Origin of the sequence: Streptomyces sp. NPDC020898 (assembly GCF_044333925.1) — a bacterium.
GTDB lineage: Bacteria > Actinomycetota > Actinomycetes > Streptomycetales > Streptomycetaceae > Streptomyces.
The window spans coordinates 55,740-100,300 of sequence record NZ_JBIRRV010000023.1; the positions used below are offsets into that span (position 1 = coordinate 55,740).

The following is a 44,561-nucleotide window of genomic DNA, read 5'->3' on the forward strand; positions in this document are numbered from 1 at the left end:
CCGGCCTTCCGCTCCAGCGAACCGGAGCTTCGACTGTGCGACGAGCTGGGCATCGCGTTCCTGCCCTGGAGTCCGCTCGGCGGCATCTCCCGGGCCGGCGACCTCGGTTCGGCGTACGCTCCCTTCGCCCGGGTCGCCGCGGCGCACGGCGTGAGCCCGCAGCGCGTGTGCCTGGCCTGGATGCTCGCCAAGTCGCCGGTGGTCGTCCCGATCCCCGGTGCCAGCCGCCCGGAGACCATCCGCGACTCCGCGGCCGCCGTGGACCTGGTGCTCTCTGCCGAGGAGACGGCCGAGCTGGACGCCGTCTGACCCCTGGGCGCCCGGCCCGCCCGGGCCGGGCGTCCTCTCCCCGCGGCGTCAGGATCCGCTCAGTATCATCAGCGGACCGACCCGGGAGGGAACCACAAAATGATCATCTTCGGCACCAAGGGATACCTGTACCAGCTCGCGATGCTCACACTCGTGTGCGGCCACTGCGGCAATCCCTCCGCACACGCGCTCAGGAAGCGCGTCACGAAGTTCACTCTCTTCTTCGTGCCCCTGTTCCCCTTCTCCACGAAGTACTCGACGCAGTGCACCTTCTGCGGTGCGGAGCAGAAGGTGACCAAGGAGCAGGCGGAGCAGTTGCAGTCGCAGGGGTCCGGCGACGGCGGCCGGTCGGGCAAGCCGCAGCAGTCGTACCGGCCCTGAACAGGGGCGAGGAGCGCAGCCGTTACGGCTACCGCTCCTTCCCCTCCGTCTGCTCCGTCCGGTTCAGGCCCCGGGCGATCTCCTGGAGGATCTCCGGTTCGGACTTCCCCGTCATGTGAGCCAGCTGGTTGAGCAGCAGTGCGCACAGCGCCGTCGAACCGTCCGCCACCTGATCGAGGTTTCCGTCGGACTCGCGACGTTCCGTCATGTACGTCGTCATGAGGTCGTTGCCGGAAATGTATGCGGTCATGGCCTCGATACCGAGGCGCACCCGGTCGTAGTCATTGGCTGGCATGGCGCCACCGTTCCATGGACGCGCTGGTCCGCGCCACTCCCACCGACGCAGGCAGGGCGCCGGTGCGCCCCGAGAGCTCATAAGTCCACCTTATGACCCCATAACCCCAACCCCCGTACTAGCTTAGGCTTGCCTTAGTTTAGGCTTCCTTCGAAGATCTCTTGTCATCGCTCGAAGGGAACCTGATCATGCCTCGCCCTCTGCGGGTGGCTATTGTCGGAGCCGGCCCCGCCGGGATCTACGCAGCCGACGCCTTGCTGAAATCCGCAGTGGCGGCCGAGCCCGGTGTGTCCATCGACCTCTTCGAGCGGATGCCGGCCCCGTTCGGTCTGATCCGGTACGGCGTCGCCCCCGACCACCCGCGCATCAAGGGCATCGTCACGGCCCTGCACCAGGTGCTCGACAAACCGCAGGTCCGTCTCTTCGGCAATGTCGACTACCCGGGCGACATCAATCTGGACGACCTGCGCGCCTTCTACGACGCGGTGATCTTCTCCACGGGGGCCACGGCCGACCGGGCGCTCGACATAGCCGGCGTCGAGCTGGACGGCTCGTACGGTGCCGCGGACTTCGTGTCCTGGTACGACGGGCATCCGGATGTGCCGCGTACGTGGCCCCTCGATGCGCAGAAGGTCGCGGTTCTCGGGGTCGGCAACGTCGCGCTCGACGTGGCGCGCATTCTCGCCAAGACGGCGGACGAACTGCTGCCGACAGAGATCCCGCCGAACGTCCACGACGGGCTCAAGGTAAACAAGGCCCTGGAGGTCCACGTCTTCGGCCGCCGCGGCCCGGCGCAGGCCAAGTTCAGCCCGCTGGAGCTGCGCGAGCTGGACCACTCCCCCACCATCGAGGTCATCGTCGACCCCGAGGACATCGACTACGACGACGGCTCGATCGCGACCCGGCGCGGCAACAAGCAGGCCGACATGGTCGCCAAGACGCTCGAGAACTGGGCCATCCGCGACATCGGTGACCGGCCGCACAAGCTGTTCCTGCACTTCTTCGAGTCGCCGACCGAGATCCTCGGCGAGGACGGCAAGGTCGTCGGTCTGCGGACGGAACGGACCGCTCTCGACGGCACCGGCAACGTGAAGGGCACCGGCGAGTTCAAGGACTGGGACCTCGGCGCGGTCTACCGCGCGGTGGGCTACCTGTCCGACAAGCTGCCCAAGCTGCCCTGGGACGTCGAGTCGGGCACCGTCCCGGACGAGGGCGGACGGGTGATCCAGGAGACCGGCGAGCACCTCGCGTCGACGTACGTCACCGGCTGGATCCGGCGCGGCCCCGTCGGGCTGATCGGGCACACGAAGGGCGACGCCAACGAGACGGTCGCCAATCTGCTGGACGACCACGCCAACGGCCGCCTCCTCACGCCCGCCTCGCCCGCCCCGGAAGCGGTGGACGCCTTCCTCGGCGAGCGGGACGTCCGCTTCACCACATGGGAGGGCTGGTACCGGCTGGACGCCGCGGAGAAGGCGCTGGGTGAACCCCAGGGCCGCGAGCGCGTCAAGCTCGTCGAGCGCGAGGACATGCTCCGGGCCAGCGAGGCATAAGCACTGACGCAGTAGCAGCAACGACGGCTCGGCCCGCGATGTCCCGCAGGCCGAGCCTTCGTCTGTTTTCGGCCGTTCGAAGCCGTCATCCGAGTTTGTCCGGGCCGCCTGCGCCCGCGTCCCCTGGCGTCTGCGCGCGCAGGGTGCGCAGGGCCAGCAGGAGTACGCCGATGTCGTCCAGATAGACGGGGTCGGGCATGAGGTCGGTCGGGAGCACCAGGTAGAGGACCGCTCCCCAGAAGACCCAGCGCGGACCCGTCGGCAGGCCCGCACGGCGCAGGTCCCGGCGGGTACGCACCAGCCGCACGAGCAGGGTGCCGGCCACGGCCAGCGCGACTGCCGCCAGGACCGCGATGACCAGGATCACTGTCGTCGTGGAATCCACTGCCCCTCCCCGCCTGCCCGTACAACGCTTCGCTCTCGCACTTCGACTTCCCCTTCACCGCGTCTCCACGCCGCGACCGCACCGCACACGCCTCGCACGGACAGCGCATTTGAGACAGCTCGGGGCGAGCGGATAGTACGGACCTTATCCCGGTGCGGCGAATTTCCGCAGGTTGCGCCGGGGAGCAAAGTGATCTCGGAGAGCAGGAACGAGCCAGGGACCGACAGCAATTCACAGCCGGTTGATTGTTCCGGAGTGCCGCTGCCATAATCCGCTTCCTGACCCGTCGCCACCCCCGACGGGGCCACCGGAGTGGACACAAAACCCCCCGATGCTCCGCTCCGGAATTCACTCGGAGAAACGTCCGGATTCACGATTCCCTTACCAAGTCCGCACAAGAGCGCACGACATAATGCAGCAAAGAAGGTGCGTTTATGTCCAGATATTTCACCCGCCCGGACGGGCCGCCCGCATATAACCCATCATTCACCGAACCCACACCGGGCCAGGCGATACACAGCCATCCTGAATTTCAGTCATTGCGCAAGGAGTACCGCCGCTTCGCCGCGGCGTCGACGGTTCTCGCCGTCGGCGGATTCCTGCTGTACGTCCTGCTGTCGAACTTCGCGCCCTCCGTCATGAATCAGCCGCTGGCCGGCCATCTGACGCTCGGACTGGCGCTCGGACTGGGGCAGTTCGTGCTGATGGGTGTGACCGCCTGGCGGTATGTACGGCGGATGCGCACCCGATTCGATCCGGTCGCCCGGGGGCTGCGCGCCCAGTTGGAGCAGCGCCGGCCCGATCACCACCGTGCGGCCGAGCAGACCGGATTCCGCCCGCGGGCCGAGAGGGAGTACCGCACGTGGTGACGACCATCGGTGCCGGTGTTGTCGACCCGTTCAGCCGGCAGTTGACCTTCGTGCTCTTCCTGTCGGTCGTCGTGGTCACGTTGTTCGCAGCGCTGCTGATCGCCCCGCAGCGCGACGAGGTCGGCGAGTTCTACCTCGGCAACCGGGAGATGTCGCCCCTGCGCAACGGGCTGGCGATGTGCGGGGACTATCTGTCGGCCGCGACCCTGCTGGGCAGTACCGGGCTGGTCGCCCTCACCGGCTACGACGGGCTGCTGTACCTGGGTGGCACCACGGTCGCCTGGATGATGGTGCTCCTGGTGATCGCCGAACCACTGCGCAACTCCGGCAAGTTCACCCTTGGCGACACTCTGGCGTTGCGGCTGCCGAGCGGGAAGCGGTCGGTCCGGCTCGCGCTGTCGATCTGCACGCTGGCCATCTGCACGCTCTACCTGGTGGCCCAACTCGTGGGCAGTGTCGCGCTGTTGACCCAGTTCACCGGCGTGCCCAGCACCACCACCCGTACGTTGTGCGTTGTCCTCATCGGCACCATCGTGATCGTGTACGCCTCGCTCGGCGGTATGCCCGGCGCGACCTTCATCCAGGTCGTCAAGGCCGTGATGCTCATCGCCGGTGTCGCCGTCACGGCCGTCATGGTGCTGAACCGCTTCGACTGGAACGTCAACGCGCTCCTGGAGGCCGCCACCCAGAACAGCGGCATCGGCCAGCGGTTCCTCGAACCGGGTCTGCGCTACGGCGGCAGCACCACCAGCAAACTCGACTTCCTCAGCCTCCAGTTGGCCATCGTCCTCGGTCTCGCCGCGCTCCCCCACGTCATGATGCGGCTGCTCGCCCCGCGCTCCACCAACGTCCTGCGCTCGTCGGTCGTGTGGGCGGCGGGTCTGGTCGGCTTCGTCTGTCTGGCCGCGGGCATCCTCGGCCTCGGCGCCACCGCCCTCGTGGGCCGCGAGTCCATCGTCGACACCGACCCGAAGGGCGACGCGGCCGTCCTGCTGCTCGCGCAGAACATCGGCGGCGGGGTGCTCACCGCGCTGCTGTCCTGCCTCGCCTTCGTCACGCTCCTCGCGGTGGCGGCCGGGCTCACCCTCGCCGCGGCCTCGTCCCTCGCCCACGACCTGTACGGCGAGGTCATCCGCAAGGGGCGCGCCACGCAGGCCGAGGAGCTGGGCGTGGCCCGGCTGTCCGCGGTCCTCATCGGCGTGCTGGGGATGGCGCTGGCCCTCCTGTCGTGGGAGACCAACGTGTCGACGCTGGCCTTCCTCGCCTTCGCCATCGCCGCGTCCGCCCTGCTGCCCACGCTCCTCTACAGCCTGTTCTGGCGGCGCTTCAACTCCCGGGGCGCGCTGCTCAGCCTGTGCGGGGGCCTGGTCTGCTCGGTGCTCCTGGTCGTGTTCTCGCCGGTGGTCTCCTCCACCGCCTCCTCCATCTATCCGTCGGCGGATTTCGCCTGGTTCCCGTTGCAGAATCCCGGCATCGTCTCCATCCCTGCCGGATTCTTCCTCGGCTGGCTCGGCACCGTCCTCGCCCCTCGTCAGGAAACCGCGGCGTACGAGGAGTTCGAGGTCCGCGCACTCATCGGAGCCAACGCCGAGCAGTGAGTACGTTCCCGGCGTCCGGGGTCCGGTCCCACGTCATGGGCGTGGGACCGGGCGTCCGCGCGCCCAGTCCAGCAGGACCAGGGAGCACAGCGCGGCGAGCGCGCACCACGTCGACACGAACTCCAGTCGCCACAGCACCCAGCACACCGGTGCGCCCGCGCCGGCCAGGATCCCGAACAACAGCAGCCGGCGGTCGCCGGAGAGGAGCAGGGAACCGACCGTGGCGAGCAGATACCCGGCGATGAGCAGTCCGGCGTGGGAGAGGTCGACGCCGTACCCGACCGTGCGGCCGCGGATGTCAGCGCCGACCGGGTGACGCGACAGGTTGTACGCGAGGGCCGTGCTCGTCGCGATGCCGATCGCCAGCGGCGCCAGCAGGCGGCGCCTCGCTCTCTTCGGGGCCGCGCACAGGACGGCCGCCGGTACCCAGAGGGCCAGCACCGGGAGGGCGATGAAGGCCCAGGCCAGGGTCGCGGGGCCCGTTCCGCCGTCCGCCCGCCAGACCAGGGACTCGACGACCTGGTGGGCCCCCAGGAGCAACGGCAGCGCGGCCAGCGGCAGATCACGGCCTCGGCCCGCCCGCGTCACACTGGTCACGCTCGCCACGCCCACGGTGGCGATGCCCACGCCCGCCACCAGATCCGCCGTCGCACTCCAGCACATCACGCCGCCACAGGATCCGTCGTCGCACGCCTCGGTCTCACAGCGGATCACGGTACGACTCGGCCCGCGCGCCGGGCCTGCGGCGGAGCGCCGGTCAGGCGGGGCGGTGTGCCACCACGGCGAACATCGTCACCGACATGTGCAGTGCGCCGTGCTCCGCCGCCTCGGCGAGGTCCGCGTAGAGGCGGTCGCGCTGCGCCTCGGTCATCAGTCCGCGCCGTACGGTCGAGTCGCCCAGCATGTGGACCAGTGGCCAGGCCACCGTCGTGTTGTCCTGGATCAGCGCCTGCGAACCCTGGTCGTCGATCACCAGCCCCGCGCCGGTCAGCTGGCCGGCGAGCCGGCGTCCGGAGTACGGGTTGGCCGCCACGCTCAGGACTCCCGCCGTGAGCGCGGCCACCGCTTCGGGGTCGCCGGGGTGCAGGAGGGCGGTGCCCCAGTCCGAGTCGAGGAGCGCCACGCGCCCGCCGGGGCGCAGCACCCGCGCGATCTCGCCGACGGCCTTGTCCGGTTCGGAGAGGTGTTGCAGGACCCGTTCGCACCAGACCACGTCGACCGTGGCATCGGGCACCGGGAGGGCGAGCGCGTCGCCGTCCAGGAAACGGGCCGGGCTGCCGGCCGCCGCCGCCCGCTGCTCGGCCACCTCCCGCAGGGCCGGGTTCGCCTCGACGCCCAGGGCCTCGCCGGACGGGGCGACGGCCGCCGCCAGGGCCAGGGTCTGTGATCCGGTGCCGCTTCCCACGTCGATCACGCGCTCACCCGGACGCGGGTCCAGCGCGGTCTGCGTCCAGGCGCGCAACCGTCGTACGCCCTGGGCCGCGTCCTGCGTGTCCAGGGCCGCCACCATCCTCGCCAGGTCCGCGGTGGAGAAGTTGCGCGCGTGGAAATCCGACGTAGGCCGTGTGTCCCCCATACGGCCCAGCGTATGGGCCTGTTTCCCCGCCGGCCACCGGAAAACGTCAGGTCCTGCCCGATCCCCCGCTGCCGAAGGAACCGCTGTTGCCGGGGGTCCAGCGCGGGCGGCTCTGGTCCTCGCCGCGTTTCGTTCCGGAGGAGTGGAGGTTGTGCGGCATGAGCCGCTCGCTCTCCTGTGAGGCGTGCGGCACCTCGTCGGGCTCGCGCCTCTCCCGCTCCTCGTGCACCGGCCCGGACTCCGGCAGCCTGGGCTGCTCCTCGGGCCTGGGTGGATCCGATTCCGCCCGGCGCACCGTCATTCCGAACCGGACGGCCCAGATCAGCAGGCCCGAGACGATCAGGCCGCCCGCGAAGGCGGCGATCACATTGAGTACGTCGCTCGACGCGGCGAGTACCTGTCCTGCGTCTGCCGTGTTCATGGCCGCCGAGTTCCCACGAACCGGCCGGATACTCGCGGCGAACGGCGCGGGTGCGGGGACACGGCCGCACCCCCGTGCCGGCCACGCCCCCGCGCCCGCGGGCCCCGAGGCCGGATTCCGGCCAGGCGCCACGTCGTGGGCGCCGACGCTCCGGCACACCTTTTGGGGAGGTGCACGTACCGGAGCACCGGCGTCCAGATGAACCTACGCGCGTGGATGCAGGGTGTGTATCTCGCCAATGCCCTCTCGCGTGCACGGAGGACTCACTCGTGCACAGTCACGTCCGGATGGTCCCGCTTCGCCCGCCCGACGGCGGGTTCGTCGAGGTCGCCGAGCGCCAGATGGGCGAGGACCACCTCGTACAGGTCGCTGCCGCCGGCGAGAAGCTGGCGTTCGAGGACGGGTTCCGCGCCGCGTACGTGGTCGCGCACGGTCTGCGCGTGGATGCCGAGCATGTGCGCGGTGCGTTCCGCGTTGCCGCCGGCGGCTATCCAGGTACGGACCGTCCGCCGCAGGTCCCGCGTGTCGGTGGTGAGACGGCCGAGGAGGCTGTCCGCCCAGGCGCGGAGCGGTTCCGTGCGCAGCAGTTCGCTCAGTCCGGCCGGCGGGGGCGCGGGCGGGCGCGGTCCTTCCGGGGCCGCCGCCTCGGTGTTCAGGGCCAGTTGGACGGCGGCGCGGGTGGTGAGGTCCGAGAAGTCGGCGTCGAGCAGGCCTTCCAGGCGCTCCATCCGGGCGCGCACGGTGTTGCGGCTGACGCCGAGAATGATCGCCGTCTTGACTGCGGTGAACTCGAAGCCGAGACGGGTGGTGGCGAGGAGTTCGGCGCGGGTGTGGTGGCGCAGGTCGTCGAGCGGGCGCAGCAGCCGGTCCGACCAGCCGCGCAGCGCCGCCGGGTTCATCAGCCGCTCGGGGTGGGTGCGTTCGGCGTACACGGCGGCCCGGTCCGGGCGGAAGCGGGCCACGGCGAGGGCACTGATGGCCTGTCCGTACGCCGTGGCGGTCTGGGCCAGACTCTGCCGGGCGCTGCCGCCGATGAACGTGCCGGGACGCCGGCCGACGAGGGCGCGCAGTTCCTCACCTGCCCTCTCCTGGCCCCGGTCGACGGGCGCCACGACGATCAGGTGCTCGTCCACGGCCGGGCAGCGGACGATGAGGGCGTGTCCCTCCGCCGCCGCCTGGCAGTCCTCGGCGAGGTCGTCCCGTTGCGCGGAGTGGCCTTCCAGGACATAGACGCAGGCGGTGTCGGTGTCCAACAGGCCGGGCCAGAGACCGGCGGCCACCCGGCGGGCCGCGATGATGTCGGCCACCATCAGCAGCTGGAGGATGGCCAGCTTGAGGTCGGAGGTCGCCCGGCCGAGCCGGTGAGCGGCGCTGATCGTCTCGCGTTCCCGCAGGAGCAGTTCGAGTACCCAGACGGTGCGGGCGACGATCTCCGCGGCGCGCTGGTCGAAGGGTTCGGTCCTGGCCACCGCGAGCACGCCCTTGGTGACGGGATGTCCGAGTCCGGCCAGCCGGACATGGCGTCCTCGTGTGTGCACCGCGGCGGAAGCGATCCGGCCGGTGGCCACCTCCGTCACCAGATCATCGTCGGCGAGCAGCCGGGTACCGGCGAGGAGGGTGCCGACCGGGTCCTGGAGGGACACCTCCGCCTCGACGGCGCCGGCGAGCCACTCGGCCACCCGGCCGAGGTCGCGCGCGCCCGGCCGCAGGTGGTCGAGGAGTTCGTCCACCCACGTGGGGGCGGTCCTGCTGCCCGGCACGGCAGCTCCCTGGTCCATCACGTTCACACCGCATTATGGCCGGGCCGCCGCCTGCCCCCACGCCCGGGCCCGGTAGCTGCGCGGTGGCGGGTACGGGCCTGCGCGGGTCTGGTGGCCCGACGGCATAAACTCGGCGAATGGCAAGGTACTTCGACGTCCATCCCGACAACCCGCAGCCCCGCACGATCAGTCAGGTGGCCGACAGCATCCGCTCCGGTGCGCTGATCGCGTACCCGACGGACTCCTGCTTCGCGCTGGGGTGTCAGCTCGGCAGCCGTGACGGCATCGACCGCATCCGGTCGATCCGGCAGCTCGACGACCGTCACCACTTCACCCTCGTGTGCCGGGACTTCGCGCAGCTCGGCCAGTTCGTCCAGGTCGACAACGACGTGTTCCGGGCCGTGAAGGCCTCGACCCCGGGCAGCTACACGTTCATTCTCCCGGCAACGCGCGAGGTGCCGCGCAAGCTGCTGCATCCGAAGAAGAAGACCGTGGGCGTGCGCATCCCCGATCACACGGTCGCGCAGGCTCTCCTCGCCGAGCTGGGCGAGCCGCTGCTGTCCAGCACGCTGCTGCTGCCCGACGAGAAGGAGCCGCTCACCCAGGGCTGGGAGATCAAGGAGCGGCTCGACCATGTCGTGGACGCGGTCGTCGACTCCGGGGACTGCGGCACGGAGCCGACGACGGTGATCGACTTCTCCAGCGGCGAGGCCGAGATCGTGCGCCGGGGCGCGGGAGACACGTCACGGTTCGAGTGACGGCTCCCTGGCCTCGTACGCCCGTGTGTCCGGGGCGAGTTCGTCCCGCACGCGGGAGGCCGCCCCGACCGCGACGGCGTCGCTTCCGAGGCCGGCCCGTACGACACTGACGGAGCGTCCGCTGACCGGTGGCTCGGCGGCGAGGGCCGCACTGACGGCCGGTTCGAGGAGGTGCCAGGCGCGGCTGACGCCGCCGCCGACGACGTAGGCGGTGAGGTCCAGCAGGCCGGCGGTGATGAGGATCGCCCGGGCGAGGGCCGCCCCCGCCTCCTCGTACACGGCGGCCGCGTCGCGGTCGCCCGCGTCCGCCGCCGCCGCGACCGCCCTGGCCGTGAGCCCGGCGCGTCCGGTGCGCTCGCCGTACCGGCGCCCGATCGCCCGCCCGGAGGCGAGCGTCTCCAGGTGCCCCCGGGCGCCGCAGGTACAGGGCAGGTCGCCGAAGCCCGGTACGTGGCCGATCTCACCGGCGGCACCGTACGGACCGTCGTACAGCGCCCCGTCCAGCCACAGCGCACCGCCGACGCCGGTGCCCAGCGTCATCCCGAGAGCATGGGACACGCCCGCCACGGCACCCTTCGCCGCCTCGCCCCGCAGGAACGCGTTGACGTCGTTGTCGAGGTACGCCGGTACTCCGAGCGCCGCCCGGATCGTCGCCGTCACCTCGAAGCCGGCCCAGCCGTGGAAGGAGTCACTGGCGACAAGAACGCGCCCGGCGTCCGCATCGACGACGCCCGCCGCGCCGACTCCGACACCGAAGAGACGGGCCGGTGTCCGCGCGAGGAGGGCGGTGAGCGCGCCCAGCGCGGCATCGGTCATCGCCTGCCCACCGTCCGCCGCCGGGGTGGGCACCTCGGCCCGGGTGAGCACCGTGAGATCGGGTGCGCACAGCACGACCTGGGTGGTCGTACCACCGATGTCGACACCGCCGTACACGTCGGCAGCGGAGAGCGTCACACCGAGCCCTCCGTCCCACCGGCGACGAGCGCGGCCCGGCGTTCTGTGCGGTGCCTGTGCTGCAGGACCGGGTCGGGGACGGCACATATGAGGCGCCGGATGCACTTCGCGTCAGGACGTAGGACCCTCCTCGACGCGGCACGACCGGCCGGCACAGGCACAGCGGCGAAAACACGCCGGCTGCAAGCCGTACCAGGGCGCAGGACACCCGTCACACCGTCACCCCCGTCCCACCGGCGGCGAGCGCGGCCCGGCGTTCCGTGCGGCGTCGGCGTTGCAGGATCGGGTCGGGGACGGGGACGGCGGCGATGAGGCGGCGGGTGTAGGCCGTCGTGGGGTGAAGGAGGGTGGTTGCCGTGGGGCCCTGTTCCTCGATCTGGCCGGCGCGCAGGACGACCACGCGCTGTGCGAACCGCTGGACCACGGCGAGGTCGTGGGAGACGAACAGGCAGGCGAAGCCCAGTTCGTCCTGGAGCTCGGTGATCACTTCGAGGACCGTCTGCTGGACGCTCACGTCGAGGGCACTGGTCGGTTCGTCGGCCACCAGCAGTCGCGGTTCGAGGACGAGCGCGCGGGCGAGGCTGACCCGCTGGCGCTGACCCCCGGACAGCTCACGCGGTCCGCGCGCCGCCAACTCCCTTGGCAGCCGCACCAGTTCGAGCACCTCGGCGACCCGCGCCCGGAGCTCGGCGCCCGACATGCCTCTGCGGTGGACGCGCAACGGTTCGGCGACGCATTCTCCGACGCTCATCCGCGCGTCCAGCGAGGCCACCGGGTCCTGAAGGACCACGCCGACCCCGGCGAGCAAGGCGCGCCGAGCGCGTCCCCGGGCCCGGCCGAGGTCGGTGCCGAAGAGGGCGACCGAGCCGGACGTCGGCGGGACGAGGCCGAGGGCGACGCGGGCCGCCGTCGACTTGCCGGAGCCGGACTCGCCGACCAGGCCCACGGTTTCGCCGGGGGCGACGGTGAGGGAGACGTCCTGGAGGGCACGTACGGCACGGCGACCGCGGCCGAAGTGGACGGAGATGTCCCGGAGTTCGACCACGGGAGCGGCAAAGGCGTCGGTCTTCGGCACCTCGGCTGCCACTGCGGGCACGTCACCCGGCTCGGCGACCGTCAGTCTCGGCACCGCCGACAGCAGCCGCCGCGTGTACTCGTGGGCGGGCCGCAGCAGCACCTCCTCGACCGGTCCCGTCTCGACGATCTCCCCCTGGAACATGACGGCGACCCGGTCGGCGAAGTCCGCGACGACGCCCATGTTGTGCGTGACGAGCAGGACACCGGTGCCGGAGTCGGCGGCGAGGGCGCGCAGCAGGTCGAGGATCTCGGCCTGGACGGTGACGTCGAGGGCGGTGGTCGGTTCGTCGGCGATGAGCAGGCCGGGCGCGTTGGCGATGGCCATGGCGATGACGACGCGCTGGCGCTGCCCGCCGGACAGCTGGAAGGGGAAGGCGGACGCCCGCTGCTCGGGGTCGGGGATACCGACGCGGCGCAGAAGGGCGACCGCCTCCGCGGCGGCCTCCTTGGCGGAGAGGGGGCGGTGGTTGCGTACGACCTCGGCGATCTGGGCGCCGATCCGGGTGAGCGGGTCGAGGGCGGTGGCGGGCTCCTGGAACACCATGGACGCCGTACGGCCGCGCAGCCGGGACAGGTCGGCCTCGCTCGCGCCGACGACGTCGGTGCCCCCGATGCCGACGCGGCCCGTCGCGCGTGCGTTGCCCGGCAGGAGGCCCAGTGCGGCGAGGGCGACCGTCGACTTGCCGGAGCCGGACTCGCCGACGAGGGCGAGGGTTTCACCGGGGCGGACGTGCAGCGACACGTCACGGACGGCGGGTACCTCGCCGGTCTCCGTGGTGAAGGTGACGTCCAGGTTGTCGATCTCCAGGATGTTCATCCACGCCCCTTGACGTCGAAGGCGTCGCGCAGTCCGTCGCCGATCGCGTTGAACGCGCAGACGACGAGGATGATGGCGAGGCCCGGCGGAACGATGAGCCACCAGCGGCCCGAGTACGCGGCGGTGAGGCCGGCCGACAGCATGCCGCCCCAGTCGGTCGACGGCGGCTGGACGCCGAGGCCGAGGTAGGAGACGTACGCGACGAGCAGGATCGCGTCGGCGACCTGGAAGGTGGCCGCGACGACGATGGTCGAGACCGAGTTGGGCAGGATGTGCCGGGCGATGGCGCGGGCGTGGGTGCCGCCGATGGCGCGCAGCGTCAGGACGTAGTCGCGGTTCTTCAGGGTGAGCGTCTCGGCCCTGATGAGCCGGGACGGCACCAGCCAGGACACCAGACCGAGGATGACGATCAGGCCGAGGGCGTCCGGGGTGGTGATCGCGGAGACGACGAGCAGGATGAACAGGGCCGGGATGGCGATGCCCGCGTCGACGACCCGCATCATCACCGCGTCGATCCAGCCGCCCGCGTAGCCGGCGACCGCACCCCACAGCGTGCCGATGACGGTGGCGAGGACGCCGGCCGCGAGACCGACGAGGAGGGACACCTTCCCGCCGTACATCAGCCGCCCGAGCTCGTCGTGGCCGACAGCGTCCGTGCCGAGCCAATGGGAGCCGTTCGGGGCGAGGTTGACCTGAGTGAGGTCGGTGTGGGTCTGGTCGGTGGAGTAGAGGAGCGGGCCCACGAAGCAGAACAGCAGGAAGAGAACGACGACCACGAGCCCGGCGACCGCGAGCCGGTTGCGCGCGAACCGGCGCAGGGGCAGCCGGTATCCGGCGACCGGCTCCGCCACCGGAGTCGTCGTGTGCAGTACGGCGCTCATGCTCGGCCTGCCTTCACTCGGGGGTCGACGAGGCGCTGCACGATGTCGGCGAGGAGCGTGCCGACGACGGTGGCGACGGAGATGACGAGGACGCAGCCGAGCAGTACCGGGTAGTCGGAGGACTGGGCCGCGCTCCAGAACAGCAGGCCCATTCCCGGGTAGTTGAAGAGCTGCTCGACGACGAGGGCACCGCCGAAGAGGACGGGCACGTAGTAGCCGAGCATGGCGACGACGGGCGTGAGGGAGTTGCGGAACACGTGCCGCCGCAGGATGGCGCCCTGCCGTGAGCCGCCGGCGCGGGCGGTGCGGACGTAGTCCTCGGAGAGGTTCTCCAGGGTGGCGGCGCGCATGTAGCGGCTGAAGACGGCGACCATTGACGCGGCGCCCGCCACGACCGGGAGCACCAGCGCGTTCGGTTGCGCGAGGACCTGGCCGAGGGTCTCGCCCTGGGGTGCCTGGGACGGGAACCAGGGCAGCCACTGGGTGAAGACCAGCACCAGGATCAGGCCGAGGAAGTACACGGGGGTCGCGTAGGCGACGAAGCCGAGCGTGGTGATGACGTAGTCGACGGGCTTGTTGCGCCGGACGGCCTGCCACATGCCGAGGGGGATCGCGAGGAGCAGCCCGAGGAACGCGGACAGGACGGTGAGGACGAGGGTCTTGGGCAGGCGCTGTCCGATGAGGGTGGAGACGGCCTCGTTGAGGGTGTACGAGGTGCCGAGGTCGCCGTGGAGCAGGGTGCCCAGGTAGTGGACGTACTGGACGGGCAGGGCCTGGTCGAGGCGCTGTTCGTGGTTGAAGGCGGCGATCTGCTGGGCGGTGGCCTGCGGGCCGAGGATCCCGCGTGCGGGACCCCCGGGCAGCGCGTGCAGGAGGCAGAAGACCACCACGGTCACGATGAGGATCACCGCGAGGGCCTGGAGGATCCGCCGGGTCAGGTAGAGAAGAGTGTCCATGCGAGGAGCCTCAGTTGGTCCACTTCCACTGTGCGGGGTGGAAGTTGGCGAGTGAGTCCTGGGAGAAGCCGCCGAGGCCGTTCTTGACGACGGAGATCTGGTAGACGGGCTCGGGCAGCCAGACCACGGGCAGGTCCTTGGCGAGGGCCGAACTGTAGTCCTGGATGGCCTGGTTGGACGTGGACGTGGTGGAGGCGGTGATGAGCTTGTCGACGTCCGGGTTGGAGTAGTTGCCGAAGTTCGAGCCGCCCTTGGTCTGGAAGAGGGAGTCACCGGTCGGGAAGGCGTTGAAGTACCAGCTGCCGGCCGTGCCGAAGAAGGACAGCTGCCACTTGCAGACGGCCTGGCTCTCGGTGCACTGCGGGGTCTGCGCCAGTACGGAGTTGACGGGCGCGGTCTTGATGGTGAACTTGATGCCGGTTTTCGCGAGGGACGACTGGATCGCGCTCATCATGTTGTCGGTCACGGTCGAACCGGACTGCGACAGCACCTGCATCTCGAACTTCGTGCCCTTCTCGACGCCTTCACCGCACTGCGCGGCGCCGGTACCCGCGTCCGTGCACACCATGACCCCGCCCTGCTCGCTCCAACCGTGCCCGGCGAGAAGGGACTTGGCCTCCTCGGTCGAGAAGGGGTACGGGTCGCTCTTCTGAGTGGCCGAGAGGAAGTCGGAGGACTGGGCCTGCGGAATCGGACCGTAGCCGGGAACGGCGGTGCCGTTGAAGATGACCTTGGCGAGGCCGGCCTGGTCGATGGACTTCTGGACGGCCTGGCGGGCGTACAACTGCTTGAACACGGCGCCCATGGCGGGGTTGTTGAAGTTGTACGGCAGATAGGTGATCGCCCAGCCGGACCAGGGCTTCACGGCGTAGCCCCGGTTGGTGAAGCTGTCCTTCTGGTCGAGGTCGGTGGCCTCGATGTAGCCGTAGTCGACGCCTCCGGAGCGCAGGGCGTTCTTCTCGGCGTCGGCTGTCGTGAACGGCAGCAGGTTCACGGTGGCGATGTCCGGCTTCTCGCCACCGTCGTACTTCGTGTTGGCGGCGAGAACGACCTTGCCGGAGGTGGCGAAGGACTTGACCGAGTAGGGGCCACTGATGGTCTTCCACAGAGGGTCGCTGTCGTAGCCGGAGATGTTCTTCGCGGCCGTGTTGAGGTACGTCCACACCTGCTTGGCGCCCGCGGGCGTACGGTCGGCGTCCGACACGGCGGCCGACACGCCGGCCTTGTCCCAGGCGTGCTGGGGCAGCGGGGTGATGGCACTCAGCTCGTTGGCCAGCATCCACTGGGAGTTGTAGGCCTGGTCGAAGGTGATCGTGAAGTGGCGGTCGTCGACAGCCTTGAACGCGGTCCAGTTGTCGGGGGCCTTGCCGGGGTTGTAGCCGGCCCACTCCGCCTTGTTCGCCTTGATGACGTTGAACCAGAACTCGACGTCCCGTGCGGTGATCGGCTTGCCGTCGCTCCAACTACGGTCGCCGAGCGTGATGGTGACGCTCTTTCCGTCGGTGGCGAAGTCTGCGGCGGTGGCGATCGACGCCTTCTTGTTCCAGGCGATCTTCCCGGTTGAGCCGTCGTACGCGATGAGCGGTTCCCACAGGCTCGCCGCGATGGAGTTGTTGTTGGTGTTGAGGTGGGCCGCGGTGCCGATCGGCAGGATCCAGTTCGGGGTGAAGTTCGCGGGCAGGGCGTAGTTGATGGAGTCCTTCGATGCGGACGACGTGTCACTCGTGCCGGAACAGCCCGCGAGCAGCAGCGCGCCCGCCGAGACGATGACACCGGCGACGAGCGCCGTGCGAGCAGGGGACGACATGGTTCTCCTCGGAGCACCGGAGATGTGAGGTGTGGTTGATGAGCCAGTCAACGACTCGCAGGTACGAAGAAACAGATGCCCCGCTGTAAAAAGCCTGTTTCTGCTGTTCTGAAAAAAGCCGCAGAGTGCGATCAGCGACGTACGCTCGCCACATCCAGCCCCCACGTCGGAAGTTACTTCACCCATGACTGAAAAAAGTCTCCCGCATCACCGGAGGGCCTCCCCGGGTGTCTCCTCGCTGGCCGAGCGGGTGCTCGAACTGCTGGCCTCCGGGCAGGCGACCACCCGGACCGAGCTGGCCGGGCTGCTGGGCGCCGCGCCCTCGACGATCTCGTTCACCGTCGGCCAGCTGGTGACCCACGGGCTGGTCGCGGAGCAGGGCACCCGGTCCTCCACGGGCGGGCGGCCACGGAAGGTGCTGCGGCTCGGCGACACCGACGGGTTCGCGGTCGCGGCGGACCTGGGCAGCAGGCACGCCCGCGTCGGCGTGGTGTTCCCCGCGGGCGGGCTCACCGATGTGTCGACGGTGCTGTTCGCCACCGCCGAGGGCCCGGAGGCGGCGCTGCCCGGCCTCGCCGAGACCCTGGAGGCACTGGCCGCGCGGCACGGCCGGGAGTTACTGCGGGGCGTCGGATTGTGTCTGCCGGGCCCGGTGGACGTCGAGTCGGGGGTCGTCACCCTGCCGGCGCGGATGCCCGGCTGGAACAGGTTCCCGGTGCGGTCCTGGCTGGAGGACCGCTTCGGCGTGCCGGCGGCGATCGAGAACGACGCGAACTGCATGGCGGTGGGCGAGCACAGCGTCCAGCCCGCCGAACGGCGCCAGTCGATCATGGTGAAGGTGGGCTCCGGCATCGGCGCCGGGGTCATCGCCGACGGCCGGCTGTACCGGGGCGGCACCGGGGCGGCCGGCGAGATCACCCACGTCCGCGTCGAGAACGAGGGCGGCACGCCGTGCTCCTGCGGCAACACCGGCTGCCTGGAGACGGTCGCGTCGGGTGCGGCGCTCGTACGGATCCTGCGGGAGCGGGGCGCCGACGTCCACTCCATCGAGGACGTGGTCGGGCTGGCCAGGGACGCCGACCCGGAGGCGACCGGTGCGGTGCGCCGGGCGGGCCGCTATCTCGGCACCGTCCTGTCGGCGAACGTCAACTTCTTCAACCCCGACGCCGTGTATCTCGGGGGTCTGCTGTCGACGCTGGAGCCGTTCGTGGCCGCCGTCCGCAGTCAGCTGTACGAGGGCTGCCATCCGCTGGTGACCGAGCAGCTGGTGATCGAGCGGGCGAGTCTCGGCGCCGACGCCGGGCTGGTCGGCGCGGGCCGGTTCGCGCTGCAACGGGCGCTGGCGCACGCCTTGCAGACCCTGGCCGCCTCCGACACTCCCGCCCGCCATGCCTGACACCGTGCGCCCGACACCCTGCGAGGAACCGTGCCTCAGCCCCGTAACGCCATAGCCTGTCCCGTCATCGCGATCGCCGGGCTCGGTATCGAGTCATCGACCTTCTCCCCCGCGCGCACCGAGGCGCCGGCCTTCCATCCGCAGCGCGGCGCGGACGTCCTCACCCGTTACCCGTTCCTGGCGCCCGGGGCGCCGTTGCGGGAGGCGGCCGAGTGGCGGGGCGCGCTGGTCGGCAAGGCGCTGCCCGGCGGGACGGTCACTGCTGCCGCGTTCGCGGAACTCTCCGACGAACTCATCGACAGGCTAAGGGAGTTGGGGCCCGTCGACGGCCTCTGGTACGACATCCACGGCGCGATGACGGTGGAGGGCGTCGACGACGCGGAGGCGGTCCTGCTGGCCCGGATCCGGGAGATCATCGGGCCGGACGTGATCGTGTCCACATCCATGGACCTGCACGGCAACGTCTCGCGCGAGCTCGCCCACCGGAGCGATCTGATCACCTGCTACCGGATGGCCCCGCACGAGGACCACATGGAGACGAAGGAGCGGGCGGTACGGAACCTGGTGGAACTGCTGGTCGGCGGCGCCCCGCGGCCGGTCAAGGCCTGGATTCCGGTGCCCGTGCTGCTGGCCGGTGAGCAGACCTCGACGCGGATCGAGCCCGCGCGGAGCGTGTACGCGGCCGTCGACGAGGTGGAAGCGGCGGACGGTGTGCTGGATGCCGCGATCTGGGTCGGGTACGCGTGGGCGGACGAGCCGCGCAACCGGGCCGCGATCGTCGTCACCGGGTCCGACGAAGCCGCCGTGAGCGCCGGTGCCGAACGGCTGGCGCGCGGCTTCTGGGAGGCGCGGAGCAGGTTCGCGTTCGTCGCGCCGACCGGGTCACTGGACGCGTGTCTGGACGAGGCGCTCGCGTCGGACGCCCGTCCCTACTTCATCAGCGACACCGGGGACAACCCGACGGCGGGCGGCGCCGGTGACGTGACTTGGGGGCTCGCGCGCGTCCTGGACCGGCCCGAGTTCAAGGACCCGGACGGCCCGACGGTGATCTACGCCTCGGTGCCCGGGCCCGCCGCCGTCGAGACCGCGTCGAACGCGGGCGTCGGGGCGGTCGTCACGGTCACGGCCGGTGCCGAGGTGGACGACCGGCACGCCGGGCCGCTCACCATGACCGGGGTCGTGCACGCCGTGCGGCACGGGGACCGGGACGCCGGCACCGAGGTCGTCCTGCGCGTCGGCAGCGTCCATGTCATCCTCACCCGGCTGCGGAAGCCGTACCACCACGAGCACGACTTCACCGACCTGGACCTCGATCCGCGCGGCGCCGACCTCGTCCTCGTCAAGATCGGCTACCTCGAACCGGAGCTGTTCGACATGGCCGTCGGCTGGAAGCTCGCGCTCACCCCCGGTGGCGTCGACCAGGATCTCGCGCGCCTGGGACACCGCCGCATCCGCCGGCCCATGTTCCCGTTCGACCCGCAGATGGCCGGGCCGGACCTCACGGCAAGGATCGTTCCGGCCTCGGACGAACCACTGACCGGCGCGGACGAATAGGGACGGATTTCCGTGCGTGGGGTGCGCGAGAGACGTGCGCTGTGCATGGTGGTAGCAGGTCCGGTCGAGCAAGGAGACGTCATGCCGATCCAGAACGCCGATTCGCCCTCTCTTTCCGACGACACCACGACCCCCGACGCCTTGCTGCACACCGGTGCGGAGCATGGGGCGTCGGCCGAGGACGTGGTGCTTGCGGCGGGCCGTGACCTTACTCCGCGCAACCTCGCGTGGGCGGAGCGGAAGCTGGCGGAGGAGGGTACGCGGGCGTTGGACAAGTTGTTGCCCTAGCGGGCGGTTGTTCTCCGTATGCAGTTCTTTTGCCGCGGGCCGGTGGGGGCTGGTCGCGCAGTTCCCCGCGCCCCTGTCGGGGCGCGGGTGCGCACCTCAGTTCACCAGTGCCTGTCAGTCCTGGGTGCCGTGCTCCACTGCTACCGGGTCGAAGGTGATCCTCGTGCGCGTTCCGTCCTCGGTCCAGTGCACCTCGACCGCCTCGTCGGTCACCTCGACGCCTGTGACCACCTGGCCGGGCACCAGCGGTTCCGGGTCCGCCGTGAGTGCGGCCAGGGCCACGTGCAGTGACGTTCCGGAGGCCTCGCCGGTCAGGCGGGGGACCAGGGCCCAGCGGGTGTAGGCGGTGCCCTGGGGGGCGCGTGTCTCCTCCGCGTCCGGGGTCCAGCCGTACAGGCCGTGCAGGGCCGACGTCAGCTGTTCCTCGGGGCCCGTGGCCCAGCCGGTGTGGGTGACGCGTGCGCCGGCCGGAGCGGTGATCACGCGGTGGACGCGCAGTTCGTGGCGGCCTCGTACCACCGTGACGCTCTCCACCCGCAGGCCCGGCACCATGGGCGGCCCGGAGGTGAAGACGGGGCGGTGCCAGGAGGCGGCCCAGCCCCAGCCGTCGCCGTGGCCGGCGCCGAGCGGGTGGATGCGGCGGCGCACACTGCCCCGGCCGCCGATCTCCACGGAGAGGTGGTTGTCGGCGATGTTGGCGGGGGCGGTCGGGCCGGAGTGCGTCGAGTAGGCCTGGCGTCCGTAGTGCGGGTCGTCCTCGGCCGCCGCCTCGCCCTCGTGCGGGCGGACGTGGTCGCTGCCGTGGTTGTGCAGCCGTACGATGCCGTCCGCGCGGGTCGACTGCACCAGCAGTCCCGGTGCGGGCAGCGCCAGCACCCGGTCGCCGTCCTCCACCGGTGCCGGTTCCTCGCGGGCCGTCCAGAGGGGGGCGTCGGCGGGGGCGAGCAGGGAGACGAAGGCCTTCGAGGCCCAGTACGGGGACGCCGGACCCGAGTAGGTCTGCAGGGTGGCCGCGTGCGGGCCGTGCCAGCCGAGGGTCAGCAGGCCGTCCTCGGTCAGGGCGCCCCGGTCCAGGAAGTGGCGCAGGCTGCCGCTGATGAGGCGGCGGCTCGTGCCCGGGGTGAGCGGGGTGTCGCCGGTGAGGGCCCCGAGGCCGACGGCGGCGGAGGCGGCGAAGCGGTACGAGAGGGAGCGGCCGAAGTGGATGGGCGCGCCGTCTCCGCCGAACATCAGGGCGAAGCCGTCGAGGTGTTCGCGCAGCCGGGGGCCGTACAGGGCGGACAGTTCCCGGTCGTCGCCCAGGTGGGCGTCCAGTACCGGGTACAGGTGCAGGGCCCAGCCGTTGTAGTGGTCGAAGGCCCGGCCGTCGCCGTCGGCGTACCAGCCGTCGCCCCGGTACCAGGTCTCCATCAGCTCCAGGGCGCGCTCACGGATCCGCGCCGTCTCGGCGTCACCGCGCCCCACGGACTCCAGGAATCCCGCGACCGTGTAGGGGAACAGATACCAGTTGTTCGGGGCCGGCGAGTGCCGCAGCGAGCCGCGCAGCCATTCCTCCGCCCGGTCCTGTACGGCGGAGTCGAGCCGTTTCCACAGCCAGGGCGCCGTCAGTCGCAGTCCGAGGGCGACGGAGGCCGACTCGACCATCGGCTGGCCCTGCACATCGTGGTCGAGGATCAGCGGCCAGGACTCGGTGTCCGCGCGGCCGGGGGTGGCGGTGCCCGCGGCGAGGCCCTGGGCGTAGCGGTCCAGCCAGCCGTGCGGATCGTCGCCGTCGGCGCCCGCGACGCGGAAGGCGGCGGCGAGGAACGTGCGGGCGTAGCCTTCCAGCCCGTCGGAGCGCACGCCCGAGCGCGAAGGGGCGCCGGGCAGGTCGAGCAGGGCTCCGCCGGGGGTGCTCCAGCGCCATGCGGCGCCCAGCAGGCCGTCCGCCACGGCCTCCCAGTGGGCGCGGGTGTACCCGGTGTGCGGGCTCAACTCGCGGTCCTCGGGCGGGAATTCGAAGGGGATGCCCATGCTGCTGATACGGGTCGTGCTGCTCATGCGAGGAAGGCCAGCCTTTCGCGTCGTACGGGATGGCGGAATCCGGCGCCGGCCGCCCAGTGTTCCGTCTCGCCGACGGCGAGGTCGGCCAGGCGGCGCCACTCGTTGCCCTGGGAACCGGCCAGGTGGGGGGTGAGGAGCGCGTTGGGGAACTTCCACAACGGGTGCTCGGGCGGCAGGACTTCAGGGTCGGTGACGTCGAGCACCGCGCGGACGCGGCGCGCCCGGACTGCCTCGGTGAGGGCGTCCTGGTCGACGACGCCTCCCCGGGCGGTGTTGATGAACACGGCGCCCGGGCGCATGGACTCGATCAGGGGGCGGCTCACCAGGCCCCGGGTGGTGGGCAGCAGGGGGGTGTGCAGGCTGACCGTGTCGGAGCGGGTGAAGAGGGCGTCCAACTCGACGCGCTCCACGCCCAGTTCGGCCGCGTCGGCGTCGGTGACGTAGGGGTCGTACAGGAGGATCTCGAAGTCGTGGGGGCGTAGGAGTTCGATGACGCGGCGGCCGACCAGGGAGGCGGAGACGATGCCGACGGTCCGGCGGTAGTTGCCGATCGTGCGGGAGGTGCGCAGCCAGTCGTCGCGGGTGCGGGTGGTGACATAGGCGTGGGCCCGTTCCAGCACCTGCTTGCCGGTGAGCAGGATCATGGCGAGGGTGTACTCGGCGACCGGCAGGGCGTTGGCGGCGGCGGCCGACGACACCTCGATGCCGCGCTCCCAGCAGGCGTCGGTGACATGCGGGCGGACACTGCCCGCCGTGTGCACGATCGCCCGCAGCCGGGGCGCCGCCGCGAGGGCGTCGGCGTCCAGGACGGGGCAGCCCCAGCCGGTGACGAGGAGGTCCACGTCGGCGAGGATCCTGCGGGCGCGCTCGGTGCCGAAGTCGTCGAGGACGGGCAGCGGAGCGAGGTCGCAGACGGCGGCGAGGGCGGTGAGCGAGTCGGGATCTAGGACGGCGGCAGCGGCGTCCGGGGACATGGCGAGGGCGGCTCTGGGGCGGAAGCCGGGGCCCGGTGAGGACACGGTCATTCGGGGTCGGGGACTCCTTGCTGGTCGGTAACTCGTGTGCGACGAGCGGCTATTTGACGGAACCCGCGGTCAGTCCGCTGCGCCAGAAGCGTTGCAGCAGGGCGAAGGCGAGGATGAGGGGCAGTACGGCGAGCAGGGAGCCCATGATCACCACGGGGTAGTACTCGGGTGACACGGAGGCCGAGCTGTTCCACTGGTACAGGCCGAGGCTGACGGGATAGAGGTCCTGGTCGGAGAGCATCACCATGGGCAGGAAGAAGTTGTTCCAGATGGTGGTGAGCTGGAACAGGAACACGGTGACCAGTCCGGGGCCGAGCATCCGCAGCGCCACCCGTACGTAGGTGGTGAGTTCGCCCGCGCCGTCCACCCGGGCGGCCTCCAGGACCTCGTCGGGGACATAGCCCTGGCTGAAGATACGGCCGAGGTAGACGCCGAACGGGTTGAACAGGACGGGGATGAACACGGCCCAGAAGGTGTTGACGAGGCCGGCCTCCGAGGCCATCAGGTACAGCGGCAGAGCGAGCACCGTCTGCGGCACCATGACGGCGGCCAGGACCACACCGAACAGCTTCTCCTTGTGCCGGAAGCGGTACTTGTCGAAGGCATAGCCGCAGGCCACGCTCACCAGGGCGCCGACGCCGGCGCCGATGACGGCGTACAGCAGGCTGTTGACGTACCAGCGGCTGTACAGGCCGTCGTCCATGGCGAACAGGTCGCGCAGGTTCTGAACGAACGAGAAGTCGCTCAGCGACAACAGGTTGCTGCTGAACAGGGCGTCGCGGTTCTTGCCGGCGGCGAGGACCAGCCACAGGACAGGCAGCAGGGTATAGAGGACGGAGAGCGCGACGACCACGTTGACCGTGGCCCGGCCGAGCAGGCGCGGGCGCATGAGGGTGCTGTCGCCGGTGCTCATCGGGCCGTCTCCTCGGGGGTGTTGGCGCGGCTGGTCCAGCGGGTGACGCCGTAGGACAGGGCGATCGTGCAGACGAGGAGGACGACCGAGGCGGCTGCCGCGAGGCTGTAGTTGTTGCGGGTGAAGGCGGCGTCGTAGATGTACATGCTCGGCGAGAAGCGGGAGTTGATCATCGGGGAGGACTGGCTGAGCAGCACGGGCTCGGTGAACAGCTGCAACGCCCAGATGAGGGTGAAGATGGCGACCATCACGATGGAGGTGCGTACCAGGGGTGTCTTGACCTGGAGCGCCGTGCGGACAGGGCCCGCGCCGTCGACGACCGCCGCCTCGATGACCTCGCGGGGTACGGCCTGGAGGGCGGCGTAGAAGACGACCATGTTGTAGCCGAGGTTGCTCCACAGGGCGATGTTCACGATCGCCGGGAGGACGGTGTGGATGCCGAGGAAGTCGATGGTGATGTCGGCCTTGGCGAACAGGTCGATGACGGGGCTGATGCCGGGTGTGTAGAGGTACAGCCAGATGAGGGCGGCGATGATGCCGGGCACGGCGTGCGGCAGGAACAGACCGAGCTGGGCCCAGGCGCGCAGGCGGACGACGCCGGAGTCGAGGAGCAGGGCGAGGGCGAGCGCGCCGATCACCATCAGGGGAATGTAGATCAGGCAGTACAGGGCGACCGTGGCGAGCCCGGACAGGAACGTGGGGTCGGTGAGGACTGCGGCGTAGCTGCGCAGGCCGACGAAGATGGTGCGTTCGGGGCCGAAGCCGAGGCCGGGCTGGTCGTCGCTGAAGAAGCTCAGGTAGACGGCTGTACCGACGGGGATCAGGAAGATGGTGACCAGGAGGGCGAAGAACGGGGCCATCAGGACGGCGCACGCGGCGAGTTGACGGCGGCGGGCCGCTTTTCGGGTGCGGCGGGCCGAGGCGGGGCCGGCGGCGCGGGAGGCGGTGGCAGGCGCGCGGTGCTGGGCCTGGGTGGTCGCGGTCATGGGGTGTCACCTGCCTTTCGGTCGGCTCGGATGCCGTGCGGTGTGGGGTGCCGGCTCATGTGCTGCGCTGGGTGGTGGACAGGCCCAGGGCCTTCAGGTCGGGCATGGTGCCGTCCTGGGCCGCGCGCACGGAGTCGATGAGGGAGCCCTGGCCGCCGCCGACGCGGGCGAAGTTGTCCTGCATCACCCGCTGGGTGGCGGTGAAGCGCGGGCCCCAGACCCAGCCGTCGCGGATCTTGTGGGCCTCCTCGTCGAAGAGGGTGTAAATGTCCTGGCCGCCGTAGTACTCGCGGTCGAACGCCTCGCGGCCGACGGCGACCAGCGCGGCCGCGGCCGGGTACTGGCTGCTGGTGCCGCTGGAGAGGCGGGCGCGCAGCGCGTCGGGGTGGGAGACCTGCCAGGTGATGAACTCCAGTGCCGCTTCCGGGTGTCGGCTGTCCTTCGTGACCGCGAAGGTCGAGCCGCCGTGGGTGCCGACGCCCGGGCGGCCGGTGTCCCACTGGGGCAGCGGGGCGATCCGCCACTGGCCGGCCTGTGCGGGCCGCGCCTTCATCTGCGCGCCCGCCTCCCAGGCGCCGGTGAGCCGGGTGAGCACCAGGCCGTTGGCGATCTGCGCGTCGGACTGTCTGCTCTCGACGGCGTTCGCGAAGACCAGGTCCTCGTCGATGAGGCGCTGCCAGTAGGCGGCGACACGCCGGGTGGGCGCGTCGGCGAGGGACACGTTCCAGGCACCGCCGGCGGTGTCGAACCACTGGGCGCCGGCCTGCCAGGCGTACGCGGCGAACTGGGTGCCGCCGTCCGTGGGGAAGAGGACCAGCCGCCGGCCGGGCAGCTTGCGCCGCACGGTGCGGGCCAGGTCCTCGAACTCGGCCCAGGTACGCGGCACTTCGAAGCCGTACTTGGCGAAGAGGTCGGCGCGGTAGTGCATCACCATCGGTTCGACGTCCAACGGGACGCTGAACACGCGCTGTTCGAAGGTGGTGAGGCCCAGGGCCTGGGGCAGCAGCTCCGCGCGCAGTTCGTCGCTGATCAACGAGGTGAGGTCGCGGGCCACGCCGTCGATGGCGAAGCCGGGCACCTGCGGGTACTCGATGGTGGCCACGTCGGGGGCGTTGCCCGCGCGGGCGGCGTTGCTGAGTTTGGCGTAGCCGCCCTGACCGCCGGACGGGATCTGCTGGAAGTCGACCTGGATGCTGTCGTGGGTGCTGTTGAAGGCGTCCACCACCTCCTGGCTGCCGCGCAGCGCGGACCAGAAGGTGATGTGTGTGGTCTTGCCCGTGCCGCTCGACGAGGAGTCCGCTCCCCCGCTGCAGGCGCTCACGGCACCTGTCAGCGGCAGTGCGGCCATCGCGGCGAGCACGGACCGGCGGCTCTGTAGACGGTGGCCCGGTCGACCAGGCATGGTGCCTCCCGCGGCTCGGGGGTGTCCTGGGACATGTCCTGTTCGAGATACGGGAATCCTGATCGGCTCACAGGAAACGGTCAAGAGATCGATCAGAAGAAAATAAAGCGGTCAAACGCTCATTCAGTTCAACGGCCGTGTCGATCCGCGCACCTTCAGCTCCGGCAGCAGCTCCACCCGCCGCGCCGGTCCCGTCCCTGCATCGCGCTGGTCTGTCAGCCGGTGCAGGAGCAGTTCGGCGGCGGCCCGGCCGACCTCGCCCTTCGGCGGGGACACGGCGGTGAGGGGGGTACTGCCGAGAGCGGCCACCACGTCGTCGTACGCGACGACCGAGCAGTCCTCCGGCACCCGGACGCCGTGCACGGCCAGGTCCTGGACCAGCATCAGCGCGTCCACGTCGCCGTGCAGCACGCAGGCCGTGGCGTCCAGTTCGCGCAGGACACCGGGCAGGTCGACGGCCGGACGGTCGGCGCCGTCCGTGCGAACGGGGCCCGCGCCGGGCGAACTGAGCGTCAGGGTCCAGGCGTCGAGCTTCGGATGGGCCCCGGCGATCTCGGTGAGCGCGACACGCAGGGCCCGTGCGGTGGGGCTGTCGTCCCGGGTCGCGAAGACGATCCTGCGGTGGCCCAGGGCGACGAGGTGTTCCACAGCGAGATGGGCGCCGTACCAGTGGTCGGTGCACACGGAGTCCAGGGCGTGCAGCGCGCTGCCGGGGCGTGGCCGGCGCTCCATCAGGACCGTCGGTACGCCCAGCCCGCACAGCCACCCGGCGTCGGCCTCCTCGTCGGCGAGGGTGCGCCAGCGGGGGGCGATCAGCACGCCCCGGGCACCGTCCGCCAACGCCCGCTCCACCAGGGGGCGTTCGGCGCCGGCGATCTGCGGGGCGATGTGCAGGGCGATGCGCACGCCGGCCTCCTCCAGGACGGGGCGGGCGCCGTGCAGGGTCTCGTAGAGGTAGGAGTGGCGGGCGGGTACGACCAGGACGACGGTTTCTTTGCCCTCGGGTGCCGTGACGTCCTCGGTCGCGTCCGGTGCGGGGAGGGTGGAGTGGGCGATGCCGTGGCCACGCCGGAGCCGGCCCTCGCGGGCGAGTTCCTCCACGTCCCGGCGGACGGTGACGACCGAGACCTCCAGTTCGGCGGCGAGATCGGTCACCCGGGCCGTGCCGCGCGCCTGCACCGCGGCCAGGATCCGCTGCCGCCTCAGTTCGACCGGCTCGCGCATACCGCTCGCTCCCTCACGTCCGTGCGCCGACGTACTCGCACACCGGAATGTTCGTTTGAACGCTTTGCCGCGCAGCATAGCGATCAGCACGCGGTACGGCAGCGGATCGGGCTCCCCCGGCTCACGCCACCTGCTCGCGTCGCGGGTTTACGACCTCCATGTTCGAGAATGCGAGCCAGCAGTCCACGTATTGAGATTCCAGCCTTGAGTTGAGGTTTCGGGCGGCCGCCTCCACAACGGGAATGAGGGCCTCCGGCCGGATGTCACCTTTTTCTGACCGGACTTGACCTCAGCTCCCGAAATTTTCGTCGGGTACTTGCGGTAACTGCTTGCTTTACCCGCCCTTGGGACGAGAATCCCCCTGCAACAAACTGCACCTTGGGGGAATTGGCATATGCAAGGAACAATTGACGGATTCAGCTATGGGGTGGTCACCCCAGTGGCCGCCTACATCATGGCTTGTGTGGGAGGCGCCCTCGGACTGCGCTGTGTGGTCAGGTCGCTCCTCAACACCGAGTCGTGGAAGCCCGGTTGGCTGGCGCTGGGGGCGGCGGCCATCGGGTGCGGAATCTGGACGATGCACTTCATCGCGATGATCGGTTTCCAGGTCGAGGAGACCGCGGTCCGGTACAACGTGGGGCTGACGGTCACCAGCCTTGTCGTGGCGATCGTCGTGGTCGGTATCGGTGTGTTCGTCGTCGGTTATCGCGGCGCCACACCCGTGGCGCTCTCCGTCGCGGGCGTCATCACCGGTCTCGGTGTGGCCGCGATGCACTATCTGGGCATGGCGGCGCTCCACCTGAACGGCGAGATCCACTACGACGCGGTCACCGTGGCGCTCTCCGTGGTGATCGCCATCGTCGCGGCGACCGCCGCGCTGTGGGCGGCCGTCTCCATCAGGGGCTTCCTGACCAGCCTCGGGGCGAGCCTCGTCATGGGCGTGGCCGTCAGCGGTATGCACTACACGGGCATGGCCGCCGTCAGTGTGCATCTGCACGACTCGTCCCGGACCACCTGGGCCGGTGACTCACCGACCTCGCTGCTGCTGCCGATGCTGATCGGCCCGGCCATCTTCCTGCTGCTGGCCGCGGTGGTGGTGATGTTCGATCCGCTGCTGGTCCTGGGCGACTCGGAGTGGGGCGAAAAGAAACCCCGGCAGCAGCCCGTACGGCAGGCCCCGCCGCAGTCGGCGAAGCAGGACATCGGGTCGCCCTCCCCGCACTGGCAGCGGACCCCGACCCGGACGGATCTTCGACTGTAGGACATTGCTACGGTGCCCCGATGGCTGACTCTCCACGGGCTCACTCTTCACGCGACACCGCCGAGGGCGCCGGCTGGGGCGACGAAGACCCGGGCACCTACCGGGAGTTGATGCCCCGTCGGGTCGAGAAGCTGTCGTGGCTCAACCCCCGGACACTGTGGCCCGCCCGCAACGGCGTGCTGGCCTCCTGGTTCGGCGATCCCACAGGCCGCACCCGGAGCCGCTGGTCCGAGCAGCGGACGGTCGCGGGCGCACCCGCCGACAAGGTGATCCGGCGCAGCGACCCGGACCGCTTCTCCTTCATGGTCATCGGCGACACGGGCGAGGGCGACGCACCCCAGTACGCCGTCGTCCCGGGTTTTCTGAGGGTCGGTCAGGACACGGCGTTCACCGTGCTCGCCAGTGACGTGATCTACCCGGTCGGGGCGACCGACGACTACGGCACCAAGTTCTTCCGCCCCTACCAGGACTACCAGGCGCCCATCTACGCGATACCGGGCAACCACGACTGGTACGAGGACCTGAACGGGTTCATGCGCGTGTTCTGCGACGCCCCGCCCCTCACGCCCGATTCCGCGCCCCGCCCGCTCTCTGGCGCCTGGCTGCGCTCGCTGCTGTGGCACAGGCCGAGCGCGGTGGACGAGCAACGCCTCGCCGAGGCGGGCAAGTCGCGCTCGGCCCCGGCCCAACAGGGCGTCCAGCCCGGCTCGTACTGGGCGATCGACGCCGGACCGGTACGCGTCATAGGCATCGACACCGGCCTGCTGGGCACCCTCGACGCCGAGCAGGGCCGCTGGTTGAAGGAGGTCTCCGAGGGGCCCGTTCCCAAGATCCTCATCACCGGGTCGCCCCTCTACGTGGACGGCGAGCACCACCCCTGCCCGATCGAGGGCGGCGGCACGGTCGACGACCTCGTCCGCGATCCGGCACGCAACTTCGTGGCCGCGATAGGCGGCGACATCCACAACTACCAGCGCTATCCGGTGAGCGTGCACGGCCGCACGAGCCGGACCATCCAGTACATAGTCTCGGGTGGCGGCGGTGCGTTCATGCACGCCACCCACACCATCAAGCGCGTCTCGGTCGCCGATGTCACCGAGGACGACTTCCGCTGCTATCCGCTGCGCGGCGACTCGCTGGCCTTCTACAGCAGGGTGTACGGCCGCCGGCTGCACCTGCGCCGCTTCTTCACCCTCACCGAGGCCGAGGCGACGGCCGCGATCGCCGAGCGCCTCGGCATCCGTCCGGCGCGCGCCCAGGGCACGCCCGTCCGGCTCACCTGGCGCATCCGGCTGGTCGCCGGTCTGCTGGGCACGGCGCGCAGGCCCGACCGTACGCGGCGTTTCCGGCTGCCGGTCCGGAAGGCGTACACGCAACTGTTCTCGCCCGGTTCGGCGACGTACAGCCCGCCGTTCTTCAAGAGCTTCCTGCGGCTGGACGTGTCCCCGGAGGCGGTCCGGCTGCGCTGTTTCTCCGCGACCGGCAACCTTCGGCAGGAGCTGGATCCGCCGGTCGAGGACGAGGTGACCATCCCGCTGACCCGGCCGCCTGGCACAATCGACGGAGCGTGAACGTCCGTACGACGATCGTTGGAGGAGCCCGTGCCGTCCCCCTCACAGCCGCTGCGCAAGCTGGGCTTTCTCACCATCGGGCTGTTCGACGGGGACGATCCGCGGGCGGGTCACGAGTCGACGCTGGAGATCATCGAGCTGGGTGAGCGGCTGGGCTTCGACAGCGCATGGCTGCGCCACCGTCATCTCCAGTACGGGATCTCCTCCCCCGTGGCCGTCCTGGCAGCGGCCTCGCAGCGCACCCGCCGGATCGAACTGGGCACCGCGGTCACCCCGTTGGGCTGGGAGAACCCGCTGCGTCTGGCGGAGGACTGGGCGACCGTCGACATCCTCTCCGGTGGCCGGCTCAACCCGGGTCTGAGTGTGGGCCCGCCGATGAACTACGACCACATCAAGGACGCTCTGTACCCCGGCACGGCGGACGCCGAGGACTTCAGTTACCAGCGGGTCGAGCGGCTGCTGGACCACGTACGCGGGAAGGCGGCCAGCGACTTCAGCGGGGTGCAGGGGTTCGAGGTGTTCTCGGACCGGGTCCAGCCCCATTCCCCGGGGCTCGGGAGCCGGCTGTGGTACGGCGGTGGGAGTGTGCGGTCGGCGCAGTGGGCCGGTGAGCACGGGATGAACTTCCTGACCAGCAGCGTGGTCAAGGCCGAGGGACCCGAGGAGTCACCGGACTTCGCCGAGATCCAGCTGGCCACCGTCCGGGCCTTCCGTGAGCGTCATCCGGACGGCGAACGGGCCCGGGTCTCCCAGGGCCTCGTCGTCATCCCCACCGACAGCGCCTCGCCGCAGCAGCGGGCGAAGTACGAGGAGTACGCGGCGAAGCGGCTGCCTCGGACCGCGAGCCCGCAGGGGCCGGCGCGGCTGATGTTCGCGCCGGACCTCGTCGGTACGTCGGCCGAGATCGCCGAACACCTGTACGCGCACGTCGCGTTCCAGGAGATCGACGAGGTGGCTTTCGCGCTGCCGTTCACCTTCGAGCACGAGGACTACGTCCAGATCCTCACGGACATCGCGACCCGGCTCGGGCCCGCGCTGGGCTGGCAGCCGGCCGCCGGCTGACCCGCCCTCACCATCGCCCTCGCTCGGTGCCGACGACCGGCTCCGACGGCTTGCCGTCGACGCCGGCCGGGATGTCGCCGGTGAGCATCACGCGGTGCATGACCCTGGGGTGGCCGAGGTGGGCGTTGTCGCTGGGGGCGAGGTGGATGGTGGCCCGGTTGTCCCAGAAGGCGACGCTGCCGGGCTCCCAGCGGAAGCGGACCGTGTACTCAGGCCTGGTCGCCTGTTCGAGGAGCATCTCCAGCAGCAGCCGGCTCTCCGCACGGGAGACGTCGACGATCTGCTCCAGGTAGTAGCCGTTGACGAACAGCACCCGCTCCCCCGTCTCCGGGTGGACCCGCACCAGCGGGTGCACGGAGGCGACCTGGTGGTCCAGCAGATGCCGCAGATACGCGTCGTCGCCGGGCCGCGCCTGGTAGCCGACGCCGAGCCGGTGCTCGGCCCGCAATCCGTCCACGAACTCCCGTACGGGCGCGGAGAGTCCGGCGTACGCGGCGGCCAGGTTGGACCAGGTGGTGTCGCCGCCGTACGGCGGTACGGTCTCGGCGCGCAGGATGGTCGCGGCGGGCGGGTCGATACGGGCGCCGTGGTCGCAGTGCCAGCCGCGCAGCAGGGAGTGGCGGCGCCGCTCCAGCCACTCGGCGTGCTCCATGCCGTAGCGTCCGCCCAGTTCCAGCCGGTCGGCGGTCGTCTCGACCTCGGGGAAGCCGGGCGGTGAGGCGCTGCCGCGCCGGCCGAGGACGACCGGCTCACCGAACCGGCGGGCGAACGCGATGTGCCCGGCGTGGTCCAGCCGCTGGCCGCGGAAGAACACCACCTTCCAGCGCAGGACGGCCGCCCGGATCACGGCGACCACGCTGTCGTCGAGAGGCCCGGCCAGATCGACTCCCGAGATCTCGGCGCCGATGTGCCCCGCGACGGGCCCCACCTCCACCCCGGCGGCCTTCGCCGACGCCAACTCCTCGTCCGCCGGCGGTACTTCACCGTTCGTGGCCCCGTCCGTCCTCATGCACGCTCCGATCGTGGTTCCTGTGACGTTCGTACTGGGCCTTGCCTGCGAACGTCCCGGCTAAGCGCTCCGCCGGAAATACGGTTCGTTTGCCTGCCCCTCCGGGGCGCTCGAACGGGTCCGGCGCAGGGCTTCAGCGGGGCGGGCCGGGGTGGAAGACTGCGACGATGACCGCTGCCGCGTCCGGTGTCCCCGAGCCCAGTGACTTCGTCCGGCGGCTGCCCGTCGGGGAGCGGCTGCCGATGCCCGCGGACCCGGTCACCGAGTGGGAGACCTTTCCCTTCGAGGCCTTCGAAGGGAGGCTGCGGGTCAGGCCGTTGCTGCCGCCGGTCCTGCCCGAGCCGGGCCGCAACGGGGAGGCGGGACCCGAGGAGTGCGTGGTCTGCCGCAAGCCCGTGACGGGCGCGCTCTGGGCGGACGAGCACTGGCGGCTCGACGCCGCCGCCGGGGCACGACTGCCCGCGGTCGTGCTGCTGCACCCGCGTGGCCACCACGACCTGGCCGATCTCCCAGCCGCCCGGTCCGCCGAACTCGGCCCACTGCTGCAACGGGCCGAGCAGGCCGTCCTCTCCGTGGACGGCGTCGCCAGGGTGCACGTCAACCGGTGGGGCGACGGCGGCGCCCACCTCCATTTCTGGCTGCTGGCCCGCCCGGCCGGCCTGACCCAGTTGCGCGGCACGTTCCTTCCCCTGTGGGAGGAACTCCTGCCCCCGGTACCGGAGTCGGAGCGGCTGGGGGCCCATCGGCGGATCGCGGGGGCCATGGCCGCCGGGGGCGGTACCGCGTACGTGGAGTAGGGCAGGCCCGCCGTTGCACCCGCGCGCAGACGCCGACCCTGCCCTGCCTACATGCTCATGGCTACGCGCCCACCCCTGCCATCCGCCATCCCTCCGTCCGGTCCTGCTGGGAGACCGCCTCGGCCGTGGACAGGACGAGCGGCGCCAGGCGCGTCGGCTGGAGCATGTCCAGCGAGCCCACGACGCCCACGGCCGCCACCACCGTGCCGCGTGCGTTGCGTACCGGGGCCGCTATCGCGCCGTGGCCCTCGCGCAGGGTGCCGTAGACCATCGCGTAGCCGTCGCGCCTGACCTTGTTCAGGTAGTTCTTCAGAGTGGTGCCGCTCGTGATGGTGGCGGCGGTGTGCGCGCGCAGGGGGCCGGTGCACACCTCGTCCTGCACGACGACGCCCGCGTGCGCCAGCAGGACGAGACCCGTCGCGGTGACGTGCAACGGGAGCCGGTAGCCAGGGTCGCCCCAATACGCCATGAGAGCCGGGTCCTTGGAGACGAAGGACAGGCAGACGCTTTCCGTTCCGTCCCGCAGGACGAGGGTCGCCGCACCGCCCGACTGTCCCTGGAGTTCCACGAGGTGGGGCTGCGCGGCCTCGGCCAGGCCCGAGTAGCGGGGGGCCAGCGTCGCCGTCTCCCACAGGCGCAGGCCGATGCTGTATCCGCCTTCTTCATTCCGTTCCAACGCGCCCCAGCCGTGGAGCTTGTTGACAATGCGATGAACCGTGGCGACCGGAAGACCGGAGCGCCGGCTGATGTCGCTCAGCGTCAGGGTGCGGTTGTCCCGGTCAAAGACGCCGAGGATGCTGAGCGTCCGGTCGACAACCGAGCGCTCGGGGGCGCCGGGGTGGGTGGTCATCCCGTCTACTTCCCTTCACCTGCACATCATGTGAGGACGGTTACTCGTGCATGCGCCAGAAGGTGATCCGGCAACGGGCGGCCACACCTATCATTGATTTTTAAAGAAGCTTGAGAAAGGTCGATTCCGGAACGCTCATGGTCGATTTCGCTTCGTTACCGATCCCAGTCGTCCCCTACACCCCCGTCTACAGACCGGGCGTCGGCATGGCCATGACTTCGCTCGGCGAGCTCCGCGAGAAGGCCCGGCTGGACTTCGCGACCGCCTCCCATCGGCTCGCCTACCACCAGATCATGCTGGTCACGGAGGGTACGGGGAACTTCACCGTCGACTCCACGCCCTACCCGTGCCGCACCGGCTCCCTTCTGTGGATACGACCCAACCAGGTGATCCAGTTCACGCCGACCCCGGACATGGAAGCCCGTCTCCTCATGTTCACCGAGACGTTCCCGTTGCGGATGCGCGCACACATGGGAATGCTCGACGACATCCTGCGCCCCTCGCACTGGCAGCTCTCCGAGGATGAACTGGCCGCCTTCCAGCGGGTGTTGGCCCTCATGCTCGAAGAGTTCGAGCGGCCCGACCAGGGCTTGGGCGAGGACCTCCTCAAGCATCTGCTGGCGGTCGCCCTGCTGCACATCGACCAGATGTGCCGCGGCCACCACACGAACCAGGGACCGTGCGACAGCCCCTCCGGCGAGCACGGCGAACTCTTCGTGCGTTTCCGGCGCGAGCTGGAGGACTCCTACCGCACGACCCGGCTGGTCGAGGACTACGCCGCCGCACTCAACTGCACGCCCCGCACACTCTCCCGGGCCTGTCGCATCGTCGCCGGCAACTCCACCAAGGACCTGATCGACGCCCGCGTCGCCCTGGAGGCGAAGCGGCTGCTGGTCCACACGGACCTGCCCGTCGGCGCCATCGCCCGCCAACTCGGGTTCACCGAAGTCACGAACTTCGGCAAGTTCTTCGTACGTCGGGTGAATATGACACCCGGCACATTCCGCCGGGGTGTCGACCCCGAGAAATAACGTCGACGCCACCTTGCCGGCCGGGACTTCACCCGTCGGTAACATATTCCGGCTCGCGTTCTACGCCCGTAAACCACGTTTTCTTTCCACTCTCCGGAAGAGCAGTTGTCCAGGATTCCGAGACCTGGCAAGACTGTGGCCTGCGTGCTTCGGGCGGCCACTCCCGAACGCAGCTCCTTTCATGCGAAGCCGCATGTCTGGACCAAGCAGACCGGATTCCTACCACACCTGTCTCCTGACGGGGTGTTCCCTCCGCACCCGCGGTGAAGTCGGTCACGAAACCGCTGCGGCCTGTCTCGACCATTTCCTACCCGGTCCGCCTATGGGGACCGGGGCTGGAACGTGCGCTCCCGAACCGGGCCGAGGACCCTTTCGAGCGGGAGCGTTCACCATCCACGTAACCCCGGGTCCGCACGGACGGGCGCCGCAGGGAAGGACGACGCACCATGGCCGTTTTGACCGCTCGCGAGGCCCAGGACTGGCTGATCGAGAAGATCGCCCACCGGATGGGCGTGGCGAGGGGCGAGATCTCGCCCGAGGTGTACTTCGACGAACTCGACCTCGACTCGACCGAGGCGCTGATCCTCGCCGACGAGATGGAGAACTGGCTCGGCTTCGAGCTGAGCACGACGACCCTCTGGTACCACCCCACCGTCAAGGACCTGGCCGTCTACATGGCCGAGGAGTACGGCCGTCGCGCAGCCGCCGCGTAAGGGCCCGCCGTAGGACGCCCGCGCCACCGGGTCCGGCCGTCCCACGGTGTACGTCGTCCATCCGGGCGCACCGCCGGACGGCACCGGGCTCTCACCGTGCTCGACCTGGGCGCGGGGCCCGATTTAAGCGGTCGCAGCGCTCGCCAGAGGCCGGGCAGCGACCACCGTGGAGAACCTGGCCGCTCTGCCACCGGCCGCGCTGCAGCGGTCACGTCAGGACAACGGCGTTTCCCAGGAAGGGAGTTGGAGCCTGGCGGGCCGGCCCTTCGACGGGATGCATGCCTGGCGGTGACACGGCTGATGTCCGCCGGGCGCCAGGGGGCCTGGTGCTGCGCGGCCGGTTGCCGCGCGAACTGGCCGTACCGTACAGGTCAGTTGCCCGCCGAGTCGGCACGCCGGCGGGCCGACTCGTTCTCCTGCGCCATGCGCCGAAGCGCCATGAGCGCGGGTTCACAGGAGGGCCTGTCAGGATGGGCCCGGCTCGGCTCTATTCGGTCGGCAGCGGCTGCTCGGCCCAGATCGTCTTGCCGGTGCCTGTCTGGCGGCTGCCCCAGCGCTGGGTGAGCTGTGCGACGAGCAGCAGGCCCCGGCCGCCCTCGTCGAAGGCGTGCGCCCGGCGCAGGTGCGGTGAGGTGGAACTGCCGTCGGAGACCTCGACGATGAGAGCACGGTCGCGGATCAGCCGGAGCTGGATGGGCGCTTCGCCGTACCGGATGGCGTTCGTGACGAGTTCACTGACGACGAGTTCGGTGACGAAGGCCGCCTCCTCCAGTCCCCAGGCCGCCAGTTGTTCCATCGCGGCCTGCCGGGTGACCGACACGTGCGCGGGGTCCGGCGGGACGTCCCAGGTGGCGACCCGGCCGGCGCCCAGCGCATGGGTACGGGCGAGCAGCAGGGCCACGTCGTCACCGGGCTGCTCGGGCAGCACGGACTTGAGCACCGCGTCGCACAGGGCGTCGAGCGAGGCGCCGGGCAGGTTCAGCGCGCGGCACAGCTCGGCGGTGGTGTGGTCGATGTCCCGGTTGCGGTCCTCGATCAGCCCGTCCGTGTAGAGGGCGAGGAGAGAACCCTCCGGCAGCACCAGCTCGGTCGCTTCGAAGGGCAGGCCGCCGACGCCGAGCGGGGGCCCCGCGGACACCTCGACCAGTTCGGCGACGCCGCCGGGCGGCACGACGGCCGGGGGCGGATGACCGGCGGAGGCTAGGGTCAGTCGGCGCGAGACCGGGTCGTACACGGCGTAGAGGCAGGTGGCGCCGAGTTCGGCGACGTCACCGCCGTCCTCCTCGTCGGCCAGATGGGTGACCAGGTCGTCGAGGTGGGTGAGGAGTTCGTCCGGTGGCAGATCGACGTCCGCGAGGGTCCGTACGGCCGTACGCAGCCGTCCCATGGTCGCGGAGGACTGGATGCCGTGCCCCACGACATCGCCGACGCAGAGGGCCACGCGACTGCCGGACAGCGGGATGACGTCGAACCAGTCGCCGCCGATACCGGCCACCGACCCGCAGGGCAGATAGCGGTGGGCGACCTCGACAGCGGCCTGGCCGGGCAGCCCCCGGGGCAGCAGGCTGTGCTGGAGGGCCAGCGCGGTACTGCGCTCGCGGGCGAACCGGCGGGCGTTGTCGACGCAGACGGCGGCGCGGCTGGCGAGTTCCTCGGCCAGTGCGACGTCGTCCTGGGTGTAGGGGTCGGGGCTGGCGATGCGCAGGAAGACCGCGACGCCCAGTGTGGTGCCGCGGGCCCGCAGCGGCACGGTGACCATGGAGTGGACGCCCTTGCGGTACGGGCGGCCGACAGGCTCCCGGGCGTTGCGCTCCGCCACCCAGTCGTCGAACGCCCGCTCGCCGACCCGCCCGAGCACCGCCCGGCCCTCCGCCATCGCCCGTACGGGCGGGGTGAACGGCGGGTAGGTGTCCTTCGCGCCCAGCGGGATGACGGCCTCCGGCGTGCCCTCGGTGACGGAGCCGTGGGCGACCCGGTGCAGTACGACCTCGCCGGCCGGTGAGGCCGGGGGTTCGTCCGCGCCGAGCACCCAGTCGAGCAGGTCGACGCTGACGAAGTCGGCGAACCGGGGCACGACCAGTTCGACGAGTTCCTCCGCCGTGCGGACGACGTCGAGAGTGGTCCCGATCGCGGCGGCGGCCTCGTTGAGCAGGGCCAGCCGGCGCCGGGCCCAGTGCTGGTCGCTGCTGTCGAACGCGGCGATGCCCACCGAGGTGACGGCGCCCAGTTCGTCGCGCACCGGCCACATCTCGAGGCTCCACGCGTATTCCCGGCCGTCGTCCGCGTCCTTGCCGAAGGTCTCGTAGCGCACAGGAACGCCGGTGCGGATGACCTCGCGCAGGTGGAGCAGGAATCCCTGGCTGATCCGGTCGTCGGGCACGATGTTCACGTCCCCGTAGAACTGCCCGACCAGGGTCTGCTCCTCGACCCCCATGAGATCGCAGGCGGCGTCGTTGAGCCAGGCGTAGCGCTCGTTCGTGTCGAAGGCGGACATCGCCACGGAGGCCTGGCGGATCGTCCGCTCCAGCGAGGCGGGCTCCTGCGCGACCGTCTGCGGCTCCGGCACCGCCGGTTCGGGCAGGGCGCTGACGACGAATCCCCGCGCGACGCCGTCCTCCCCCAGTACAGGGCACGCACTGACGGCGACCTCGGCGCGGTGGCCGTCCCGGTGGCGGAGTGCGACCACTCCGGTCAGCTCGGTCATCGCCGTCGGCGGCAGGGGCTCAGCGAGCAGTTCGGCGGCGGGGCGTCCGACGACGGCCTCGGCCGTGAGACCCGTCAGCCGCCGGGCACCTTCGCTCCATCCCGTCACCGTGCCTCGGGCATCGACGATCACCACGGCGGCGACTGGTTTCATACGCCCCAGGATGGTCCCTGGGCTCTCGGGCATCAACCCCGATGTCCCACCTCGGCACAGCAAATCCCGCCCGACCGCCTCACGAAGAATCGGAGGACGGCCGGGAAACGGCAGGAGGCGGACGTCAGCCCTTATCCCTTGTGGGCACGGAGCGCGGCGAGGGCGCGGTCCGCGTGGGTGTTCATCCGCAGCTCGCTCGTCACCACCTCCAGGACCGTCCGGTCCTGGGCTATGACGTAGGTGACCCGCTTGGTGGGCATCATCGAGAACCCGCGCTTCACACCGAACAGCTCGCGGACCGTCCCGTCGGCGTCCGACAGCAGCGGCATACCGAGCGTGTGGCTCTGCGCGAACTCCTGCTGACGGTCGACCGAGTCCCCGCTGATTCCGACCGGCCGCGCGCCGACGGCGGCGAACTCGGCGGCCAGATCGCGGAAGTGGCAGGCCTCGGCGGTGCAGCCGGGCGTCAGGGCCGCGGGATAGAAGAACAGCACGATCGGCCCGTCGACGAGCAGTTCGGACAGCCGACGGGGCGCTCCGCTCTCGTCGGGCAGCTCGAAGTCCTCGATCTTGTCGCCGACGCTCACTTTGCGTGTCATGACCGGCCCTCCCCGTTCTTCGCGACGCTGCGTGCCCACAGGACGAGCGGCACCTGAAGCGGCAGCCGCCCGATGGCACCGGCGCGCAGAGCGGCCGGTCGGTTTCGCCAGTCGACGGCCATCTTCACGTTGGCGGGGAACACCCCGACGAAGAAGCCGGCCGTGGCGAGCGCGGCGACCCGTCGGGTGCGCGGGAGCGCCACCCCGGCCGCCAGTACGAGTTCGGCGGCGCCACTGGCGTACGTCCAGGCCCTGGGCGTGCCCGGGAGCCCGCGCGGGACGATCGCGTCGTATGTGCGGGGTGCGACGAAGTGGGTGACGCCGGCGGCGGCCAGCAGGCCGGCGAGCAGCAGGGGCGAGCGTTGGGACCGGGGCACGCTTCCTCCTCCGATGGTGTGCCGGGCGATCCTACTGGACGGTAAATGCAGGTGGGGAGGCGGGTGTTAGCCAGCCGAAAGCACCGCCATGACTCAGGCCGACTCGGACCGCGCCCCGTTCGATCTCGCGGGCTCACCGGAGTCGGCGAGTGTCCCCAGCCACTGCTGGAGGAGGGCCGACTCCACCGCGGTGAGCGCCTGCGGAGGTTCGGCCGCGAGGGTGGCCGCAGCCGCGGGTACGGCGCTCGCCCGCCCGGTGTCGCGCGCTTCCTCCATGCCGACGGGGCGGGTGACGGAGTCGATCACGGAGTCGCGCAGGCGGGCGGCGAACCGGATGTCGGGGTACTGCTCGGGTCGGGTGAGCATGGACAGGGCCGCGCCGACGTTCGCCACCATGATGATCCGCGTGGCGGTCTCCGGGGGACGGCCAGCCGTCCGGCCGCCGCGCGTCTCTCCAGTACGCCGTGCAGCAGGGCGTGGGCCTCCTGGGCGGCGGCGAGGGGCGCGGTCTCGGGCGAGTACGACAGGCGGTAGTGGGTCGGGGCACAGCCCCCCTGTGGTCTCCGCAGCCGGCCCACCGCCGGGCGCCAACGACCACGCCCTGCCGTCGTCCTTTCCAGGCCCTGGAAGGCACACGGCTGGTCACGGGGTGTGGAGAGGGATGAGCACGGCCACTGCGGAGCAGGACACCGGTGACGCTCCTGCACGGTGGCCGGCCGACCGGGCGCCCCGGTCCTGTCCGCGGCCTGCGGCGGCCGGCACACGGTCGGGCCTGCGCTCGACGGGGCACAGGCGATCACACCGCCGACGCGGTGCGACACGGCACGAGAGGGGGTCAGGGTCAGCCGGTGGGGACCGTCTCGGTGACGCCCGCGTCGCCGTCCTCGTCGAGGGAGTAGGCGAGGAAGTCGTCGACCATCCGGTGGAACAGGCCGGCGAGCTGCTGGAGTTCCTCCGGGGACCAGTTGCCGAGGGCCATCTGCATACCGCGGCGACTCGCCTCACGGATGCTGTCGACGGCCGCTTCCCCCGACGTGGTCAGCTCGATGCGCTGGGCACGGCGGTCGTCGGGGTCGGGCACGCGGGTGACGTAGCCGGCCTTCTGGAGCTGCTGCACCTGGCGGGTGACATGGGAGGCCTCGACCGCGAGCCGGTTGGCGAGTTCGCCGGGGCGCATCGGTTCGGTCTCGGCGATCTGCCGAAGGAGCGCGGTGGCGGCCCGGTCCAGCGGGACTCCCGCGATCGCCATCAAACGGTCGTGCTGCCGGGCACGGCTGACGAGATAGGAGATGCGGGTGAGAGCTCGCTCGATCTCGGCCACATCCTTCGGGGCGGGAGCGGTTTTGGGTGGCGGTGTGGACATACCCTCCACTTTACCATCTCGTTGCGTAACTCAAGTAAATTCCCCGAGTGGAGGAACCCGACGGGCGCCCCACATCTACACGCCCGGTCGACCGACAGCCGTCGTGGGGCCCTCGGCCGACCGGAGTCCTGCATCGCGGCCGACGGGCGAGCGCTGCACCTCAGACGCCTGCCGCCGAGGACTCGCCCGCCACGGCGGCGCGCCAGGTGGCGCGCACCGCGATGGCCTGCCGCCAGCCGCGGATCGTCTTCGGTGGCATACCGACCGCCAGCACGCCCGCCAGCCGGTCACCCGTGCGGTAGGCGGCCAAAAACCGACGCTCCGTCAGATCGCCCTCGACGACGGCGACTTCGTCGTGGCCACGCAGATAGCCGTACGCCTGGATCTTCATGTCGTACTGGTCGGACCAGAAGTACGGGACCGGTGCGAACGGCTTGCGGGCGTCCGGGGCGAGGAGGTTGCGGGCGGCGGCCATGCCCTGCTCGGCGGCGTGGGTGCGGTGTTCGATCCGCATCTCGGTGCCGAACAGGGGATTGTACCAGCGGGCGACGTCCCCGGCCGCGTACACGTACGGCGCCGCCGCGCAGTACTCGTCGCACACCAGACCGTCGCCCAGGGTCAGTCCGCTGCCGGCCAGCCACTCGGTGTTCGGCTGGGAGCCGACGGCCACCAACACCTCTTCTGCTTCGAGGAGTTCACCGTCGGCGAGGCGCACCCCGTCCTCGGTCACCTCGCTCACACCGACACCGGTGCGCAGGTCGACGCCGTGGTCGAGGTGGGCCTTGGACAACACCCGCCCGACCTCCTCCCCGACCGCGTGGGCCAGCGGCACGGGCGCCGGTTCGAGGAGCGTGACCTCGGCACCGAGCCCCCGGGCCACGGCCGCCGCCTCGGCGCCCAGGAACCCGGCGCCCACCACGACCAGCCGCCGGCCGGGAGCGAGCCGGTCACGCAGCCCCAGGGCGTCGTCGAGGGTGCGCAGAACATGTGCGCCCTCGCCGGGCAGACGGCGCGGGCGGACACCGGTGGCCACGATCAGCCCGTCGTACGGAACCTCTGTGCCGTCGGCCAGCAGCACGGTGCGGTCGGCCGGTTCGAGGGCGGTCGCGGCGGTACCGAGGCGCAGATCGAGGTCGAGGGCGGTGAGGTCGGACTGCTCGCGCAGCGCCAGGCGTTCGGGCTCCCACTCCCCCGCGAGGATCTGCTTCGACAGCGGCGGACGGTCGTACGGTGCCTCCGGTTCGTCCCCGACGAGGGTCACTGTGCCGTCGTATCCCTGTCGTCGGAGCGTCTCGGCCGCCGCCAGTCCGGCCGCCGAGGCGCCGACGATCAGGATTCTCCTCACTGCTGGACCAGCCGGATGGCCGCCGCCGGGCAGATCGCGACGGCCTCGCGGACGCCTTCGAGGAGGTCGTCGACCGGCGTCTCCTCCAGAAGGAACGCGATGCCGTCGTCGTCCCGCTGGTCGAAGACCTCGGGCGAAGCCATCACACACTGGCCCGAGGCGACGCACTTGGGTTCGTCCAGTTCCACACGCATGGTCATGGTGATGTTCCTAGCTGTCTTCGGCGTTGTGCGGGCGAGGGAGCCGGGTGCGCCCGCACCGGGGTACGGCGGTCAAGACCCTGATGAGCACATGCAAACAGAACGGGCTGACGACCTCCGGTCAGAGACCTGACAGACTTCTGACGTGACGCAGTTCACGAATGAGAAGCCTTCCCATCCCTTGCAGAGAGACGGTTTCAGGCGTCAACTCGGCGATTTTCAGACCGAGTTGGTCAATGCCCAGAAAATCCCGGGTGATCCCCGGCGCCCCACGCGCACGCCCACACCCGACGCTCTGTCGACAGCCCCTTCCCTCCTTCTCACCACGCCGGACAAGAACACGCACATTGCCATCGCACGGTTGCGTGACAGAACCGGCACACCCGCTTCAGGCCCAGGTCACGGGTTGGGGCCGCCGAGCCAGTAGCCGAAACCCCGGCGGGTGTGGATCAGCGCCGGTGTCTCCTGGTTCACCTTCCGGCGCAGCCGGGAGACGAGCTGCTCGATCGCGTTGCCCCCGCGGTACTCGCCCCACACCTGCCGGGCGATCTGCTCCTTCGACAGCACCTTGCCGGGGTTGGCCAGCAGATGACGCAGCAGCCGGTACTCCGCCGGGGTCAGATCGAGCCGGCGCGGTCCGCGGCACGCCTGACAGATGCCGTCGTCCAGGGCCAGATCGCCGTACGACAGCGCCCTGATCTGCCGCGCGGGGCTCCAACCGCGCAGCAACACCTGGACGCGCACCAGGACTTCGGCGATCCGGAACGGCGTGGTCACATAGTCCTGCCCGACCCGGCCCATGGCGGACAGGAGCACGCCCAGGGAGTCGGCGGCGGCCAGGAAGAGGACCGCGGGGCGCTCACCTGTGACGCGGTGCCGCCGCGCCAGGACGTCCAGGTCCGGCAGCGTCAGGTCGAGCACCACCAGGTCGAACCGGAAGTCCGCGAGCCGGGTCAGCGCCTCGGTCCCGGAGCACGCGGCGGCGACCAGATAGCCCGCCAACTCCAGGGTCGTCGACAGCAGTTCGGTGATCTCGGGATCACCGGCGACGATCAGGATGTGCTGCCCGCCGCTCTGGGCCGACACCGGTTTCTCGCTGATGGTCGCCATGGAAAGACCGTTCATGTTGATCCACGCTTCACGTCTCAACGGCGGCGCGAGCCACCGCGGTCGGTCGTCCGGTGACACCGGACGCGGGAAGGGCACGGGCGCGCCCGGCGCCGACCGCCGCACCCGGCACATGGTGACGGGGAGCCGGACGGTGGTCCACGGTGCGGGGCGATGAGGAGTGCACGGTGCGCCGCCTGGTGCGGTCAGGTGGTGGGGCCGGGTACGGCGGCCTCGCGGCCGTCGTCCGCCTCGGTGGTGTACGAGAGCAGGTCGTCGACCATGCGGTCCACGAAGGCGGCGAGGCGCCGGAGTTCCTGGGGTGACCAGTCCTCCAGGGCTCTCCGCATGGTGCGGCAGCTGACCTCGCGGATACGGACGACCGCTTCCTCGCCCGCCACGGTCAGCCGGATGCGCTGGGCGCGGCGGTCGTCGGGGTCGGGTACGCGGGTGACGTAACCGGCCTCCTGGAGGCGCTGTACCTGCCGGGTGATGTGCGAGGCCTCCACCGCCAGGAGGTTCGCCAGTTCCCCGGGGCGCAGGGGTTCGGAGTCGGCTATCTGACGCAGGAGCACCGTGGCGGAGCGCTCCAGAGGGACGCCGGCCAGTTCTCTCAGCCGCCCGTGCTGTCTGGCGTGGTTGGCCAGGTGAGCCATCCGGTTGAGGTTCCGGTCGATCTCGGCCACGTCTGTCGCCGCCGATGCGGGGACTTCCGCTGACGGTGATGTGGGCATGCACGCCACCCTAGCAGTCTGCTTGCGTGACTCAAGCAAAATGGCCCGCCCTCTCGCCCGGCTCGACACCGCGCGAACATTAGGTTGCTTGACTCAAGTAATTCATATGTGCTTGCCTGACTCAAGCAAAACGAAGTCTGTCGCCGCTCCGGAACCACAGGAGTTCTCATGACCCGCACCACCTGACCACCGCCCCCGGCGACCGCCCAGGTCGCCGAAGCCCGCGCCGAGAAGAGCCGCGGGCACCCCGACCGGGGCCGCCTCGAGCGGAGAGGGCCCCGCCGCGCCGCACCTGTGGGGACGGGGAGCCGGCGCGGTCCACGGGTCGGGGGGCGGGCCCCACCCCCCCCCCCCCCCCCCCCCCCGGGCACCCCCCCCCGCCCGCCCCCCCCCCCCCCCCCCCGGGGCGGCCCCCCCCCCCCCCCCCCCCACGGGGAGACGCCGCCGCCCCCGCGGG

The 44,561-nt window shown here is 70.7% G+C and carries 43 protein-coding genes (1 of these 43 only partly in view); 15 read left to right on the plus strand and 28 right to left on the minus strand.

All coding sequences use genetic code 11. From position 1 onward, the window contains the following. Both ACH4TV_RS42185 and ACH4TV_RS42190 read left to right on the plus strand, forming a co-directional pair. Positions 1-309, plus strand: the final stretch of a protein-coding gene (locus ACH4TV_RS42185) for an aldo/keto reductase (protein ID WP_398406691.1). Its footprint begins 549 nt before the window's first position; only the last 309 of its 858 coding nucleotides appear in the window; its start codon lies beyond the left edge, outside the window; its stop codon occupies positions 307-309. Positions 310-408: 99 nt separating this feature from the next. After that, positions 409-690, plus strand: coding sequence for a zinc-ribbon domain-containing protein (locus ACH4TV_RS42190; protein ID WP_398406692.1), 282 nt, complete (start codon positions 409-411; stop codon positions 688-690). Positions 691-718: 28 nt separating this feature from the next. Here ACH4TV_RS42190 and ACH4TV_RS42195 read toward each other — a convergent pair whose 3' ends face one another. Further along, the gene (locus ACH4TV_RS42195) at positions 719-985 is read right to left on the minus strand and encodes a hypothetical protein (protein ID WP_398406693.1); all 267 of its coding nucleotides are present in this window, start codon (positions 983-985) and stop codon (positions 719-721) included. Positions 986-1,173: 188 nt separating this feature from the next. Here ACH4TV_RS42195 and ACH4TV_RS42200 point away from each other — a divergent pair, with 188 nt between their 5' ends. Next, the gene (locus ACH4TV_RS42200) at positions 1,174-2,538 is read left to right on the plus strand and encodes an FAD-dependent oxidoreductase (RefSeq protein WP_398406741.1); all 1,365 of its coding nucleotides are present in this window, start codon (positions 1,174-1,176) and stop codon (positions 2,536-2,538) included. Positions 2,539-2,623: 85 nt separating this feature from the next. Here the strand turns inward: ACH4TV_RS42200 and ACH4TV_RS42205 are convergent, their stop codons facing one another. Further along, positions 2,624-2,923 (minus strand): DUF1232 domain-containing protein, encoded by a 300-nt coding sequence (locus ACH4TV_RS42205; RefSeq protein WP_398406694.1) that lies wholly within the window; start codon positions 2,921-2,923, stop codon positions 2,624-2,626. A gap of 539 nt (positions 2,924-3,462) precedes the next feature. Here ACH4TV_RS42205 and ACH4TV_RS42210 point away from each other — a divergent pair. Together ACH4TV_RS42210 and ACH4TV_RS42215 are read left to right on the plus strand one after the other, a co-directional pair. After that, the gene (locus ACH4TV_RS42210) at positions 3,463-3,792 is read left to right on the plus strand and encodes a DUF485 domain-containing protein (protein ID WP_398406695.1); all 330 of its coding nucleotides are present in this window, start codon (positions 3,463-3,465) and stop codon (positions 3,790-3,792) included. Continuing rightward, entirely contained in the window at positions 3,789-5,390 is a 1,602-nt protein-coding gene (locus ACH4TV_RS42215) for a cation acetate symporter (RefSeq protein ID WP_398406742.1), read from the plus strand. The genes ACH4TV_RS42210 and ACH4TV_RS42215 overlap by 4 nt, the downstream gene beginning before the upstream one ends. 33 nt (positions 5,391-5,423) lie before the next feature. Here ACH4TV_RS42215 and ACH4TV_RS42220 read toward each other — a convergent pair whose 3' ends face one another. The 4 genes from ACH4TV_RS42220 to ACH4TV_RS42235 form a co-directional block, all read right to left on the minus strand. Beyond that, on the minus strand, positions 5,424-6,053 hold the full coding sequence (locus ACH4TV_RS42220; protein WP_398406743.1) for a DUF6629 family protein: 630 nt from the start codon (positions 6,051-6,053) through the stop codon (positions 5,424-5,426). A 94-nt stretch (positions 6,054-6,147) separates the two neighbouring features. Beyond that, positions 6,148-6,966: a methyltransferase domain-containing protein gene (locus ACH4TV_RS42225; RefSeq protein ID WP_398406696.1), complete on the minus strand. Its 819-nt coding sequence runs from the start codon at positions 6,964-6,966 to the stop codon at positions 6,148-6,150. A 46-nt stretch (positions 6,967-7,012) separates the two neighbouring features. Beyond that, entirely contained in the window at positions 7,013-7,387 is a 375-nt protein-coding gene (locus ACH4TV_RS42230; RefSeq protein ID WP_398406697.1) for a DUF6479 family protein, read from the minus strand. Between the two features lie 263 nt (positions 7,388-7,650). Beyond that, on the minus strand, positions 7,651-9,147 hold the full coding sequence (locus tag ACH4TV_RS42235; protein ID WP_398406698.1) for a helix-turn-helix domain-containing protein: 1,497 nt from the start codon (positions 9,145-9,147) through the stop codon (positions 7,651-7,653). Positions 9,148-9,284: 137 nt separating this feature from the next. On the opposite strand from ACH4TV_RS42235, the gene ACH4TV_RS42240 reads away from it, so the two are divergent. Continuing rightward, a complete protein-coding gene (locus ACH4TV_RS42240) occupies positions 9,285-9,905 on the plus strand; it encodes an L-threonylcarbamoyladenylate synthase (RefSeq protein WP_398406699.1) in 621 nt (206 codons plus the stop codon). Here the strand turns inward: ACH4TV_RS42240 and ACH4TV_RS42245 are convergent. The 5 genes from ACH4TV_RS42245 to ACH4TV_RS42265 all read right to left on the minus strand — a co-directional run bounded on the left by ACH4TV_RS42245 (position 9,891) and on the right by ACH4TV_RS42265 (position 16,397). Further along, positions 9,891-10,838, minus strand: coding sequence for an ROK family protein (locus ACH4TV_RS42245; RefSeq protein ID WP_398406744.1), 948 nt, complete (start codon positions 10,836-10,838; stop codon positions 9,891-9,893). The two genes, ACH4TV_RS42240 and ACH4TV_RS42245, sit on opposite strands and share 15 nt — an antisense overlap. A gap of 232 nt (positions 10,839-11,070) precedes the next feature. After that, positions 11,071-12,753 carry a dipeptide ABC transporter ATP-binding protein gene (locus ACH4TV_RS42250; protein WP_398406700.1) on the minus strand — a complete coding sequence of 561 codons (1,683 nt, stop codon included), beginning with the start codon at positions 12,751-12,753 and terminating at the stop codon, positions 11,071-11,073. Further along, positions 12,750-13,634: an ABC transporter permease gene (locus ACH4TV_RS42255; RefSeq protein WP_398406701.1), complete on the minus strand. Its 885-nt coding sequence runs from the start codon at positions 13,632-13,634 to the stop codon at positions 12,750-12,752. The genes ACH4TV_RS42250 and ACH4TV_RS42255 overlap by 4 nt, the downstream gene beginning before the upstream one ends. Beyond that, positions 13,631-14,590 (minus strand): ABC transporter permease, encoded by a 960-nt coding sequence (locus ACH4TV_RS42260; protein ID WP_398406702.1) that lies wholly within the window; start codon positions 14,588-14,590, stop codon positions 13,631-13,633. The genes ACH4TV_RS42255 and ACH4TV_RS42260 overlap by 4 nt, the downstream gene beginning before the upstream one ends. 10 nt (positions 14,591-14,600) lie before the next feature. Further along, the gene (locus ACH4TV_RS42265) at positions 14,601-16,397 is read right to left on the minus strand and encodes a peptide ABC transporter substrate-binding protein (RefSeq protein ID WP_398406703.1); all 1,797 of its coding nucleotides are present in this window, start codon (positions 16,395-16,397) and stop codon (positions 14,601-14,603) included. Positions 16,398-16,581: 184 nt separating this feature from the next. Here ACH4TV_RS42265 and ACH4TV_RS42270 point away from each other — a divergent pair, with 184 nt between their 5' ends. From ACH4TV_RS42270 to ACH4TV_RS42280, 3 genes are all read left to right on the plus strand, one after another. Further along, positions 16,582-17,793, plus strand: a complete 1,212-nt coding sequence (locus ACH4TV_RS42270) for an ROK family protein (RefSeq protein WP_398406704.1) — start codon at positions 16,582-16,584, stop codon at positions 17,791-17,793. A 30-nt stretch (positions 17,794-17,823) separates the two neighbouring features. Beyond that, positions 17,824-19,347, plus strand: coding sequence for a M81 family metallopeptidase (locus tag ACH4TV_RS42275; protein WP_398406705.1), 1,524 nt, complete (start codon positions 17,824-17,826; stop codon positions 19,345-19,347). A gap of 81 nt (positions 19,348-19,428) precedes the next feature. Continuing rightward, the gene (locus ACH4TV_RS42280) at positions 19,429-19,635 is read left to right on the plus strand and encodes a hypothetical protein (RefSeq protein ID WP_398406706.1); all 207 of its coding nucleotides are present in this window, start codon (positions 19,429-19,431) and stop codon (positions 19,633-19,635) included. Between the two features lie 114 nt (positions 19,636-19,749). Here ACH4TV_RS42280 and ACH4TV_RS42285 read toward each other — a convergent pair whose 3' ends face one another. The 6 genes from ACH4TV_RS42285 to ACH4TV_RS42310 form a co-directional block, all read right to left on the minus strand. Next, on the minus strand, positions 19,750-21,648 hold the full coding sequence (locus ACH4TV_RS42285; protein WP_398406745.1) for a DUF2264 domain-containing protein: 1,899 nt from the start codon (positions 21,646-21,648) through the stop codon (positions 19,750-19,752). Between the two features lie 23 nt (positions 21,649-21,671). Further along, positions 21,672-22,703 carry a hydroxyacid dehydrogenase gene (locus tag ACH4TV_RS42290; RefSeq protein WP_398406707.1) on the minus strand — a complete coding sequence of 344 codons (1,032 nt, stop codon included), beginning with the start codon at positions 22,701-22,703 and terminating at the stop codon, positions 21,672-21,674. A 49-nt stretch (positions 22,704-22,752) separates the two neighbouring features. After that, positions 22,753-23,616 (minus strand): carbohydrate ABC transporter permease, encoded by an 864-nt coding sequence (locus tag ACH4TV_RS42295; RefSeq protein ID WP_398406708.1) that lies wholly within the window; start codon positions 23,614-23,616, stop codon positions 22,753-22,755. Next, positions 23,613-24,602 carry a carbohydrate ABC transporter permease gene (locus tag ACH4TV_RS42300; protein ID WP_398406710.1) on the minus strand — a complete coding sequence of 330 codons (990 nt, stop codon included), beginning with the start codon at positions 24,600-24,602 and terminating at the stop codon, positions 23,613-23,615. The genes ACH4TV_RS42295 and ACH4TV_RS42300 overlap by 4 nt, the downstream gene beginning before the upstream one ends. A 55-nt stretch (positions 24,603-24,657) precedes the next feature. Next, entirely contained in the window at positions 24,658-26,004 is a 1,347-nt protein-coding gene (locus tag ACH4TV_RS42305; protein ID WP_398406711.1) for an ABC transporter substrate-binding protein, read from the minus strand. Between the two features lie 123 nt (positions 26,005-26,127). Continuing rightward, the gene (locus ACH4TV_RS42310) at positions 26,128-27,228 is read right to left on the minus strand and encodes a substrate-binding domain-containing protein (RefSeq protein ID WP_398406712.1); all 1,101 of its coding nucleotides are present in this window, start codon (positions 27,226-27,228) and stop codon (positions 26,128-26,130) included. Between the two features lie 394 nt (positions 27,229-27,622). Between ACH4TV_RS42310 and ACH4TV_RS42315 the strand changes: the two genes are divergently transcribed. From ACH4TV_RS42315 to ACH4TV_RS42325, 3 genes are read left to right on the plus strand one after another with little or no spacing between them, the layout of a single operon-like run. Next, positions 27,623-28,489 (plus strand): MHYT domain-containing protein, encoded by an 867-nt coding sequence (locus ACH4TV_RS42315; protein WP_398406713.1) that lies wholly within the window; start codon positions 27,623-27,625, stop codon positions 28,487-28,489. A gap of 20 nt (positions 28,490-28,509) precedes the next feature. Continuing rightward, a complete protein-coding gene (locus tag ACH4TV_RS42320; RefSeq protein ID WP_398406714.1) occupies positions 28,510-30,060 on the plus strand; it encodes a metallophosphoesterase family protein in 1,551 nt (516 codons plus the stop codon). 30 nt (positions 30,061-30,090) lie between these two features. Continuing rightward, on the plus strand, positions 30,091-31,122 hold the full coding sequence (locus ACH4TV_RS42325; RefSeq protein ID WP_398406715.1) for an LLM class flavin-dependent oxidoreductase: 1,032 nt from the start codon (positions 30,091-30,093) through the stop codon (positions 31,120-31,122). Positions 31,123-31,129: 7 nt separating this feature from the next. On the opposite strand, the gene ACH4TV_RS42330 is transcribed toward ACH4TV_RS42325, so the two are convergent. Next, positions 31,130-32,131, minus strand: coding sequence for a TauD/TfdA dioxygenase family protein (locus ACH4TV_RS42330; protein WP_398406716.1), 1,002 nt, complete (start codon positions 32,129-32,131; stop codon positions 31,130-31,132). 167 nt (positions 32,132-32,298) lie between these two features. Between ACH4TV_RS42330 and ACH4TV_RS42335 the strand changes: the two genes are divergently transcribed. Continuing rightward, positions 32,299-32,928, plus strand: a complete 630-nt coding sequence (locus tag ACH4TV_RS42335; RefSeq protein WP_398406717.1) for a hypothetical protein — start codon at positions 32,299-32,301, stop codon at positions 32,926-32,928. A 61-nt stretch (positions 32,929-32,989) separates the two neighbouring features. On the opposite strand, the gene ACH4TV_RS42340 is transcribed toward ACH4TV_RS42335, so the two are convergent. Next, the gene (locus ACH4TV_RS42340; protein ID WP_398406718.1) at positions 32,990-33,778 is read right to left on the minus strand and encodes an IclR family transcriptional regulator; all 789 of its coding nucleotides are present in this window, start codon (positions 33,776-33,778) and stop codon (positions 32,990-32,992) included. A 206-nt stretch (positions 33,779-33,984) separates the two neighbouring features. On the opposite strand from ACH4TV_RS42340, the gene ACH4TV_RS42345 reads away from it, so the two are divergent. Further along, complete coding sequence (locus ACH4TV_RS42345) at positions 33,985-34,809, plus strand: AraC family transcriptional regulator (RefSeq protein WP_398406719.1); 825 nt, start codon at positions 33,985-33,987, stop codon at positions 34,807-34,809. Positions 34,810-35,255: 446 nt separating this feature from the next. Further along, positions 35,256-35,522, plus strand: coding sequence for an acyl carrier protein (locus tag ACH4TV_RS42350; RefSeq protein WP_398406720.1), 267 nt, complete (start codon positions 35,256-35,258; stop codon positions 35,520-35,522). Between the two features lie 487 nt (positions 35,523-36,009). On the opposite strand, the gene ACH4TV_RS42355 is transcribed toward ACH4TV_RS42350, so the two are convergent. The 9 genes from ACH4TV_RS42355 to ACH4TV_RS42395 form a co-directional block, all read right to left on the minus strand. Further along, the gene (locus ACH4TV_RS42355; protein WP_398406721.1) at positions 36,010-38,379 is read right to left on the minus strand and encodes a SpoIIE family protein phosphatase; all 2,370 of its coding nucleotides are present in this window, start codon (positions 38,377-38,379) and stop codon (positions 36,010-36,012) included. 131 nt (positions 38,380-38,510) lie between these two features. Then, complete coding sequence (locus tag ACH4TV_RS42360; protein WP_398406722.1) at positions 38,511-38,978, minus strand: peroxiredoxin; 468 nt, start codon at positions 38,976-38,978, stop codon at positions 38,511-38,513. Next, positions 38,975-39,355 (minus strand): hypothetical protein, encoded by a 381-nt coding sequence (locus tag ACH4TV_RS42365; protein ID WP_398406723.1) that lies wholly within the window; start codon positions 39,353-39,355, stop codon positions 38,975-38,977. Before ACH4TV_RS42365 ends, ACH4TV_RS42360 begins: the two co-directional genes overlap by 4 nt. Positions 39,356-39,448: 93 nt before the next feature. Next, the gene (locus ACH4TV_RS42370; protein WP_398406724.1) at positions 39,449-39,751 is read right to left on the minus strand and encodes a hypothetical protein; all 303 of its coding nucleotides are present in this window, start codon (positions 39,749-39,751) and stop codon (positions 39,449-39,451) included. A gap of 445 nt (positions 39,752-40,196) precedes the next feature. Then, positions 40,197-40,718, minus strand: a complete 522-nt coding sequence (locus ACH4TV_RS42375) for a MarR family winged helix-turn-helix transcriptional regulator (RefSeq protein ID WP_398406725.1) — start codon at positions 40,716-40,718, stop codon at positions 40,197-40,199. A gap of 160 nt (positions 40,719-40,878) precedes the next feature. Then, the gene (locus ACH4TV_RS42380) at positions 40,879-42,063 is read right to left on the minus strand and encodes an NAD(P)/FAD-dependent oxidoreductase (RefSeq protein ID WP_398406726.1); all 1,185 of its coding nucleotides are present in this window, start codon (positions 42,061-42,063) and stop codon (positions 40,879-40,881) included. Then, entirely contained in the window at positions 42,060-42,257 is a 198-nt protein-coding gene (locus tag ACH4TV_RS42385; protein ID WP_398406746.1) for a ferredoxin, read from the minus strand. Before ACH4TV_RS42385 ends, ACH4TV_RS42380 begins: the two co-directional genes overlap by 4 nt. A 405-nt stretch (positions 42,258-42,662) precedes the next feature. Continuing rightward, positions 42,663-43,373 carry a response regulator transcription factor gene (locus tag ACH4TV_RS42390; RefSeq protein WP_398406727.1) on the minus strand — a complete coding sequence of 237 codons (711 nt, stop codon included), beginning with the start codon at positions 43,371-43,373 and terminating at the stop codon, positions 42,663-42,665. A gap of 203 nt (positions 43,374-43,576) precedes the next feature. Continuing rightward, a complete protein-coding gene (locus tag ACH4TV_RS42395) occupies positions 43,577-44,104 on the minus strand; it encodes a MarR family winged helix-turn-helix transcriptional regulator (protein ID WP_398406728.1) in 528 nt (175 codons plus the stop codon). Positions 44,105-44,561 lie beyond the last annotated feature (457 nt).

Bases quoted from the DNA above. Each gene is read 5' to 3' on its own strand.
- ACH4TV_RS42285 (WP_398406745.1), bottom strand. From the start codon at position 21,648: ATGGGCATCCCCTTCGAATTCCCGCCCGAGGACCGCGAGTTGAGCCCG.
- ACH4TV_RS42200 (WP_398406741.1), top strand. From the start codon at position 1,174: ATGCCTCGCCCTCTGCGGGTGGCTATTGTCGGAGCCGGCCCCGCCGGG.
- ACH4TV_RS42290 (WP_398406707.1), bottom strand. From the start codon at position 22,703: ATGACCGTGTCCTCACCGGGCCCCGGCTTCCGCCCCAGAGCCGCCCTC.
- ACH4TV_RS42230 (WP_398406697.1), bottom strand. From the start codon at position 7,387: ATGAACACGGCAGACGCAGGACAGGTACTCGCCGCGTCGAGCGACGTA.
- ACH4TV_RS42220 (WP_398406743.1), bottom strand. From the start codon at position 6,053: ATGTGCTGGAGTGCGACGGCGGATCTGGTGGCGGGCGTGGGCATCGCC.
- ACH4TV_RS42310 (WP_398406712.1), bottom strand. From the start codon at position 27,228: ATGCGCGAGCCGGTCGAACTGAGGCGGCAGCGGATCCTGGCCGCGGTG.
- ACH4TV_RS42395 (WP_398406728.1), bottom strand. From the start codon at position 44,104: ATGCCCACATCACCGTCAGCGGAAGTCCCCGCATCGGCGGCGACAGAC.
- ACH4TV_RS42280 (WP_398406706.1), top strand. From the start codon at position 19,429: ATGCCGATCCAGAACGCCGATTCGCCCTCTCTTTCCGACGACACCACG.
- ACH4TV_RS42355 (WP_398406721.1), bottom strand. From the start codon at position 38,379: ATGAAACCAGTCGCCGCCGTGGTGATCGTCGATGCCCGAGGCACGGTG.
- ACH4TV_RS42345 (WP_398406719.1), top strand. From the start codon at position 33,985: ATGGCCATGACTTCGCTCGGCGAGCTCCGCGAGAAGGCCCGGCTGGAC.
- ACH4TV_RS42250 (WP_398406700.1), bottom strand. From the start codon at position 12,753: ATGAACATCCTGGAGATCGACAACCTGGACGTCACCTTCACCACGGAG.
- ACH4TV_RS42385 (WP_398406746.1), bottom strand. From the start codon at position 42,257: ATGCGTGTGGAACTGGACGAACCCAAGTGCGTCGCCTCGGGCCAGTGT.
- ACH4TV_RS42360 (WP_398406722.1), bottom strand. From the start codon at position 38,978: ATGACACGCAAAGTGAGCGTCGGCGACAAGATCGAGGACTTCGAGCTG.
- ACH4TV_RS42260 (WP_398406702.1), bottom strand. From the start codon at position 14,590: ATGGACACTCTTCTCTACCTGACCCGGCGGATCCTCCAGGCCCTCGCG.
- ACH4TV_RS42350 (WP_398406720.1), top strand. From the start codon at position 35,256: ATGGCCGTTTTGACCGCTCGCGAGGCCCAGGACTGGCTGATCGAGAAG.
- ACH4TV_RS42320 (WP_398406714.1), top strand. From the start codon at position 28,510: ATGGCTGACTCTCCACGGGCTCACTCTTCACGCGACACCGCCGAGGGC.
- ACH4TV_RS42255 (WP_398406701.1), bottom strand. From the start codon at position 13,634: ATGAGCGCCGTACTGCACACGACGACTCCGGTGGCGGAGCCGGTCGCC.
- ACH4TV_RS42300 (WP_398406710.1), bottom strand. From the start codon at position 24,602: ATGACCGCGACCACCCAGGCCCAGCACCGCGCGCCTGCCACCGCCTCC.
- ACH4TV_RS42270 (WP_398406704.1), top strand. From the start codon at position 16,582: ATGACTGAAAAAAGTCTCCCGCATCACCGGAGGGCCTCCCCGGGTGTC.
- ACH4TV_RS42370 (WP_398406724.1), bottom strand. From the start codon at position 39,751: ATGGTGGCGAACGTCGGCGCGGCCCTGTCCATGCTCACCCGACCCGAG.
- ACH4TV_RS42190 (WP_398406692.1), top strand. From the start codon at position 409: ATGATCATCTTCGGCACCAAGGGATACCTGTACCAGCTCGCGATGCTC.
- ACH4TV_RS42315 (WP_398406713.1), top strand. From the start codon at position 27,623: ATGCAAGGAACAATTGACGGATTCAGCTATGGGGTGGTCACCCCAGTG.
- ACH4TV_RS42195 (WP_398406693.1), bottom strand. From the start codon at position 985: ATGCCAGCCAATGACTACGACCGGGTGCGCCTCGGTATCGAGGCCATG.
- ACH4TV_RS42240 (WP_398406699.1), top strand. From the start codon at position 9,285: ATGGCAAGGTACTTCGACGTCCATCCCGACAACCCGCAGCCCCGCACG.
- ACH4TV_RS42305 (WP_398406711.1), bottom strand. From the start codon at position 26,004: ATGCCTGGTCGACCGGGCCACCGTCTACAGAGCCGCCGGTCCGTGCTC.
- ACH4TV_RS42340 (WP_398406718.1), bottom strand. From the start codon at position 33,778: ATGACCACCCACCCCGGCGCCCCCGAGCGCTCGGTTGTCGACCGGACG.
- ACH4TV_RS42225 (WP_398406696.1), bottom strand. From the start codon at position 6,966: ATGGGGGACACACGGCCTACGTCGGATTTCCACGCGCGCAACTTCTCC.
- ACH4TV_RS42295 (WP_398406708.1), bottom strand. From the start codon at position 23,616: ATGAGCACCGGCGACAGCACCCTCATGCGCCCGCGCCTGCTCGGCCGG.
- ACH4TV_RS42330 (WP_398406716.1), bottom strand. From the start codon at position 32,131: ATGAGGACGGACGGGGCCACGAACGGTGAAGTACCGCCGGCGGACGAG.
- ACH4TV_RS42390 (WP_398406727.1), bottom strand. From the start codon at position 43,373: ATGGCGACCATCAGCGAGAAACCGGTGTCGGCCCAGAGCGGCGGGCAG.
- ACH4TV_RS42375 (WP_398406725.1), bottom strand. From the start codon at position 40,718: ATGTCCACACCGCCACCCAAAACCGCTCCCGCCCCGAAGGATGTGGCC.
- ACH4TV_RS42265 (WP_398406703.1), bottom strand. From the start codon at position 16,397: ATGTCGTCCCCTGCTCGCACGGCGCTCGTCGCCGGTGTCATCGTCTCG.
- ACH4TV_RS42335 (WP_398406717.1), top strand. From the start codon at position 32,299: ATGACCGCTGCCGCGTCCGGTGTCCCCGAGCCCAGTGACTTCGTCCGG.